Genomic DNA, 44,070 nt, shown 5'->3' with positions numbered 1-44,070 from the left:
GCGTCTTTTCACGCCCTTTCCTCAGGCGAGACACAAGCCAGTTTTCCTGCTTCGTTGGAGCAGAAAAGCGGGTCTTGTGTCTCTGACAGCGCATAAATGCGCTTGTCCCTGTAGGAGTGGCGTGTGACGCGTCATTCTTTTTGTTACGAGATAAGGATGGCAGATCATCATTCTGCCACCCTTATCTTTGTAGAGACTGACTTTTGAGTCAGCCTCTTTTCATTATCCTTTTCGGAAGTATCCGACGACCGAGTCCGTCGCGACGACGTTGATGAATACTGTCTCGTCCGCTTCCCGACAAATCCGTTCGATATCCCGCAATTCGTGACGCTCAATGACCATCATCAACGTCGCTTTCTCAGCTCGTGAATACGTACCGATCGAAGGAATCTGCGTGATTCCACGAATGATGTGCTGATGCAGAGCCGTTGTGATGTCATCCGCATGATTCGTGACGATAAAAATCGTCAAGCGTTGGTTACTTGTATGAATCTCATCGACGACCTTAGAAGTCACGTAGATGAAGACGATCGTATATAAGGCAGTCGACCAGCCGAACAAGGCACCTGCCAATAGTGCGATCAAAAAGTTCAAGACGAACAGATATAAGCCGACACTGCGATCGGAAAAACGGGCAAAGATGAGGGCAACGATATCAAACCCACCCGTCGAAGCACCGAATTTAATCGTGATACCGGTACCAATCGCAAGCAAGACCCCTCCAAACACTGCATTCAGTGTCTGATCACCTGGTATGACAGCATATTGAGGAATAAGGCCAATAAAAATCGTCGTTGCCAGAACCGAAATCAACGTGACGATTGTAAAACTCCGACCTAACATGATCCATGCAAGCACGATCAAAGGGATGTTCAGCGCTAAGAACCAAACGTTTTCACCAAACGCAAACGCTGTATTTTGAAGGACTTGCGTCAAGATTTGGGCAAGTCCTGTAAATCCAGTCGAATAAACACCACTTGGAATCAAAAACCAGTTCATGGCAACGGCAATGACGAATCCTCCAATCGTAGCCACGATCACTTTTAACATACTTTCCTTTACTACTGCTGTCACACGCCGTTCTCCTCTCATTCATAACTATCTTGAAACACTTTAGCACATTCAAATGTCGCCGGATAGTCAAGATTTCCAAAGATTGATGTTCTTTTACATGATGGCGTTTTCATTTGTGACAAAGGTGTCCTCTAATTCGTGTTACACAAAAAAAGAACCGACTTGGCATCGGTTCTTTTTCATCGTATTTATACTGTCATCGAAGCAGGCACCGTAATCTTTCCTCCTGCCGGAACTTCTACAGTCGTTCCATGAACGTTTAAGCTGAATGCTTCGCCTTCCGTCTGAGTGATTTCGACGGCGTTTGGCTGAACATGGACATGTATATGATGACCGCGCCACTGCATCCGGAACGCATAGCTCGTCCAGCCTTTTGGCAACATCGGCTTAAAGGACAACGTATCGTTCGCTACCCGTAATCCGGCGAACCCGTGGACGATCGACATCCAAGATCCAACCATCGACGTGATGTGTAATCCGTCTTCTGTATCATTGTTGTAGTTATCAAGGTCAAGTCGTGCCGAACGTTGGTACAGTTCGACCGCTTTTTCCTCATAGCCGACTTCCGCTGCAATGATCGAGTAGATACACGGAGATAATGATGATTCGTGAACCGTACGTGGTTCATAGAAATCGAAGTTCGCTTTCTTCTCTTCTAGACTGAAGCGATCCGTCAAGAAGTAGAGACCTTGCAGGACATCTGCCTGTTTGATGAATACAGAGCGAAGGATCCGGTCCCAAGACCAATTCTGGTTCAGCGGAAGATGTTTTGGATCGAGTTCAGCGACCAGGATTTGTTCCTTATCCATGAAGCCATCCTGTTGCATGAAGATACCAGGAGCTGCTTCATCTTTTGGATAATACATCTTCGCGTCGATATCTGCCCACTTCGCCAGTTCCTCATCCGTCAACGCTAATTGATGCATGAGTTCTTGCAAACGTTCTGGTTCTTCTTGTGCCAAATGACGGTGAACGGTCTGCGTATATTCGAGACACCATGCTGCGATCAAATTCGTATACCAGTTGTTGTTGACGTTGTTCTCGTATTCATTTGGTCCCGTCACCCCAAGAATCATATAGACATCCTTATGCGCCACATAATTGACACGGCTTGCCCAATAACGAGCAATCTCGACTAACACTTCAAATCCGTATTGTCCGAGATACGATGTGTCACCCGTGTAGTTCGTGTAATTATAAATCGCATGCGCAATTGCACCGTTCCGGTGAATTTCTTCATGTGTGATTTCCCACTCGTTGTGGCACTCTTCTCCGTTCATCGTCACCATCGGATAAAGCGCACCCTTCATCCCAACATTCTTATCCGCATTTTCTTTTGCTTGCGGTAATTGATTGTGGCGATACTTGAGTAAATTCCAAGCCACTTCCGGTTTCGACGTCGCAAGGTAGAAGTTCAAGCAGTACGCTTCTGTATCCCAATACGTCGCACCACCATACTTCTCGCCCGTGAAGCCTTTTGGTCCGATGTTGAGGCGTGAGTCTTCACCTGTGTAGGTCTGGAACATATGGAAGATGTTGAAACGAATCCCTTGCTGTGCCTCGACATCACCTTCAATCTTCACATCCGCTTCTTCCCAGTGGTGCAACCAAGCTGCTTCATGTGTCGCAAGCAATGGTTCAAAGCCTGATTCGAATGCGACGTGAACCCGTTTCATCGCTTGCTCCAGTAACGCATCGATTTCATGATCGCGATTCGTTACGAGCGCAACGAATTTCTCGACAGTGACACCCTCACCTACTGCGGCTTGTTTCGTGAAACGATTCGCGACGTACTGCGTATTGCCATCGACGACCTCACACCGTGCGCCTTCGACGTCCGTGATCATAGCTGCCGTCACATGCCAATCGAGCTTTTTCGTTTTTGATGTGACATAACCAAACCGTTCTTCAATTCCGTGTTCAACGGGAAGCCAGAACTTCTCATCATAGTTTGAGTCTTCATTCTCAACATCCGCATCGAGATATGATTCAATGATGACCTCTGCTTCGAAATTGACAGGTGTTACCGTATATTGCAAGGCAGCGATTTCTTTATCGACGATCGAGAAGAAACGCTTGGATTCGACTTTTATCTCTTCTTCTCCATGCTTCAACAACATCGCCCGCGTCAACACACCATGTTGCATATCAAGTTCACGTTTGAAGTCGATGACTTCCCACGTATTCAAATCAACAGTTTTTCCGTTGACAGATACTTTCAAACCCATGATGTTGACAGCATTGAGTACTTTCGCGAAGTACTCCGGATAACCGTTTTTCCACCAGCCGACACGTGTCTTATCCGGATAATAAACACCTGCGACATACATGCCTTGATGCGTGTCCCCTGTGTACTCTTCTTCAAACGTTCCGCGCATTCCCATATGACCGTTTCCGATCGATGTCATCGATTCTGCCAATCGATTATCTTCTGGATGAAAACCAAGCTCTGTAATTTTCCACTCATTGACCTCAAAAAGTCGTTTCATCGTCAAGTCGCTCCTTTTTTATGCTACGCATGTCAGTCAATCTGATCATGTAAGCGTTTCATCTATACTCTACATTCTTTATTGTACACATAAAAAGCATCAATGCAATCGTTTGCACGAAAATAAATTTCTTTTTCTGCAACCGCTTCCTTTTACTAGAAATCGACATCCATTTGAATCAAAAAAAGTCTATTTTCAAACCAATCGGTTTAAAAATAGACTTCTGTTTCACGCTTCAGATTTTCCGCCACAAGACTGACGGACGACGAGATAATGTGGAACGATGACGCGCTTCCCATAAGGGGTCGCATCTTCATTGATTTGTTCAATCAAACAATTCGTCGCTTCAAAACCAAGTCCAAAGATATTGATTTCAACAGAAGTCAACGGTGGGCTTGAGAATTCTGCGATGAACAAGTTATTGAAACTGACGACGGCCATTTGATCCGGCACACCGATCCCCATCTCATTCAGGGTACTCATGACACCAAGTGCCATCATGTCGTCACTGACGACGACAGCCGTCGGCGGATGTTCAAGCGACATCAGTCGTTTGACTGCCTCAGCGCCTCCTGTCGTCATGAATGGTGCACTGACGATGTAGGATTCTTGAATCGGGATGCCCTCTTCCATGAGAGCCGTCTTGTAACCCCCGACACGTTCTTGCGTCACAGCTAAATCCTGTGCGCCTCCGACGAATGCGATACACTCATGCCCAAGTTGATGCAAGTACTTCGTCACTTCGCGACCGGCTAGATAATTATCCGTATCGACATACGTGACATGTGATGAATCACTGAATGGTTTTCCGACGACGACGAACGGAAACTTCGAATCTTGCAGAAATTGAACGACTTTGTCATCCGTACGGGAATACAGTACGACGACACCATCGACACGACGGCCCTGAACCATCGAGACGACACCTTCATATACTTCTTCTTCCGAGACACCTGTCGTCATATATAACGAATATCCATTTTGATGCGCTTTTGTACTGATTCCTCGAATGACCTCCGAAAAGAACGGGTTTTGTAGCGTTTTTGTTGCAGCACTTGGCATGACGAGACCGATCGCTTGTGTCGTTCGATTCGCGAGACTGCGCGCATGAACGTTCGGATAATACCCGAGCTCATCCATCGCCTGCCGCACCCGTTCCTTCGTCTTTTGACTGATGCGTGAACTATTCGCAATGACGCGTGATACCGTCGAGGGTGCGACATTCGCTTCCCGTGCTACATCCTTGATTGTTACCTGCATCCCCTTCACCTCACATTTCCCCTAGTTAAGTATTTTATTTTGTTTGACGTTGCATGCGTTTACGGTGAACGAGAAGAAGTATGAGCGCTAAAATCGGAGCAATCGCACCAATTGCGATGATCGACCACCAGTTGACTTGTGACTTTTCGATGACATAGCTGTTCGCACTATTTGCATCAAGCGTGATCTCATAGGCGTCACCATCTTGACGCACCAAGTCTGAGAATAAAAGTCCTCTTAGACGCTGATCATCACCGACTTCTTTCGCAGACACGCGTAAGCTCGTCTTTTTTTCTCCAAGATTAATCGCGTAAATGACTTTTTGTTGTTTCGTCTCCCGTGAGTAGACTGCCATATGATCGGTTTTTGCGATCAAGCGTTGCTTCCCTGTTGCAAACGCTGGGTAGTCCTGACGCATCTCGTTCAACGTTTTTACGTACTGTTGCATCTTCTTATTTTGATCAAATGTCATCATCATCCGGTTTCCAGGATCCTCACCACCTGGCATCGCCACCTCTGTTCCTTGGTAGACGATCGGCATCCCTGGTGCAGCATAGAGTGCGAACAGCGCTAATCGAAGCTGCCGCTCCTCTTCATCTGCTCCACCAATCTTTGCTTCCGTGATGAAGCGCTTGACATCATGATTATCAATGAAGGTTGCAAGTCCCTTGGCATTCGGATTAAACGTAGTATCTCGATTATAAACTGAATCGAGCTCTTCCGCGGAACCATTTTTGCGAGCAAACTGATCCTTGACTCCATAATAAAACGGGAAGTTCGTCACAGAATCAAAACCTAATTTCGAATAGGACGCGATTTTTCGCGGATCTCCATCGAACACTTCAGCCAACAAGAATAAGTCTGGATGCTTTTCTTTTACTGCTGGGATAAACGTTTTCCAAAATGACGCTGGCACATGGCGAACCGTATCGAGCCGGTATCCGTCTATACCCGTTTCATCGACCCAGTAGTTCGCGACATCAACTAAATAATCCACGACTTTCGGATTTTCTGTATTGAAGTCCGGTAAATCGAACAGCCAGTTATTCTCGACTTCCGACGGGTTATTCCAGTTCATGATCGGTTGATTTTTATGAAACCACTCCGGTTTTTCTTTCACCATTGGATGATTTGGTCCTAAATGATTGACGACAAGATCAAGGACGACCTTGATATCCCGTTTATGCGCTTCTTTGACGAGACGTTTAAACTCTTCCTTTGTTCCGAAGTGCGGATCAATCTCGTAATAATCATCCGTCCAGTATCCATGATAACCATTCGGACGGTTCTTAAAGATCGGCGTCAACCAAATCGAAGTGAATCCCTTTTCCTTGATGTAATCGAGACGTTTCGTCACACCTGCTAAATCGCCACCTTGGAACGCTTTTGGATTTTCGGGATCCGCCTCTCGATCATTACTCGGATCGCCATTCTCGAACCGGTCCACCATGATGAAATACATTCGTTCTTTTTCCCAACCTGCTGCTTCACCCGTCATCGGTTGAAGCCCGATAGACAAGAGAAGCGGCAAGAGGAGAAGCATTATGCCTCGTCTCATGCCGCTGATTTCCCCCTTATGATTATCCTTTCGTTCCACCTGCTGTCAATCCAGACACGAAGAAGCGCTGGAATGCGAAGAAGAGAAGAACGATTGGAACTGCTGATAATACGGCACCTGCCGCAAATAACGTGAAGTTATTGTCGAACTGCTCCGACACCATGTTGTACAACCCGACCGCAAGTGTCTGTTTCTCAGGAGAACGCAGGACGAGCGATGCTAAAATGAAGTCGTTGAATGGTGCCATGAAGTTGAACAATGCGATGACGGCGACCATCGGTTTTGCTAGCGGTAAGATGATTTGCCAGAAGATTCGTAAGTGACCGGCACCATCCATCCGTGCCGCCTCATCGAGTTCTTTTGGAATCGTATCGAAATATCCTTTTGCAAGATACGTATTCATTGGAATCGCGCCACCCGAGTAGAGTAGGATGAGCGCCAGATGCGTATCAAACAATTCTAACATATTAAGCAAGACATAAATCGCAATGATTGCAACGAATTGCGGTACCATCTGCAACACGAGGAACAAGATGAGTGAATTTTTCCGACCGACGAAGCGATAGCGTGAAAAAATGTATCCTGTTAAAGTGATTAGCGCGACGGAGACGACCATCGTGATGACGGCAATCTTGATTGTGTTTAAATACCACATGCCATAATCCGTTTTTGACGGATCAAACAAATCAAAGTAGTGAATCAAAGTCGGATTACTTGGGAAGATATCCGATGTAATACTTTTCCCTGGGTTAAGTGAAGTACCAACGACCCAAAGGAGTGGATAGACGATAATGATGGAGGCGACCGTCAAAATGAGATATGACAACGCCATGTTGATTCGGTTTTGTTTTCTCATATTAGATCATATCCTCATCTTTAAATGATTTTGAACGCTTGAACTGAATAACGGCAATCGTCATGATGAAGAACGACAACACAAGCGTGATCGCTGCTGCGAATCCATACTGCGGGTTCGCGCCAAGCGACAATTTGTAAATCCACGAAATCAAGATATCCGTTCCACCAGCCGATTGACCCGGTACTGCCGGTCCACCGTTGTTGAAGAGATAGATGATATTGAAGTTATTGAAGTTGAACGTATACTGCGTGATCAAGATCGGTGCTGTTGCGAAAAGAATCATCGGCAACGTGATTAAGCGGAATTTCTCTCCTGCTGTCGCTCCATCAATTGTTGCTGCCTCATAGAGATCCTCTGGTATCGACTGCAAGATCCCTGTCGTCAGCGTCATGATGTATGGAAAACCTAACCACCATTGAATCCCGATCAATGCAAGCTTCGTATACGTTGGATCCGTCATCCAGTCGAGACCGTTATCGAGACCAATCGCTGGTAACAATGTCGTATTGAAGACACCGAATGTCTCATTGAACATCGAGCGGAAGATCAAAATCGTGATGAACGCTGGTACTGCCCATGACAGGATCAAGATGGAACGGAAGAACCGTTTTCCTTTGAGTCCCTTTTGGTTCAGTAAGACTGCCAGTCCGATACCGATCGCGATGACACCTGTCGTCGAAGCGACGGTCCAGACAAGCGTCCAACCAAGAACGCTGACGAATGTGTCGCGGAAAATATCAACCGTGAAGATATTCAAGAAGTTTTGAATCCCGATCCAGTCAACCAGCTTTGCTGGCGGCGAGTTGTTGAACTTATAGTTTGTAAAAGCAATCAAGAAAGTAAAAATCAACGGTAAGACGACCGTGAACACTAAAAGTACTAATGAAGGAATCAACATCGCATACGGGAATCCATTATCACGGAAATTCCGAAGTTGCATCTTCAAGGAAGGTACTTCGAGGTTCATGTCGCGCAACTTACCGATTCGATACGCATCGATAAAGTTCCAGACGTAAATGGTGATACCAAAGACAAGTAAAATCAAGGCAATGATGCCCTCGACCATTAGAAAGATCGAGTGATCCCCCCTTACGCCTGGTACCTCACCGAGTGTAATCAAGCCCCAAATCGCTCCGCGATCGCCAGGACCATTTCCGGCTCCTTTGAAGAACAGTTCAAAGTTGACGAGAAAATATGATAGTACGACGACAAAAAATGTCGCGCCTTTAAGGAATTGTTTATTGTATAGTTGTCCTACTCCTGGAATGATCGACATCAGCGCCGCAATCGTGCGGTGGTTCGTCTTTTTTTCAGGCGTTGGATTCGTCGGGTGTGGTGTTGCAATCGCAGCCATCGTCCGTTCTCCTTTCCAAAGGTCATGTCTGACCTCAGGCTTCTCTTCCAACCATAAAGATGAGGGGGAATTCAAGATCCCCCTCTCTTTATCTCTTTTTCATGGATTCACGCGTTCCATTTACGCTTATTGATTGTTAGCTTCGATTTGTTGCTTGATTTGTTTGACAGCATCATCAGCTGATTTTTGTGCATCTTGCTTGTTTGTTGCAACAAGCTGGAGTGCTGCTGCCATTGGTTCCCAAACTTGACCCATCTCAGCGATGTTCGGCATTGGCACACCGTTTTGTGATTGTGCGAAGACTGCTGCTGCGACTTCGTTATCCTTGATTGCTGCATCTTCTTGAAGCGCAGTGACTGGTGGGATCTCATTGTATTTTTCGAACATTGCTTTCGCGTTCTCTTCACCAGTGAGTGATGCCAAGAACTTCTCAGCCCATTCTGCATTTTCCGAGTATGCTGAAATCGCGTATGTTTTTACACCAACGAATGTTTTAATCGGCTCACCGTTTGGAAGTTTCGGAAGTGCTGAAGCTCCGAGGTTGATGCCTTTTTCTTTATAGCTCGCAACTGCCCATGGACCGTTCATGACAGCAACAGCTTTTTTATCGCCGAAGAGTTGGTCAAGTGCTTGACCACCGCCACCACCGATAAGACCTTTCGGGAAGAGACCTTCTTTGTACCACTTGCCGATGTAATCCATACCTTCTACAGCACCTTTGTTGTTCAAGCCAATATCTGCTGGATCCAATTTGCCACCGTTGTCTTTGAAGACATATCCGCCGTAGCCACCGATTGGACCGTGCGCGAAGTAGAAGTTATCCCAAAGCGCGAGGAATCCGTATTTACCGTCTTTCTTTTGCTCAGTTGAGATCTTGTACAGATCATCCATTGAAGCTGGTGCTTCTTTTAATTCATCTTTATTGAAAAGGAGGATTGGTGTTTCAACTGCTTTCGGATATCCGTAGACTTTACCGTCAAACGTTACTGCTGATTTCGCTGTATCGATGAATGGCTCAAGTGCTTTTTCGCCATCTTTGAGTTCTGCGATCAAGCCTTGGTCAACGACTGTACCGATTTGGTCGTGTGGAAGAAGCATGATGTCCGGTCCTTTACCTGCTGGTCCGTCAAGTGCTACTTTCTTCTGCTGATCTGTCATCTTAACTTCTTTGACTTCAACTTTGACGCCTTCTTTTTCTTCGAACGCTTTAGCTGCCGCTTTAGTCGTTTCAGCTTTTTCAGTGTCTTCCCAGATGACGATCTTGCTTGGTTTTTTACTGCCTGAATCTGAAGATGATGATTCAGAATCTGATCCACCGCCACATGCTGCAAGTGCACCGATTGCCATGACAGATACAGAGAGACCTGCTACGAATTTTTTCATTTCCATGATTAAAATTTCCTCCCCAAGTTAACTTATGAATGATAAGTTTTAATGCACAACGTTTGCATAAAGGCACAACCATTTTCTCATGATAACAACCGAGCAATTGTAAGCGTTTTATGAAAACGTTTGCATCACCTTTACATTTTTATTATACAATCTAAAATCCTTTTGACAAGTCCTTTTATTCAATTATTTTCTTACATTTCAAAACTTTTTATTTTTGATTTCATTATTTGAATCAAATGCTGTAGAGAATAAGTACATAAAAAAGAAAACGTTTTCATTTTTATCTTTTGCACAACATGATGCAAACGATTGCATCATACTCTCGACTTTTATCAGGAATCCTTGATTTCACGGGATTGGAATTGACTTTAAGAAAGCGCTTTACTATTCTTAGGTCGAAGACATAATCAATATGATGCAAGCGATTGCGTTAAGGAGTGACTGCCATGTTCAAAGAAGCTGTGTTTCACCGCGCGATGTCTCCGTTCGTCTATAAATATGATGAGCGAACAATCCACATCCGTTTACAAACGAAAAAAAATGACGTTGATCACGTCGATTTGATTTGGGGCGATCCGTATGATTGGCATACCGAAAACCCAGATGCTGCCGATTGGAACTTCGATCCCTCAAAATCCAACTACTGGAATACATTTGAAACACCGATGAAGCGAAGTGGATCAGATGAACTATATGATTATTGGTTCATCGATGTCGTTCCACCCTTCCGTCGTCTACGATATGGTTTCCGTCTCCATGACAGTGCAACAAGCCAAGTCTTTACAGAGCGTGGATGGTTCGATGAAAAACCGCTCGATGATACAGGCTACTATTTCTGTGTTCCTTTCCTTAATGCAGTCGACGTATTCACTGCACCGGATTGGGTCCAGGATACAGTTTGGTATCAAATCTTCCCAGATCGCTTTGCAAATGGCGATGCGACGAATGATCCAGTTGGTACACTTCCATGGAATAGTACGGCACCGACAACGACGAATCTCTTCGGTGGAGATTTCCAAGGTGTCATCGATCATATTGACTACCTTGTTGAACTCGGCATCACTGGTATTTACTTCTGTCCGATCTTCTTAGCAAAATCGAACCATAAATACGATACGATCGATTACTTAGAAATTGATCCACAGTTTGGCACAAAAGAAAAGTTCAAGGAAATGGTTGATTTGTTACACGCACATGGCATTCGCATCATGCTCGATGCTGTTTTCAATCATGCCGGCTTCCACCATAAAGCTTTCGCTGATATTCGTGAACATGGTAGTCATTCGACATACAAGGAATGGTTCCACTTACGAGATTTCCCACTCATAACCGAGCCGCTACCGAACTATGATACATTTGCTTTTGTTCCCGAGATGCCAAAATTCAATACAGAAAACGATGAAGTCAAATCATACTTGCTTCATGTCGCTCGTTACTGGGTCGAGGAATTCGGTATCGATGGTTGGCGACTCGACGTCGCCAACGAGGTTGATCACGCATTCTGGCGTGATTTCCGTCAAGTCGTCAAATCGGTCAACCCTGACACGTATATCCTTGGTGAAATTTGGCATGATTCACAGGAATGGTTGCTCGGTGACCAGTTTGACGCTGTCATGAACTATCCATTTACGAATGCCGCTTTGAACTTCTTTGCCTTAGATAAAACTAAAGCAACTTCGTATGCGAACGATATGTCGCATGTATTGTTCTCAAACACGATGAATGTCAATGAAGTGACCTTTAATTTAATCGGTTCACACGATACACCACGTGCGTTGACGCGTGCTGGCAATAACAAACAGAAGCTTCGTCTTCTCTTGTTATCGATGTTGACGTTCTCGGGTAGTCCTGTCATCTATTATGGTGATGAAATCGGTCTCGATGGCGATCAAGATCCAGGCTGCCGAAAATGTATGCCATGGGATCCAGAGGAGCAGGATCGGAAGTTATTCGCCTATACGCGACACTTGTTACAGCTTCGAAAGCAGCATAAGACACTCGCGAACAAAGGACATATCTCTTTCGTTCATGCGAATGATGAGACGAATACGATCATCATGCGTCGCATGAGCCCGGAAGGATTGTATTATATCTACTTCAACAATTCAGATGTTCCTGTTTCATTGACCGCTCCACAAGCTGGTCGAGGGCTTGATTTATTGACGAACACGCACCAGCAGACACTTGATGTTTCTCTCCCCGCGTATTCTGGAACGATCGTTCAAGTCTTATAACCACCTAAAAGCCTGTATACTCACCTTCTAAAAAAGAAGTTTTGTGTACAGGCTTTTTCTGTATCCGTTCTCCAAGATAAAAACAAGTTAATGAATGCCATCGAATTAGGGTATAGGGTACAGAAAGGAGGACATCCTCGATGGAAATTTTCTTTTACGCTGGTCTCATCCTCATCGGCTTGTTTACGATCAGTTACTTGAGTGAACGATTCCACGTCCCGAGTATTCTGGCCTTCATCTTGATTGGAATCGTCCTTGGATTTTATTACGATCCTCCCGAAGAACTGAAACTCGGAGGAGAAGCGGGCATCATCGTCCTGTTCTTTTTACTCGGTCTAAAATTTTCAGTGGCGGACTTGCTGATTCAGCTCCGTTCCATTTGGAAAGCAGGAGTCATCGATATTCTACTTTCGTTTGGTGGAACAATCCTGTTGACTTTATCGTTCGGTTTTTCTATCGCCGAATCGTTTTTGATCGGCTGTGTCTTGTATGCGACGAGTTCTTCGATTTCAGCTCGACTGCTCGATCGGGAACCGGATAAACATCAGGATGTGAATCGCTTCGTGCTGTCCCTACTCGTCTTCGAAGATTTGATGGCACCGATCCTACTGACGACGGCACCGTTCGTTTTAGAGACTGAGACGTTCTCGGTAGCAAAAATTAGTATCATCTTTCTCGGATTTGGCTTCTTCTTCATTGCTTTAATCATCATGACGTTGTTCATCCGAAGACGGAAACGTCTCGTCGATTCACTCTACCGTCATCCTGATGCCGGCATCGGAATCATCGGGTTAATCTTGTTATTTTCCGGTATCGGTATTTTATTCGGCTTGTCAGAAGTACTTGGCGCCTTCATCATCGGTATTCTGTTAACCGAACTGGATGAGACGCGTTATCTTAAACGACTAGTCACGCCGTTTCAAGACTTATTATTACCATTGTTCTTTATCACGTTCGGAATGTCATTCGAGTTGACTGACGGATTACCGATTGATCTATTTTTCTTCGCTCTTGTCATTTGGGGAGTCGTCTCTAAATTCTTAGTCGGTTACCTCGGCGGAAGGTCCTTTGGTTTATCGAATTATCATGCGATCGAATCTGGCTTTTGTCTTGGTCCACGTGGTGAATTTTCGATACTTTTCATCACGCTCGCTAGTGGTGCATTCGTGACGTTGACCGGGATATACATTTTTGTTTCTGCTTTTCTTGGAATTTTACTATTCCGTATCTCTACAGGATTGACGAACCGTACACATGCGACCGCACGAAAAATCAAAAAGAAATTGAATTAAAAAGACGTCGGTGCCTCGTGCGTTTCCGACGTCTTTCTTCTATATATGTTCTTCGATTCATCGTCCGACAAAAACAGGGCGTTTTTTTTCGATGAAGGACTCAACCGCGTGACGGTGGTCTTCCGTTTTTCCAGCACGTGACTGATAGATGATTTCTTGAGCTAGCATTTCCTCCAAATTATTTTCATAACTCGCTGCTTGCAGCTGCTTAATGTACCCGATCACTTTCGTCGGACGATTCGCTAGCTGACGAGCAAAAGCTGTGACCTCTTCAGCAAATCGTTCCGCTTCAATGCTTCGCGTCGCAAGGTTGAGCGTAACGGCTTCTTCTGCTGAAATCGTATCACCGAGTAACGCAAGCTCCGTTGCTTTTGCCGCTCCGATCAGTCGAGGTAAGAAATACGGGGCACCCGCATCCGGAACAAGACCGATATTAATGAATCCGAGCGACAATTTCGCTTCAGAGTGGACGAGCCGGAAATCACAAGCAAGCGTCAATGATAAACCGGCACCTGCTGCAACACCATTGATGGCAGCAATCGTCGGTTTTTTCGTTTTAGCGAGTGCCCGAACGACAGGATGATAATACTGCTGTAGATATTCACCATGATCGAGCTCAGGCGAGACGGTTTTCAAATCTTGTCCTGCACAAAAACCGCGTCCTTCACCAGTCAAGACAATGACACGTACTTCCTCATCCTGATTCGCTTCTTCTAGAGCGTCTGCCAGCTCTTCTAATAAATTCGACGTTAATGCATTCAGTTGTTTGGGTCGAGCCAGCGTTAGCGTTGCGATTTGATCCTTGACGACATAATGCATTTCTCGTTTCATCAGATTCCCCTACCTTTTAAAAAATGAATGATTGTTCATTATGATGTATTCGTGATATTTTATGAAAATCCTTTTAAATCTCTTTTTTTTCGATGAAAGACAAAAAACCCTCTTTCATTATGAAAATCGAAGGCGTATAGTTTCAAAAAGATAAAGAAACACTATTCGTTTTATGAAACAAAGGGGATTTATTTATGAAAACAGTCAAGCAACCAAGCTTATTCCACATTACGTGGCCATTATTCATCGAGATTGCATTGCATATGAGCCTCGGGATCATTGCAACGTTGATTTTAAGTTATTACTCAGATAGCGCTGCTGCGGCAGTCGGTGTATCCAATCAAATTTTGAATATCTTCATTATTCTCTTTAACATCACCTCGGTCGGTGCAACGATCATCATTGGTCAGTACCTCGGTGCAAGAAAGACGCAAAACGCTCGTCAAACGGCTCGTTCTGCTTTTGCGATTAACTTGTATACCGGTCTAATCGTTTCTCTGACCGTCGTGTTGTTCGGAAGACAACTCCTTGGATTTTTCTCGTTAGAAGGAGAGACACTCGTCTATGGCGAAACGTTCATTAAGATCGTTGGTCTGTTCCTTTTCTTAGAAGCCATCTCATTGACACTGGGTGCGATTCTTCGGAGTCATGGATTCACTAAAAATGCTATGTACGTCACGCTACTGATGAATTTCGTTAGTGCTTTTGGTAACGTCATCGCTGTTCTTGGACTCTTCGGCATTCCCGTTCTCGGTGTTGCTGGTGTCGCTTGGTCGATCGTCATCGCCCGGACAATCGCTGTCCTGGTCTTGTTCTTTGTCGTTTACCGCAAACTTTCTTTACGTTTTACAGTAAAAGACTTGATTCATTTCAATCGTGAGGATGTGAAACGAATCATGAACATCGGAATCCCATCTGCTGGTGAAGGGATCTCGTATCAATTCTCACAACTCATCATCACAGGATTCATCGCAACAATTGGTGAAGCAGCGTTGTCTGCTCGTGTTTATGTATCGAATATCACAATGCTTTGTTTCTTATTCACACTTGCGATCGCGCAAGGAACGCAATTACTCGTCGCACGCCAAGTTGGTGCGCAACAATTCGAACAAGCATACGGACGGGCTGTGAAAACATTGAAGATCGCTGTTTTCGCAAGCTTCATCTCAGCTGTTGCACTTGCTTCATTCGGTTCATCGATTCTATCAGCGTTCACATCGAGTCCTGAAATCATTGCAATCGGTATCCCACTACTTTGGGCAAGTGTCATTCTTGAACCAGGTCGCGCAATGAACATCGTACTGATGGGAACTCTTAAATCGGCAGGAGATGTTCGTTTCCCTGTCGCCATCGGTATTCTATCGATGTGGGGAATCGCGGTCGTCCTCAGTTATACACTTGGTCTTGGTTTCGGTCTTGGTTTACTTGGAATCTGGATTGCCTTCTCTGCTGACGAATGGTTCCGTGGCATTTTCGCTATGAAACGTTGGCACGGACGGAAATGGGTCCAATACTCACTCGTCAAAGGAGAAACACATGAGCAAAACGAACGTCGAGAGGCTTCTGAAGCAGTCTAAGATTGACTTTGAATCCCTCACTTATCCTGTTGATCTTGATGATTTATCTGCTGAAGCCGTCGCTAGAAAGATTAATTACCCCCTTTCGACCATTTTTAAAACCCTTGTTTTGAAAATGGTCGAAAATAAATATGTCTTCGTCGTCATTTCGGGGGAAGAAGAACTCTCTCTAAAGGCAGCGGCTAAAGCATTGCATTCGAAAAAAGTCGCGCTTGTTCCGATGAAGGAGTTAGAATTCCTGACTGGCTATATTCGAGGTGGTGTCTCTGCTATCGGTGCTAAGAAGAATTTTCCCGTTCTTTTATCGGATCGTGCTATCCATGAACCATTCATCATCATATCCGCTGGAAAACGTGGACATCAAGTTCGATTGAATCCTCATGATTTTTTATCTTTCATTCAAGGGATTCTCTTTACAAACGGCTGAATTCCATCTCCTAACTATGATATGATGAGTAGTATCGATGAAGTGGCAGGAGGAATCATTTTGTGGAAAGATCGTGTTCGTAATTCAATACCCAACCTATTTACGTTCGGAAATCTGTATTGTGGTTTTTTAGCCATCGTCATGGCAGCAAAAGGTGATTTTCAAAATGCCACCTTACTAATCGTCATCGCGATGATGCTTGATAGTCTGGACGGACGTCTTGCTCGGATGCTTGGTGTAGCAGGCGACTTCGGAAAAGAACTGGACTCATTAGCAGATATCGTGACATTCGGTGTCGCACCTGCAATGATGGCCTACTATACGTATTTCTATGAATTCGGAGAAGTTGGTTTGCTAATCTCTGCTCTGTTCCCGTTGTTCGGCGCATTCCGTCTTGCCCGGTTTAATTTATCGGCAACGAATGTGGCATCTGCTTATTTTTCAGGTGTACCGATTACAGCGGCAGGTGGTATTTTGGCCGTCGTCACGTTGTTTAGCGGACGAATGAATGATTTGATGGTTCCACTCGTCTTCACAGGTCTTGCCTTCTTGATGGTCAGTCGTGTCAAGATTCCAAGTTTCAAAGACATTCCCGTCCCGCGCCATACATTTGTCATCACCTTTACATTGCTGTACGTGACGTATGTCATGATTGCTCGTAGTAATGAATGGTCGACTTTTTGGTTCGTCGCTGTTCCGTTATACATCGCGTTTCTCCTTTTCTCATTTATCAAAAAGAAGAAGCAAAAGCAACATTCAAATGGCTGATGACCTCAAGTGGTCTAGTTTCTCGTACGAGAAACTAGACCACTTTTTTTATTGGACCGCTTCTCCCTCGCTCGTTTTCAAGATATATGGGTATACTTATGACAGAAGCTATCACGGAAATGGAGGAATGTCACGCATGGAACAGTTCCATAAACGTCTTTGGATTTTCTTTTCGATTTGGTTTACCATCGGCTTGATCTTAGTCGGATTTTCTATACTACCCCCTTGGCTCGAATGGGCCAACGCCGTTTTTTTATTCGCTTCCGGCTTATACGCTGCCCTCTACTTTTGGCATGTCTTACCGAAGGGACGCCTTGTCATCCCCTTCATCTTCTTTGGTTCGATCATCATCGAGTCGATTGGCGTTCATACCGGTTGGCCGTTTGGAACATATCGTTATGAATCCGACTTTGGTGTGCAATTATTAGGTGTGCCGATTACGATCGGGGCTGCATGGTTGTCGGTCATGGGTGCGAGTCTCGCTTTCTCCCGTTTGTTCTCGTTTCGCTATAGTACACTGATTCTCGTTCCATTGTTTGCCGTTTGGCTCGATTTAGCGATCGATCCTGTTGCTGCTAATGTGAAGTCTTATTGGCTTTGGCAAGACGGTGGCTGGTATTACGATATTCCGACACAGAACTTCTTCGGGTGGTATGGAACGGCGCTCGTCTTTTCCTTTTTTATCAGTCGCTATCAAGTTAAGGCGACGGATGCCTCACTCGAGCAAAACAACCAATATCTCTTTTTAATGTTGCACACCTTATTCGGCGTAACGGCAGGAGTTTCTAGTCTCTATGGCGTCACTTTGATCAGCTTAAGTGCATTCATCATCTACTTCATTGTGAAACGAGGGGTTATCGTTGAAAGAAGCAAACAAAAGCAAATTAGCTGAGACCGTATTTCATACGTATGTCGATCATGCTTTGATTCAGCGTCATTTTCATCGTGTTTTATACCGCGCAGACGATCTACCCGTCCCAGGGCTCATGCTTGCTACGCATAGTTCTTGGTGGGATGGCATGATTCTCTTTCATTTAGATCAAACCTGTTTCCGTCATGATCCGTATGTCATGATTGACCAGGCAGGACTCGCCCGTTTTCCATTCTTCTCCCGTCTCGGAGCTTTCTCTGTCGACCGGACATCGTTCTCTGATATCAAGACAAGCCTTCAATATGCAAAAGCACAACTCCAAAACGGAAGCAGCGTCTGGATGTTTCCTCAAGGTGAGGAACGGCATCAAGAAGAACGACCGATGCATTTAGCAAGTGGAGCAACGCAATTAATGCGTCATGCGGATACCGTGTCTCTCGTCGCCTTCTACTATTCGTACGGACATGAACAGCAACCGGATGTCTATGTAAGGACGCGTCGCTTTTATCCATTGTCTGACGAACGATCCAGTGTCCAAGTAAAACGTCTGACAGTAGAGCTAACAGCACTATATGACGACATACGAGCAGATGCGATGGCAGAGCGTGTTGATTTGTATCGCTGTATCTCAAAACGAAGGGAACCACTCCCTGCGCGAACGGAACGCTGGTTACGGGCACTTCGGTCATGAGTTGGTTCTTTTTTTTCTTCGCTCTAGCTGTCTGTCTCTACACATGGGTCAATTTAGCTTTTTTACCTCGATTAACGGATGCCGTTCAACCAGATAGTCTAGCAATCTGCATCCCGTTACGTAACGAGGAGCGCAATGTACGAAAATTATTAGACGCACTGGAACCAGCTTTGACATCAGGGATGCACGTCTACTTATATGAAGATCGTTCGACCGATCGGACGCGTGAGTTATTGCTCGATCGGATTGGTCAAGACAATCGTTTTACGGTGATTGATGGTCTTCCCTTACCAGTAGGCTGGGCAGGAAAGGTCCATGCGTGTCATCAACTCGCGAGACGAACGACAGAGGACTATCTATTATTTCTCGATGCTGATGTGACACTGACACCTGATGCAATCTGTCGCTTATACGGAACGTTACGAACAGAACGAGCCGTGTTTCTTTCCGGTTTTCCGTCATTTCCTGTACCGACGTTTCTCGGGAAGTGTTTGATTCCGATACAACATGTTCTTATCGCACAGCATCTTCCGATTCCGTTTCGCAAGGTGAAACATCCGGCTTTTGCCGCTGCGAACGGTATGGTCGTCCTCGTCGAACGACAGGCTTACGAACAAGTCGGTGGACATGACAGTATTCGAACGGCTCTTGTGGACGACCTAGAGCTTTGTCGTACATTTAAACGACATGGATGGACAACGACACTTGTCGAAGTCGCCCCAGTTGTTTCTTGCGACATGTACGCCACGAATGAAGAGGTCTGGCAAGGTTTTCTAAAGAATGTCTTTCGTGGGATGAACGATTCCTACACCGTCGGATCATACTTTCTACTCTTTTACTTGATTCAAGCAAGCATCCTTCCTTATCTCATCATCCATCCTTCTTGGCAGATGGGTGCCGCGTTATTCCTTCTCTATATGGCGCGGTTACGGATCGATGGTGCAGCGCGGATTCGACATGTTTGGTGGCTTCATCCACTGGCGGTACTCCTTTATGTCATCTTGCTAGCCAGTGCGATGATTCGAAGCTTTAGGAAACGGGAAATCACATGGAAGGGTCGAACCTATTCATAAGGAGGAATCAATAGTATGAAACATATAGCTGTCATCGGAGCCGGTCTTGGTGGACTCAGCGCCGCCATTTCATTAGCTGCAAAAGGGTTTCGTGTCACTGTCGTCGAGCGTAATGCACATATTGGCGGCAAGATGATGCCGATCGTCACAGAAGGACATCGCTTCGACTTCGGACCGAATACGATTACAATGCCGGAAGTCTTTCAGTCTGTCATTCTCGAATCCGGTGCGGATCCTGATGAATACTTTACATTTACGAAACTCGAGCGCCATACGATCAATCACTTTTCAGACGGACGCACGTTAACCTTTTCGTCTGGGCGCGAAGCGATGCGAACAGAAGTAGATCGTTTCACGAACGGTCAGTTGGCGAAGAACGATATTACCGGTTACCAAGAGGAAGTCGCGAAGTTGCATACGATCGCCAAACGACAATTTTTCACAAATATCGATTCATATGTCCGCCCTTCCCTTTGGCGTGACATGCTAAAAGTGCATCCCTTTCAAAGTCTCCATGGACTGCATAAACACTACTTTAAGGATAAAGAGTTAATTCAGGCACTTGATCGTTATGCGACATATATCGGGAGCAGTCCGTATCAAACACCTGCTACCTTCAGTTTAATCGCTCATTTAGAATTGAATGACGGCGTCTACTTCACGAATGGCGGCAATACAGCAATCGCAGAAGGATTCGCTCGACGTGCAAAAGAACTCGGTGTCGTCTTCCGGCTTGGAGATGAGGTGACCCAGATCGAAGTCGTCGATGGACAAGCAACGGAAATTGAATTGAATCACTTGGAATATCTCCCGGTTGACTTCGTCGTCATGAACGGTGATTTGTTGACACAATATCCACGCCTGATCTCAGAAACCGCACGACCTGATTTTAAAAATCCGACGCCTGCTCAAGTCGAACCGTCCATTTCGGCCTACGTCCGATGCATCGGTCTCTCACGTCGAATCGAAGGGCTGGCTCATCATAACGTCTTCTTCTCTTCGGATTACGAAGCTGAGTTCAAGGCACTCTTTGATGAAAAACGGTACGCTGAGGAACCGACGATTTATATCTCCAATTCTTCCGTCACAGCACCAGAAATGGGACAAGCGGGTGACAACTTATTCGTGCTCGTCAATGCACCTGCAACGGATACTGGACATGCGATTGATTTTGATACGTATGATCAACTGATCAATCAACGGTTGCAGTCGTTTGGAATTGATATTTCATCAGATGTCGTCTACGAACAACGGGTCACACCACAGGATATCGAACAAACCTTCTTTGCTTATCACGGCTCGTTGTATGGCTTGTCATCCAATGGCATCCGTTCGTCTTTCCTCCGTCCGAGTAACCGTTCAAAGAATGTTCACAATTTATTTTTTGCTGGCGGATCAACGCATCCCGGTGGTGGTAGTCCAATGGTGACGCTTTCAGGAAAATTAGCAAGTGAACGAATCGTCTCCGCTGTCGCCGCTACCCTGTGAACGTTATGTGAATTGCATATCAATCACTTGTACGGACAACTAAGATTTGATACGATTACTTCGAGTTCAAGAGGTAGTGATTGACCCCACATCCTCAATCAAGCGCAAGGTGACTTCCCCGAGTCAAGAGCGTTGAAGAACTTACTTTTTCTAACCAGCGAAATCAAATGGGACCCACCCATTTCATCACGCGACTCATCGTGTGTCCATTCGCATGACTTACGACGTTCCCCCTTAGATCGTCTCATCCGAATGGTCCACAGATAGCTCGATAAAGAAAAGACCATCCCCGTGGTCAAAATAGACCTATCTCGTAGTCCAGATGTTCGCTCTGGTGTAGAAGTAATCTGAGACTCCCCGGTCTCAGACCATAGAAAAAAGACCTTGGTCCCCGCCAAGGTCTTTTTTCTATAGTCTTGTATTAAATCGTTGCGAGCAACTTCATCTTTTGCCAACGGCTGACGTACGCACGCTTCGTAAAAACGTCGTAATGATTATCCCTTGCCGCATCGAGGATACCACGGTATAAGAAGGCAGCTGCCTTTAAAGCGCGTCTGCTCTCCCGCGGATACCGATCAAACGATGGAATCGCCGCATCATACAGATGCTCTGCTCGAAGTGCAACCTCTTCCCAGAGACCAATGAAGTCTCCTGAAGGGCAACCAGCGAGTAACGATTCCGCTGTGACACCGTATGTCTCCATCCATGAATGGGGCAAGTAGATGCGGCCGCGTTTTGCATCTTCTCCGACGTCTCGCAATATATTCGTTAGTTGCATCGCGATTCCAAGATCAATAGCAGATTTACGGAGATCAGGCTGTTGCGGTGCAAGGATTGGCAATAACATTAAACCGACAGTACTCGCTACGTAATAACTGTATTGCTCTGTCTCCTCAAGCGTCTGATAACGATTTTTCTCGATATCCCAACGCATTCCTTCCGCGAGCTCAAGAAATGGTGTCTCATCCATTTCGTAACGTTCAAATACGTCTGCTAACGCGATCCATAGCGGTTTATCCAGTACTTCGCCATCACGGAATCGTTTGAATTCATTCAAAAAAGCCATTAAACTTTCTTTTGGTGTATCTGATTCGTCGACGGTATCGTCAAGGAACCGGCAAAATGTATAAATCGCATAAACAGCTTGTCGATCTGCTTTTGGTAAGAGTGAAAAGGCTTTATAGAACGTCTTAGATCCGGACTGAATGACTTCCTCACATTTGATATACGCGTTTTGGATCGCCACTGAATTCATGTTTCCACCCCATCTCTTGTTCCATTCGGTTTACGAGTATCGTTGCGCCCATCATGACGACTGGTACTCCTCCACACGGATGCACCGATGCACCGACGGCATATAGTCGATCGATATCCGAATATGGTTTTGCCTGTGTCTTTAAGGCAGCTGATTGACGAATCGTCGGAGCAATTCCAAAACTGCCACCTTCGTATAGTCCAAATGCCTGTGCATCATTCGGTGTACGAATCTTCATTTCTTGTATCTTTTCCCGAAATCCCGGATGATGATGCTCGATTTTTTCGAGCACGGTCTCGACGAAGTCTACTTTTTCATAATCTTTCACACCATAGCCACGGGGAGAAGGAATTAATGAATAGACGACGCTATCGTCCGTTCCTGTTAAACTACGATCAATCTGACTCGGATGGAATAGATAGACTGCCGGATGTTCAGGTAATCGTCCTTTTTTAAAGATGTTCGTCATGAGTGGTTCCAAATCATTCGGCATCAAAAATCGATGCACTGGTAAGTCAACTTTCCCTTTCATCTTGAAATACAGCAATAGCGTCCCGCCTGAAGGAGTATATGCTTTAGGTTGTTTACCTTCCACAAGACGTTCCATTAATGGAAACTCTCCATTTAGTACGATTTGATCGAATGCTTCATGTGTTCCACCTTGTAAGACGATTTCCTTCGCCTGTCCTTGGTCAACGACGACTCGTTCAACGGGTGCCTTAAAGACGAATCGGACACCTCGTTCGACTAATGTGTCATACATGCGTTCAGCAAGTGAGAAATAACCGCCTTTTACATACCAGACACCTTCTGCTTGTTCCCGGTATGGAATCAAACCATAGATGGATGGTGTCGTATACGGATTTCCTCCGATATAAAATGTTGGGAAACTGTATGCCATGCGCAAATATTTACTCTTGAAGTATCGCTTCAAATGATCATGCGCTGTCTCTAAAGCGTGCATCTGTAATAATGGACGCATCATTTCTGGATGCAACAGCTCCGTTTTCCGACGATAACCACGTTCTAAAAATTTCGATACACTCGTCTTATAATCCTTTTCTTTTTGATGCATGAATTCATAAAATCCACGACCTTCGCCGAATTGGCGTTCGATCGCAATGGCTTGGTCCACGACATCAGATACTTTCGTAACGACGGTCCCGTCGTCGAAGTGAAGGTCATACAATGGATCCACCCGTTCGAGTTTTACTCCCGTCACGCCTGCTTCTGCCAACTGCTCTTTCAACTTACCTGGCATCAGGACGATTGTCGGACCTTCATCGATGCGTCCACCGGATTCAAAATCGACGGATCGTAATCGACCACCGACATGCGCTTCTTTTTCAAAAATCGTAATCTCGACTCCCGGATGTCTTGCTGTCAGCAAAAGTGCTGCATGCAGTGTTCCGACGCCTGCTCCTACGAATCCTATTTTCATATCCGCACCCCTTCTTTTTTGAGCACGAGTTCTGCCGTAATACGCGCGGATTCGAAGATTGTTGGTAAGCCGCTCCCTGGGTGTGTGCCTCCCCCTACAAGATACAAGTGATCCAGCTCTTCAAACTGGTTATGCGGTCGGAAATACATCATCTGTGTCAACTGATGCCCAAGGTTAAACGTCGCTCCTTGATGGATCCCCATCGCTTCCCAATCGTCCGGCGTGAACATCTCTTCGACTTCAATTGCCGCTTCAATCCCTTGATACGGTGAACGCGTTTCAAGCGTATCCAGAACACGTCGACGTAATTTTGGTCCTTCGATCGACCAATCGAGTTCCGAGTAATTGTTCGGAACCGGAACTAGCACATACATGGCGGACTTTCCTTCAGGTGCTAGTGTCGGATCAAGAACGGATGGATTTTGAACATAAAATGAAAAATCATCGGATAATTCTAAAGTCTGCGTCATCTCGCGAACGTTTTTCTCGTAGTCTTCCGCAAAATAAATCGTGTGATGTGGCGCATCGAATGTCCGATTGACGCCAAGATACAACATAAACGTCGAACACGAGAATTTTTTGCGATCAATTTTTGGTCGGGACCATTTTTTCAGTACTCCTTCCGGTACAAGGTGATTCATCGCATGTGCGAAATCAGCACCGACGATGACTTCATCAAATAACTCATGCTGACCTGACTCAAGGATGACCCCTTCGACGACTTTGCCGTTTAAGATCAATTGCTTGATGCCTGTACCTAACTGAACCGTTCCACCGAGTTCTTCGAGGGCACGTTGCATCGCAAGTGGCACCTGATGCATCCCACCAATCGGATGATGGACACCGTATGCATGTTCCATGTAAGACAAGATGGAGAAACCTCCTGGGCATTCCCAAGCCGACATCCCTAAGTACTTCGCTTGGAACGTAAAGGCATACTTCAGTTCTTCGCTCGTGAAATAGTCGGACAAGACATCATAAAGTGATCGCCCGAGTGAGAGACGCGGAAGTGCTGTTAAGACACGCGGTGACAAGTAGTCCGTTAATCGGTCATGACGTGTCTGTAGAATCGGCATCAACTTACCGAGCTTTAACGCTTGCTCTGCCATGAATCGATCGTACCCTTCCCCATTTCCCGGAAAGTGACGCTCGATCGTCTCTTTCATCCGGTCCCGATCCGTCGTCATCGTAAACTGTTCTGTTCCACCTTTGAAATAGAGTGTATACATCGGATCAAGTGCCTTTAGATCTAAATAATCTTCTAACCGTAGACCAGCTTCGTGAAAGACGTTTTCTAAAATATGCGGCATATTAAGAAAAGTCGGTCCTCGATCAAATGTGTATTCACCTAGCTTGACGGCAGAAGTTCGTCCACCGACTTGCGTCTGTTTTTCATAAACGGTGACGTCTACTCCTTTTCCTGCTAATAACAAGGCACATGCAAGTCCCCCTGGTCCGGCTCCTATCACTGCTACGCGTCGCTTCACCCAAATCTCTCCTTTTTATCTCTCATCGTTTCAACTATTATACTAAGCACATAGTAAGAGCGACAAATTTGAACTGTCTTCCAACTGTAAAAACGCCAGACTTCGCTTAGGAAGTGGCGTTTGCAGTCACGATATACCAAGCACCTTCTTTTAAGAATGGTGTGATCGAAATATTTCCAAACCCAGCTTTCGATAAATCTTCTTTCAATTCTTCCTGACTTGGTAATGGATACAAATTCTCATGCAACGTCATAAAGGCATTGAATGCTGCTGAGAACGGTGCACCATGTGAACTGTCACGAAGTGGAGTGACGAGAATGACTGTTCCATCATCTTTGACGAAACGGCGTACCCCTTTTAGTAAAGCAAGACGTTCCGGTTGTGGGAAGTAATACAAAATATTATTCATCATGACACCATCATACGTTTCTTTTACGTCAAACGTTTTGATGTCTCCGACGACGAAGTCAATCTCTCCACTCGTATCTCGTCGTCTCGCTTCGGCGATGACCGACTCTTCGATATCGATTCCAGCGAGCCGCAATTCAGGTAACGCTTCATGAATTTTGCGAAGATAACCGCCATAGGCACAGCCGATATCAAGCAGTGATGTCAGATTGCGACTCCGAATGATATGACGTACAGCTGAGAAAGCAACGGTCTCGACAAGTGCCGACGTTTCGGCAACGATGTCGCCATGTTCTTCTCCATTAAAGACTTTCTGTTGCCCCTCTTCTAGGAATTGTGGATAAGAGAACAAGGCGGGTAAATGTAGCTCCATCATCTCAGATAACATAAAACCGATACTACGATCGTCTGATTGAGAAAGTTCTGGCAATACATGACGCGTCGCCGTGTAACGTAAATCTTTTTTCTTTAAATGACCGACAGCTACGCCAACCTCAAACCAGCGGGATAACGCTTCCTGTGTCAGCGGACGTCGCATCCGTAGTTGCGCTTCCGCCTGCGTCGCTCCCGATTGAAGAGCATCGAATAATCCATATTTATAACCGATGTATCCATGCCAGAGTGGTAACACCGGTTCTGCGCGTTTCATCCATTTCCGTGCCCGGAAGACCTTCGTCCATTCCTTCAACTGTGCCACAAGCGTTCCCCTCTCTACTGTGTAATACATCCCTTTTCCCAAATAACAACCACTTGTAAACAAAAATTACTAGCAGACACGACAAAAAGAGTCCTTTCAACCCAAAAGGTCGAAAAGGACTCTTTGATTTCGCATGAAATTAGAAAAACTTCATACCGTATGGAAGAGAATAACCAAGGAATATTGTCACAAGGACAAGCACGATGAATCCGATGACGAAACCGGAATAGGCTTTTCCTTTTTTGACACGAACGAGTGTCAATTCTCCGAAGATGAGCGTCAAAAGACCTGCTGTGATCTTCGCATGGTAGAGAGGATCTGGATTTTCAGACACCCCCATGATTTTAATGTACAGGTAAAGACCTGTCGCGAACGTCAATAAAAGCAGAAGACGGAACGCCATATGAATGCCTTTTGCGGCTTTCTTATTGTTCTTGTACATCGAAAACGCGACGAAGAACGTAACCAATAAAAGTACCCAAAGTAAGACGTGTGTGTGAACGAATGCTGTGATTGGCATTTCATTTCCTCCTTTCTTTTCCTATTTCATCGTATCTGATTTCCGTACGAACACCTAGTGTTATTTTGTTGCTATATGATTTTTTCAGGAGATTGTCACATGTGTGGACTGAACGAGTGGGAATTTGACAGTGAAAAGACTCCCTTCCCTTACGACCGATTCCACATGAATTTCTCCCCCATGACCGGTGACGATTTCTTTACAGATGGCTAGACCAAGGCCCGTACCACCAATTTTCCGACTATCCGAGTTATCGACGCGGTAAAACTTTTCGAATAGACGACTGAGTGATTGTTTCGGAATCCCGATTCCCTCATCCCGAACTTGAAGAATGACTTGATCACGTGATGTCGTGAGTACGACATCAATCGCACCACCAGATGGTGAGTATTTCACCGCATTATTCAATAAATTATTGAGTAACTGTCTGATTTTTTCTTCATCTGCTTCAATGACAGGCAACTGATTTCCTTCGTGACGGAACGTAATCCGGTGGGCTTGTGTCGAAGCCGCATAAAAGTGTGTCGTTTCTTCAGCAATCGCATGAATGTTCACAGATGTCTTTTTGTACGATTGTGTACCTGACTCCATGCGCTGGACGTCTAAGAAATCGTTGACGAGATTCGCAAGACGTTCCGTTTCGGAATGGATCGTCCGTAAGTATCGATCTTGGCGCGATTCTTCAATATCTCGATTGAGCATGAGCTCTGTAAAACCATAAATCGAAGAAAGCGGTGTTCGAAGTTCATGAGATACAGTCGAAACGAGTTCTGATTTCAAACGATCCATTTCGGTTTCTTTCGTCACATCCCGCATGACAAGCATCGTTCCTTTATGCACCTGATGAATGTGAATCACCTCGACATAAAATTGAATGAATACCGTTTCGTTTCTAATCGAGAACTGTAGACTCTCTGTCGGTAACTCTCCACGAAGAACTGAATCAACATATCGACTGAAGTTTTCCGGTTCATCGACGACGGATTGAATGACTTCTAAGCATGTTTGAAGTGTTTCTTGTTCCGCCTGGACACCATATCGTAATTCCGGGAATAGATCGTACAGCGGTCGATTGACGAAAACCTCTTCTTTCCCTGGCTCAAGATAGATGACCGCTTCACGAATCGAATCGAGAATCCGTTCCGTTTTCGTTTTTTCTCTCGTCATCTCGTCAAACAAACGCATCCGGAGAAGGGATAACGACAATTGACGAGAGAAGGACATGACATCCCGCATCTGTTCATTCGTAAACTGATCGCGGTAACGGACCAGATAGATATACGCGATGATATCATCTGCGGTTGGATCGAGAATCGGCACAGCCGTTTCATACATATAGTACGGGTACGGTAACGGATGATTGCTCGCGACTTGTTTAGAAGAGTGAACTGGTGTCTTGAGTGATTCTGCTCGTTTTAACAGTGACGCATCGTTTTGAAGTAACCGCTCTGCCAGTTCATCCGTCATACCATAGGTGACGACGGAATAACTCTCTTCCTCATCGACGAATACTAATGCACCAATTTCAGAATCCGTGATCGTGACGAGCTTCTCGATGATTTCCGGATAAGCGGTCAACGATTCACGTGCCGCGAGCGTCTCTGTCAGATCATTCCGGTACTGAAGGTGTTGTTCATTGCGCATCGTCAGTTCCAATGCTTCTTCAAGTTCCTGTTGTTGTGCTTGCAATTCTTCTTGCTGCGCTTGTAATTCTTCCTGCTGGGCTTGCAACTCTTCATTTTTTGCCAATAGATGCTGTTTATTCTCAGAAATCGAACTTGCCATCTGATTAAACGATAGTGCTAAAATACCAATCTCATCTTTACGATTCGGTACTTTGACGCTTAAAACATCTTCACCATTCGCAAGCCGTTGACTGTTCTTAACGAGAGACAGTAATTCAATCGTGATGCGACGAATGAATGGATAGATGAAGAAGATCAAAACAGCGATCAAAACGACGATATTCGCTAACCAAATCAGTTGCGTCGTTCGGATTTCCTGCTCCAATTGATCACTTGTCCGTTGTGCCCAATCTTCCAAAAATTCACGATAACCGCCGAGTGCCAGTTCACTTTTATTAATCTCTGATAATACATCGATGTTTCCTTGACTATCTAACTGAATCTTTCCTTCAGTTATCAACTTCTGACCGAGTGGCAATTCAGCTAGCGTCGTTCCTTTCAAGAAGGATTCTGTAATATCTCCTGACTCTTTCGTTTTGACATAGGATTGAACAAGCGGCAAGATTGCATCGAAATAGTATTGATATAGTTCTCTCGAGGACTGGGCGAATGCCTTTCCTTGATCGTAGATTGCATTTTTTTCGAACCAATCCGTTTGCTGAGCAATCTTATCTTGTTGAGCCATGACTTGGGTATACAATTCTTCATTTCCCATCAAGGCATAGCCACGCATGTTGAATTGAACATCCTGCCATTCTTCCCATAGAGCCCCTGCGCGTGCACTACGATCTCGGATGTCTTCTAATTTCGCCCGTGTCGCTTGCAATTTCGTGTCCGTGTAGTTGTAGACGATCAATGATGAAATCATCAATGTAGCTAATACGACATAAAAGGATGCCATAAGTTGGCGTCCGATTTTTCGATTAATCCACTTGGTGATCACTCAATATTCCTCCTACTACATCAATCAACTCAAGAGGACTAAAGGGTTTCGAAAAGAAGTAGTTTGCACCGATTTCTTCCGCGCGCTCTCGATCAGATTGTTGACTTTTAGCGGTCAACATCATAATTTTCAAGTGTTGCTTATCTGGATGTTGTCGAACTTTTTCGATGACTTCGATTCCTGTCATCCCAGGCATCATGTAATCCAACAGAACGAGGTCATATTCCGTGTTCATGATTTTTTGATATGCTTCGTCTCCGTCCGTCGCTTCATCAATCGTATATCCTTCATCTTCTAGTGTATCAAGTACCAACATACGTAAGACATCTTCATCTTCTGCTAATAAAATACGTGCCATCTATTAAAACCCCCCAAAATTATCCATCGTTAAAGTGACATATCTTCTTTATTTTACACAGTTTTTTCACAATAAGAAACGGAAATCACTCCATACCTTGATTTTATTCCTTTATTCCTCATCCCTCTTTTGACCTATACTAAAACCTCCCTCGCCTCTACCTGAAGTAGGAGGACAAGAGAGGTCTCAGTCGTAAAATTAAACTAAATCAATCGTTTCTCCTAAAGCAAAAGCATAAATGACTTTCCGCGAGATTCGAATATGAAGAATAGCTTCTAATGCTTCTTGGTATAGATTCAATTGAGTCGCATACCGTTCACGTAAAACATCAGCAGGTGTCTGTCCGACTTCCGTCGTAACGATTTGATCCGATTTATAGTCGAGTAAGATATATGACTCCCCATCCTGAATCAAGCAGTCGACGATTCCCTGCATGACTGCGTCATCCACTGGACCCGTCCAGTCTTTCCGAAAACGTGATGCTCCGATTTTATACGTAAACGGTAACTCTCGATAGACGTGGTTTGTCCGTAGTCGTTCGCTGAACAATTGTCCGATCTCGGAGTCTAGGAACTCTTGCAACTGTGGTGTTGCTTCCCGCATCGTCGTTGCTTCGATAGGTGTGATTCGTTCCATTGTTTCCCATTGATTGATCTGTTCTGAAATCGCTGCATCCGGTTTGTATAATTGCATCGCTAGGTGTAGGACCGTTCCTCGTTCCGCTCCACTAAGTACAGGTCCAAGGAATTGTGGCGTTCGGTAATACGTCGTCTGGCGATACGTCGTTTCAAATGCTGCGCGTTCCAACTGTTCCGCGCGCTTCAGTTCCGTGACGGTCTGTTTCGCTGCCGTCTCTGTCGCGAGTAGATGCGGATACTGATACGAAAATGCCGCTTCAACGATTTCTTTGACGTGCGTATTGACGGGCACATCAATTTTTTCAAGCTTTTGGACGTGTTCGAGTTGCTCCACGAGTGTTGAGATTTCTTGATACGGTGCTAACTCCTCTAAAGACATCACGCGAATCGACCAGTTCGTCTCATCCGGACGTAGTAAACTACTGCGTAAGACTGCCGGAACGACCCATTCCGCATAACTCTTCGCTTGGCGCCGGTCATTTTCAGGTAGTAAGACTTCATCGAGTGGCGTCATCTGCCAGGCCACCATTTGATCTTCTAAATCCTTGACTGTCCCGACGAGAATCAACTTTTCCTTCGCTCGAGTCATCGCAACATACAAGACGCGCATCTCTTCTGCCTTCATCTCGCGATCCATTTCCCGACGGATGACTTCCTTCAATAGCGTTCCAGATCGCAAACGACGAATCGGATCAATGGCGTCTAGAGCAATGCCATACGTCTTATGCAACTGGATGGCCTGCATTTGATCCTGTTTGTTGAATTGTTTCGTCAATTGGCTGACAATCGTCACGGGGAACTCGAGTCCTTTTGATTGGTGGATCGTCATGATTCGAACGACGTCCTCGTCTTCTCCAAGCGAACGGGCTTCTGCGAAGTCTTCTCCTCGTTCGATCAACCGATTGATCAGGCGTAGAAAACGATATAGCCCTCGATAACCGGACGTCTCGTATTGCTTTGCCCGCTCATATAAGGCATTTAAGTTAGCTTGACGACTTCTGCCTCCAGCGAGACAGCCGACATACTCAAAATAGCCAGTCTGATCAAACAATGATCGAATGAAGGCAGGAAGCGCACTCCCACGTGCTTCGGTTCGCCATGCTTGAATCTGACGGATGATCTCGTCTATTCGAATACCAAGTGCTGATTCCTCTGTCGCCATCGCGAGTGCCGCCTCATAAAAGCTTCCTTCTTTTTGTTTTGCTCGAATCCGCCCTAGATCACGATCCGCCACACCGAAAATCGGCGATCGTAACAGACTGGCGAACGGGATATCTTGAAGTGGATTATCGATTGTCTTGAGTAACGCCATCATGATTTGAATTTCCGTCGCTTGGAAATATCCGCCCGTCGTATCTGCATAGACCGGAATCTCATACTGTTCGAGTACTTCAACGAGTGCCTGAACACGCTTGCCGCGCGAACGGGCCAAGACGACGATGTCACGGTATTCGCATGTCCGGAATCGGTTCGATTTCGCATCGTAAATCAGATGTGGATGTTTAGAGTCGACGAGTTCTAGAATTCGTGTTGCAATCGCTCGTGCTTCAACTTCTTCTTTTTCACTATCAAGCGGATCAATCAAGAGTAATTCAGGGTCGACTTGCTCTGATTCTAAATAACTTAAATTACCGAGTCGAAGGTGCGCCGCTTCATCGTAATCAATTTCTCCGACTGTCTCATCCATGACTTGGCGGAAGATTTGATTCGTTCCATCCAACACCTCGAGGCGACTGCGGAAGTTCTTTGTTAGATCGATGCGTGTTCCGACGTCGGTCTGATGGAATCGTTTGAATTTCTCCAGGAACAATCCTGGTTCTGCATGTCGAAATTTGTAAATGGACTGTTTGACATCACCGACCATGAATAGATTCCCTGTAGCCTCGTCCGTTTTCGAAACCAGTTGAATGATGCGTTCCTGGACTTCATTCGTATCTTGGTATTCGTCGACCAGTACCTCAACGAAGCGTTCCTTTAGAAGTTTTGCCACATCCGACGGTTGTCCCTCTTCCGTCAAGATCTCTAATGCAAAATGTTCAAGATCCGAAAAATCAACGATTCCACGTTGTTGTTTCGCTTCGAGATAATCGCTTGCGAATTGACGCACGAGTGTAACAATCGTTTCTACATGTCGGAGCTGTGATCGTAAATCTTCCAAGTAATCAACACCTGTTTTTTGGACAAACAGTTCTTTCATTTTCTTGAATTCTGCAACGAGTCGTGTCCGCTCTGTCTGGAACGGTTTGATGCCTTCATCCCCGCGCGGACTTTTCCAACGACCGAATTCTACTGCTTGAAACGCAAGAGCAACCATCGACCATTGCCGTACTGACGTTTCAAGTACTCCAAAAGGAGCGATATCCTGTCGCATCATCTGTCCCATTTCCGTATATCCGGACTGTTCCAATTCAAAAGCAAGTTCTCGATAACGTCCTAATAGATTCGACAACGTCTCCCATTCCAGTTCGACCAATCGTTGCATGAGCGGAGACTCATCCGGATCGATTGGTTGATCGTACTGATTGATTAAATGCGCATAAAACGCTTCCGGATCAGGTAAGGATCGAGAAAAACGGTAGAGATTTGAAATCAGCGAAAGCATCGCTTGATCGTCCCGGTCTGATGTATAACTATCGATCAAATCATAGAATCCCGGATCCTCAGAGGCATAGAACGACTCAAAGACCGCTTCTAAGACATCATCTTGCAGTAATAACAGTTCAGATTCGTCAGCAATCCGAAACGCCGGATCCAAACCGATCCGGTAATAATTCTCGCGTAGAATCGATAGACAGAATGAATGGATCGTCGTAATTTGTGCCCGGTTCATTAATTGACGTTGCTTTTTTAGATACAGATCATCCGGTGCCTCTTTGATACGTTGATCCATGACCTCAATGACTCGCGTTTTCATCTCACGCGCTGCTGCATTCGTAAAGGTAGCAACAAGAATCCGATCCGCCGACAACTCATCTTTGGGATCGATCAATCGTTGCGTCAGCCGTTCGACGAGGACAGCTGTTTTCCCTGATCCAGCAGCTGCTGAGACTAAGATATGTCCTCCCCTTGCTGAAATGGCTTGTTGTTGTTCTTCCGTCCAACGCACGCTCATTCTTCATCCTCCTTCAATCGTTCCAGTACCTCTTTTTCAGACATCGGTTTTAATGGACGATATTGATTTCCGAGTGATTCATCGAATTGACAGACTGAACGATATTCGCAGAAACTACACGGTGTCCGTTCCTGATAATCGAATGGATTGATTGCAATATCCCCATCATAGATATCTTGACTACTGTCTTTTAATGCCTCCCACGCATGATCCATCAGTGCCGATAAATCTGCCTCTTGTACAACACCCTTCGTCTGTGATTTATGCAGTCCATTTTTCGTGAAGGTCACTTTGACGAGTGGGGATTTTTTTCGTTCATCGTATGCAATATGATCCATCGCTCGCAGTACCTCATCATTCTCGAGAATGACGCCTTGCATCTGATAGGACTCGAGTAATAGTCGATTACGTTCTGCTTCATCAGCAGATAAATCGCCTCGTAACATCGGATTCTTAACATGGAAATACAGCGCACCAGCAGGTTTTGCCTGCTGTTGATACAGCAACTCCGACTGTTCCACGACCGTCTTCAGATAAAGAAGCATCTGAATGGCAAGCCCATAATAGATTTCCGCAAAATCCAGTCCTCGAGCACTCGATTTGTAATCAATGATTCGAACGTATAGCTGATCACCAATCGTCGCCTGATCAATCCGGTCGATGCGACCCGTGAATTCAATTTCTGTTCCGTCTGGTAACGTAAAGCGTAATGGTGGGAACGTCGCGTTCCCAAAACTGATTTCAAATAAGTCGGGTTCAAAGTCTGTTCGTTTTGCTTGTTCAACAAGCATTTTAGCTGTTTGCTCCACGACATCCGTCAATTTTTTCTTGATATACCCGAACCGACTCGAACTCATCAAAATCGCATTCTGAATTTCCGGTGTCACCTTTTCGACAGCTTCTTTCGCCAGTGTCCCGCACGTTTCGCCGTCGAGCTCTCGCCAGTGTCGTCCAGAAGCTTTAATACTGAGCGACAAATCATTTAATGCGCCATGGAACAGATTCCCGATGTCCGGTGCTTCAAATTTATACAGCTTCCGCTCGCGTAAACGAAGTCCGTATCGAGCAAAATGCTTATACGAGCAGGCGTTATAGGTCTCAAAACGCGAAACGCTCGCTTGCAGTGAATCACCATATAGACGATGCGCCAACCCTTCCGGTAACGCTTCCGCTTGATTTTGATAGAACAAGGCACTTGAGAATAGACCCATTCGTTCGCGCCCTTGTCCGTTTTCAAGAAGTGAATTATATACTTGAAACCAAATTGGCTGAATCGGATAACGTCGTTGTAAACGGCGGAGTTCAATCGCCGTCGCTGCTGCCGCGCGATCGGGACTCGTCACGAAATCGAATTGTTCTTGCGGTGCATGTTCGCCAGCCTCCGCAAACTGTGTTTTGATCGGACGATCAAGCAACAGTTGCCGCTTCAATTGTTTCGTGATTGCCGCCGGTTGCAACGCCTTTCCTTCTTCATCGACAAGCGCATAACTGACATACAATGCTTCACTTGGAGCCATCATCCCTTGATACAGATAAAATAGTTCATCATCAAACACATCAAGGGACGCTTTTCCAACCGGAATACCATGTTCATGTAAAAAGTCATGATCATTTTCGGACAGTAACTTCGATTGATCTTGGACGAACGGAATCAGACCATCATTCGCTCCTAGTAAAAAGACGACTTTCACTCGTTGTAATCGTCCACGCACATAATCCGTCGCAATGACTTGATCCAGCGATGGGGGGACAAGTGCAAAACGCAGACTCTCAAGTCCTGTCTCGACCATTTGGACGAACAAGTCCGTCGATAACGTATGCTCAGGCGCAGCAGCTTCTAGCTGTTCGAATAGGTGAAGAATCGCTTCATACACTTGATCATGTTCCCGAGCAGCAAGTAACTGATCTTGCTCTAATGCTTGCTTGCGCCATTCCATTAAATGTTCTGCAATTTTTTGTTCTTCGAGGAATTGATAAAGACCTTTCGTATACGCGCTCATCGTCTTTGCCTGCTTTAACCGACGGTGTAACGGTTCAATCAAGTCGACGACGAACGTACGGAGATGATTCAATTCCTCTTCTTGCGCGATTTCCTCTTCCGTTAAGCGAACTTCCTCTGCTAAGCGTCGCTTTAATTGCCACGGTTGTTGCCACATTGACCCTTTAATGCCGCGTTCGAGCACGAACGTCTCGAAACGATCGAGCGCTAGACGCGCATCTTCTGCCGGAATCGGTAAGAGCTCCGTCTTCAGTAAACGAAAGACCGTTTCTTCCCGATAACCCGATGTCACGATGTCTAAAGCAGATTGAATCAAGTCAACGAGCGGATGATGGATCATCGACTCACGTTGATCCAAGAAATACGGAACATCATACATGCGGAAGGCTCGTTCCAAGTGATCCGCATACGGCTCTAGATGTCGCACGACGAATGCCATCTCATGAAATCGATACCCTTTTTGGCGAACAAGTTGAATCGCTTTCCGCACGGCTGATTCTGCTTCAACTTGCCGGTTGACTGCAGCTGTCATCTGAAAGCCGTCAATATCATGATCGACAGGAGGATATCCCGGCTTCAACAAGGCCTGCTCCAAATGTCGTAGCCCTTCTGATTGAAACTTGATTGGTTGATCATACAAGATTTCTTCGTATGGAATCGACAGCTCCTGCATTTGCCCGATCAATTGCATGTAGCAACGCTGGGACACACCAAAAGACGTTTGTTTTGCATAAGGATCCGCCGCGTCCATTGTAAAACTAATATGCATTTCAGCCACTTGTTGCATCAAGGCAAGCAGTACTTGTTGTTCCTGAAGCGAAAACTCATAAAATCCGTCGAGGATGATCGTCGCTTGATCCAGTCGCGCTTTTGGAAGCAACTCAAGTAACGTCGTATAATAATCATCCGCATGGAGTGCCTTATCGACGATTCGTTCCGCAAAGCGCTCATAAATCAACGCAAGGTCGTTCAATTTTGGTGACCGTTCGAGAGACCGATCACTCACTTGACGCAACATATCCGGCTCGATCAATGAGCGTTTAAATGACGCGATGAGTTCATCAAGTCCTTGGAAAAATCCTGGCATATTTTTCGTACGCTTAAAAATCTTTAACTCGTCTTCTGATTCCTCGACGACCTGTCGGAGTAATAATTGTGTTCCTGTCTCATCGAGAAATGGAATTGCTTGATTTCCGTAATCGCGTAAAATATGAAACGCAAAGCGCCGTAAACTCATGACTTCGAGACGAACAAGACCTGCTATCCGTTCATCTGTCGCAATCCGACGCTCCATTTCAAATGACATCTGATCCGGAACGATGAAATACATCTTCTCGCCTAGTGGTCGTTGCTCGAGTTCTTGTACGACGCGCTCAATCAATTGTGTCGTTTTCCCACTACCCGCACGACCAATGTGCATCTGGTTCATCAAGAAAACCTCCTCTACCTTTTTATGTATCATTATTATCGCACAAATAAGAACAAATGTACTGTTTTCGTCGCATGTCTTTTCGATATGGATTTGCTATAATCAGAACACATCCTAATGTAAGGCAGGTGATGATTTTTGTCGCTCTATGAAATGCTTGGAGGCGAGCAAGTANNCATCATCAAGTCTACCATGATTCCTTATTGCGTCCGTTATTCCCTGATGATCGACACCGTGTCGAACAGGCACAATTCGCCTTCTTGACCCAAATGACAGGAGGTCCACGCGATCCGAATCAACCGCCGACGAGTTTAGCGATGATTCACCGGTTATTGCCGATTCAAAAAGAGCATGCCATCCGTTGGTTGGAACGGATGGAAATAGCTTCTCTTGATACGATTCCAAATGAAGAAGCGCGACTCCAACTCCTCGAGCGATTACGGATTGGCGCAACGAATGTCTTACGTGTTTGCGAAGCACACCAGATGGACTGAGGGATTTTTCTTTCTCATCTGTCCATTTCCATGTAAAATAATAAATGGAGGCGATATAACATGACGGAAGAACAAGAACAACGACCGGAACTCGTAAAGAATGCGATTGAGCAAGCAGAAGCATCGACGAACGAGGACGATACACTCGAAGAAGAACAAACCGAAGAACAAAAAAAATTGGACCATATCAAAGGTCTCGTCACCCTTGAACGCGGTTCTGATTACTACCGTGTCGTTTTTTATGACGATCATAAACACTTGATTTTCAAGGAACTCGATTACGACCGTGTCGACTTTGTAGGTCGGTTCTACAATGATAGCTTTGATCCGACGAACTTGACGGAACTAGAAGAAATCGCAGACAAAGCTCTTTCGACTTCTTTACGGAAACGATTCCTTTAAGACATAAAAAGAAGCCGTCCTCCAACTGGAGAACTGGCTTCTTTTTTATTGATCGGATTGTTTTTTCTTCCGACGAAGGACATAGGCAAGAACGCCACCTGCGACAGCGATTCCTGTTGCCGCCAAGATTGGAAGTAAGACTTTTTTATTAGATGCTAGTTTTTGTTTGACTTGTTCGAGTCGCGATTCATTCGTCTCTTTTAAGGCGATCGATGTTCGACGATTCATCGTGACATGCTTCGCAGCATCCGTCACAACGATTCGTTTCGTGACCCAACGGCGATTTCCGGCATCATCGACGACTAGTTGTCGCGCGCGTTTGATTCCTTTGATTCGTTTACCCGGTGTATTTTCCGGACGTACGATGCGAGAACTGATAAAGCGTCTGCCACCTGTCGCACCAAATCCAGGCTGCAATTTTCGGCGATTTAACCATTCATATGATTCATTCATCGTGTCGCGGTAAAAGTTACCGCTTCACCTCCCTATGATTTCTCTCTCTACTTCTTTCTCCTTACATAAGTAAGATTCCTGTTATGTGTTTCCACTTTTCATCGATTCTTAAACTCCGGCAATTGGAAGCGCCGTTGCATTTCATACGCCAGTTCCAACGTTTTGATTCGTTGCCGTTCGATGCTGTATGCGGATGCGTCCGTATCAATACATTGACCTGTCTGAAACTCTACCTGTACTTTTCCAGACTTTTTTTGAACAGTCTTCATTTGCTTGAAATTGATCCAAATGCATTCCGCCTTTTCTTTTGCGGTCGTCGGAAAAAATATCGTTTGTGCCTGCCAATCTACTAAAACAGGTGTCTTTCGGTTCGGACCAAGAATATGTCGCGCTGCTTCGATCCGTCCACGCATCGATGAACCAAAATATAAACAGGATTCTTCAATCAACTTAATCGGATGACCCTCTAAAATACTTTCCGAATGCTCCTTGATGACAAGTGTCTGTGGTTCACCATATTGACCATATCTTGGAATCAAAGCTAACGTTTCTTCCGTAACTGGGTATGACATCTCCTTCACTCCCTTCCTGAATTATATTGGTTATATCAAACTTCCTTCTACTCTGCATGAGTATACCGATTATTTCCTAATGAAAAAAACGAGATCCTAGGATCCCGTTTTTAAAATTCTTCTGGCTTTTTTTCCTCTTGTTCAATAAAGTGACGTGGGAAATTAAAAATCACACAAACTTTCCCGACTCCATTTCCCGCAGGGCGATTCTCAATTGCTACCGTACCATCATGACGCTCAACGATCCTTTTGACAATATAAAGACCAAGCCCGAACTTCCCTTCTTTGCCCCGTGAAAATTGATGAAACAAGGGCGAAGAGTCATCAAGTGGCGGTCCATCATTTTCAATTTCGATATGAACCTGATCCGCTGTCCCAGACAGTCGGATGTCAATTTGTGTTTCAGCATAACGAATCGCGTTGTCCATGACGTTTTCGAGTGCAACTCGTAATTGTTCCCCTTCACCAAGGACGATCCCCGCTTCTCCACTAACATGCCATTCGAGTGACTTCGTTCCAGAAAAACGATTTTTCAGCAGGTGTATCATCCGATCGATATCGACATTATCCCACGTCGAACGATCGAGCTCGAAATAGTCGAGCTTCGTGACGTAAAGAAGAGCCGCCACTTTTTTCTCTAATCGTTCCGCTTCCTCATCAATGACCGATACGGAGCCGGTTAAATCACCATCTGGATAGATCCCATCTGAAATGGACTGAGCATAACTTCGAATAACCATGATTGGCGTCTTCAAATCATGTGAAATATTTTGAAGCAACGATTTTTGTGCCTTATCCTGCTTTTCAAGATCCATCCGCATCGCATCGACGGACCGTGCCAGTCGACCGATTTCATCCCCACGATCGAGCGGAAGTGGTGTATCCCACTTTTGAGCCGCGATTTTCCCGACTGCTCTTTCGATTTCGACGAGCGGATGTGTCAGACGACGCGCCAACCAGAAGGCAATGAATAACGTAAAGATACTACCGATGATGACGACGAAGCCGATTTTTGAAAACAGTTGTGTAATCAGTTCTTGTCGATAAGCATCCCAGACGTAAGAGACACGATAGTAGGTTTCGCCGCTCTCTTCCATTTTACGAATACTATAATAAACGTCTTCTTTATCAAGACGCGTCGTATACTTTGCCGTAACTGTTTTTTGATCAATTGCATCACGGTACATCTGATTGATCAGTTGTTGCGGTGCCCCACCGTAATAAAGTTTTCCGTTCTTAGATAGCAATAGGATATTAACTGATCGAGATTCTTGTTTTCGACGATCGAATTCAATCGGATTATCTTGTAGCATCTCGATGACAGAGGCATCCTTCGAGAAGAAGACCTCACTATTCTCAAGCGTCGAATAGACCTGTTCATCGATGAAATTTCCGATCGATGAGCGGATGACAAGGAGAATGACTGCAGATAATGTGACGATGACGAGCAGAAACATCGCCCAAATCTGAAATCCGAGACTGCGATTTTTCATGCAGACACCAAGCGATAGCCAATACCATAGATCGTTTCGAGTTCCAGTTTCGTTAATTTCTTACGGACACGACGGACAAGATCATCGACGACGCGATCCGATCCGAAATAATCGTCACCCCAGACACTGACGAGAATCTGCTCGCGAGACATCGGCGTCCCGATTTGTGTCGCAAATAAAATCAGTAGATCGTACTCTTTTGAGGTTAGATCAATTTCTTGACCGTTCTCCTCGATGATTCGTTTCTCAGGATAAATCATATAATCGCCGTATTGAATGACGCCACTTTTCGGTGTCGCATACGTACGTGCTAAGATTTTTTTGACACGAATGACCAGTTCGCGCGGAAGGAACGGCTTCGCAATATAATCGTCCGATCCCATCTCAAGACCAATGATCTTATCGATATCCTCATCACGCGCCGAGATGAAAATGACGGGTGTCGTTTCATCATGTGCCTTGATTCGCTTAATCAATTGAAAACCATCCATATCCGGTAGCATGATATCTAAAACCCACAAATCTGGCTTCTCTACGATCGCAGAAGCAGCTGCCTCACCAGATGTAAACGATTTAACCTGCCAACCTTCTTGTTCCAAGTACTTTACGAGTACACGATTCAAGTTCACTTCATCATCAACCAAATAGATTGTATGCATGGCTCTCACTCCTCGACTAATGTGCTTTGTTTCAGTGTATCAAAGGAATTCCGCAAAATTATGGGAGAGTGGATAATAATTCAAAAAAACCTTTCTTTTCAAAAGAAAAGAAAGGCGAAGTCATAAATTTTCTATTATTTGACGAGACGGAGCGCTGGATACGCTACTTGCTCGTTCTTTGAAGTCGCAGGTGCCACCTGTTGACGTCGTTCCATTTTCACGACGTGCGTCAAAAATCCAACGCCGCCTCCTAGCAATACTGTTACACCCGTCATTAATAGAATCTCCATTTTCTTCGCCACCTTTTCCATCGCAATTGATAATCAGTATCATCCTCAAACTGACTATAGCATGCTTAAACGAAAATGAGAAGCGTTCTCACAAAATTAATCATCCAAAAACTTTTTTTGTTCTAGTTCATGACGTTTTCGAATGATTTCCTTCCAATCGAATTGTCCTTGTTCGAGTCCATTAATTAAAATTTCAGCAGTTCCGACATTCGTCGCAAGCGGCAAATCGTATACGTCACATAATCGAATGAGTGCCGAGACGTCCGGCTCATGCGGTTGGGCCGTCAGTGGATCGCGTAAAAAAATCACGATATCGATTTTTCCTTGTGCTACCAGCGCTCCGATTTCCTGATCCCCGCCGAGTGGACCTGACTTACAGCGATGGACGTGCAGATCGGTTGCTTCCATGATCCGTTGCCCGGTCGTTCCTGTCGCGTATAATGTATTTTTCTTAAAGAATGCGGCGTAAGCCCGTGTAAAGCCCATCATCTCATCCTTTTTCTCATCATGTGCAATCAATGCGATATTCATTCGTATCCCCTCCTTCTTGTCTATGCACAGAAAAAGAACTTCAGAAACCTGAAGTTCTTGAGACAGTCATGAATTCGTCGGTTGTTTCTTCAACACGGTCCGTAAAATCTTTCCGGTCGTATTACGAGGTAATTGATCGATGAACTCAATCTGTGTCGGACATTTATATTTCGCGAGTGATGTAGCACAGAATGCCTGCGTTTCCTCTTCCGTCATCGTCTCACGAGCAACAACGAATGCTTTGACGGCTTCGCCCATCTCCTCATCCGGTATACCGATGACGGCGGCTTCGATGACGTTCGGATGCTGATAGAGGACTTCTTCGACTTCACGCGGGTAGACGTTGTACCCACCGACGATGATCATATCTTTTTTGCGATCGACGATATAGAAATACCCATCTTCATCTCGACGAGCCAAATCACCCGTATATAACCAGCCATCGCGTAACGTCGCTTGTGACTCTTCCGGCATCTTGTAATAACCGGTCATGACGTTTGGTCCCCGAACGATCAATTCTCCGACTTGACCATCTGGTAATTCTTGTCCGAGTTCATCGACGACTTTGTTTTCGACATCGACGATCGATGTTCCAATCGAGCCTGGTTTTTGAACACCATTGACCGGATTGAAACAAGTGACGGGTGATGCTTCCGATAAACCATATCCTTCGAGGATATGACATTGGAATGTTCGATCAAATGCTTCAAGGAGCGGCACTGGAAGACTCGCTCCTCCTGAGACGAACAAACGTGTTGATTCAAAATAGGTCGCATATTCCGGATGAGCCTTCACGGTTTGCAGTAAGAAATTATACATCGTTGGCACGCCTGCAAAAATCGTCACCTGTTCTTTTTTCGCTAACTCAAACGTCTCTTGTGGTGAAAAACGTGAAGCAATGATGATTGACGCTCCATGTGCGAGTGACGCATTGACGACGACCGTCAAACAAAAGACATGGAACATCGGTAATACGGCAAGTGTCCGGTCGTTACTGGATACATGTAGATAATCCCCAATCGAGCGCGCATTCGACGTCAGATTACGGTGGGATAACATCGCACCTTTTGGTTTTCCTGTCGTTCCACTCGTATAGAGAATGACAGCGATGTCGTCCAGTTCATTCGTCACTTCGGTCAAGGGATGTTCGATTTCGAGCCAGCGATCGAGCGTGATGAACGTCACTTGTTGATGTGTTTCGTTTGGTCCTTCTTGATCCGCGTAAGGAACAGAGACGACAATCTTAAGATTCGGTAAATGCACGAGACGATCTTTTGCAGCTTCGACGAGCGGTGCAATCCCTAAAATCCCCTTCACATCACCGTTCATCAGGATATACCCGATTTCATCCGGTGTGTATGTAGGGTTGATCGGAATCGCGATTGCCCCTTGTTTCATGATGGCGTAATATGCCACTAGGAATGCTGGGCTATTCCCTAAAATCAGCGCGACATGATCGCCTTTTCGGATCCCGTTCGCTTCAAGCGCACCGGCTGCCCGGTGAAACTTCTCGACAAACTCACGATAGCTGACTTGCGTGTCCTCAAACACATACGCCGTTGTGTCTGGATGTGTTCGAGCAGTTTCTTCGACGGATTGAATCAATCCAAGCATGAGCAAAATTCTCCTTTCGAATGAATGACTATTCATTTTTTACGTAAAAAAAATCCATACGTAGTCAAAAGCGACCGTATGGATAGTGTAACACTTTTTGGAAACGTTTTCACAGAGTTTCTTTTTAACCGTTGACGATGACGCCACCGTTTAAGTGAAGGACTTGTCCTGTCATATAACTTGAATCGTTACACGCGAGGAAAACATATGCTGATGCCATCTCAGCCGGCTGCCCTGGGCGATCCATCGGTGTATTTTTCCCGAATGTCTTGACTGATTCATGCGGGAACGTTTCCGTGATGAGCGGCGTCCAGATCGGACCCGGCGCGACGGCGTTGACACGAATGCCCTC

Annotated in this window: 35 protein-coding genes and 1 pseudogene; 11 read left to right on the top strand and 25 right to left on the bottom strand. The window is 45.3% G+C overall.

Translation table 11 applies throughout. From position 1 onward, the window contains the following. Positions 1-222: 222 nt before the first annotated feature. The 7 genes from B4F99_RS02520 to B4F99_RS02490 form a co-directional block, all read right to left on the bottom strand. Positions 223-1,074: a YitT family protein gene (locus B4F99_RS02520; RefSeq protein ID WP_214854759.1), complete on the bottom strand. Its 852-nt coding sequence runs from the start codon at positions 1,072-1,074 to the stop codon at positions 223-225. A 188-nt stretch (positions 1,075-1,262) separates the two neighbouring features. After that, complete coding sequence (locus B4F99_RS02515; protein ID WP_214856709.1) at positions 1,263-3,563, bottom strand: glycoside hydrolase family 65 protein; 2,301 nt, start codon at positions 3,561-3,563, stop codon at positions 1,263-1,265. Positions 3,564-3,791: 228 nt separating this feature from the next. Continuing rightward, the gene (locus B4F99_RS02510) at positions 3,792-4,823 is read right to left on the bottom strand and encodes a LacI family DNA-binding transcriptional regulator (protein WP_035398727.1); all 1,032 of its coding nucleotides are present in this window, start codon (positions 4,821-4,823) and stop codon (positions 3,792-3,794) included. Between the two features lie 34 nt (positions 4,824-4,857). Further along, complete coding sequence (locus tag B4F99_RS02505) at positions 4,858-6,381, bottom strand: alpha-amylase family glycosyl hydrolase (RefSeq protein ID WP_214856711.1); 1,524 nt, start codon at positions 6,379-6,381, stop codon at positions 4,858-4,860. Positions 6,382-6,403: 22 nt separating this feature from the next. Continuing rightward, the gene (locus B4F99_RS02500) at positions 6,404-7,237 is read right to left on the bottom strand and encodes a sugar ABC transporter permease (RefSeq protein WP_023467409.1); all 834 of its coding nucleotides are present in this window, start codon (positions 7,235-7,237) and stop codon (positions 6,404-6,406) included. A gap of 1 nt (position 7,238) precedes the next feature. Next, on the bottom strand, positions 7,239-8,594 hold the full coding sequence (locus B4F99_RS02495; RefSeq protein ID WP_214856712.1) for a carbohydrate ABC transporter permease: 1,356 nt from the start codon (positions 8,592-8,594) through the stop codon (positions 7,239-7,241). A 126-nt stretch (positions 8,595-8,720) separates the two neighbouring features. Next, positions 8,721-9,977 carry an extracellular solute-binding protein gene (locus B4F99_RS02490; RefSeq protein WP_174316741.1) on the bottom strand — a complete coding sequence of 419 codons (1,257 nt, stop codon included), beginning with the start codon at positions 9,975-9,977 and terminating at the stop codon, positions 8,721-8,723. 455 nt (positions 9,978-10,432) lie between these two features. On the opposite strand from B4F99_RS02490, the gene B4F99_RS02485 reads away from it, so the two are divergent. Continuing rightward, a complete protein-coding gene (locus B4F99_RS02485) occupies positions 10,433-12,220 on the top strand; it encodes a glycoside hydrolase family 13 protein (protein WP_290755097.1) in 1,788 nt (595 codons plus the stop codon). Between the two features lie 140 nt (positions 12,221-12,360). Next, positions 12,361-13,512 carry a cation:proton antiporter gene (locus tag B4F99_RS02480; RefSeq protein WP_214856715.1) on the top strand — a complete coding sequence of 384 codons (1,152 nt, stop codon included), beginning with the start codon at positions 12,361-12,363 and terminating at the stop codon, positions 13,510-13,512. A 57-nt stretch (positions 13,513-13,569) separates the two neighbouring features. On the opposite strand, the gene B4F99_RS02475 is transcribed toward B4F99_RS02480, so the two are convergent. Beyond that, complete coding sequence (locus B4F99_RS02475; protein WP_290755096.1) at positions 13,570-14,343, bottom strand: enoyl-CoA hydratase/isomerase family protein; 774 nt, start codon at positions 14,341-14,343, stop codon at positions 13,570-13,572. A 194-nt stretch (positions 14,344-14,537) separates the two neighbouring features. Here B4F99_RS02475 and B4F99_RS02470 point away from each other — a divergent pair, with 194 nt between their 5' ends. The 7 genes from B4F99_RS02470 to B4F99_RS02440 all read left to right on the top strand — a co-directional run bounded on the left by B4F99_RS02470 (position 14,538) and on the right by B4F99_RS02440 (position 21,238). Then, entirely contained in the window at positions 14,538-15,920 is a 1,383-nt protein-coding gene (locus tag B4F99_RS02470; RefSeq protein WP_035398439.1) for an MATE family efflux transporter, read from the top strand. Then, positions 15,880-16,347, top strand: a complete 468-nt coding sequence (locus B4F99_RS02465) for an aminoacyl-tRNA deacylase (RefSeq protein WP_290755094.1) — start codon at positions 15,880-15,882, stop codon at positions 16,345-16,347. The genes B4F99_RS02470 and B4F99_RS02465 overlap by 41 nt, the downstream gene beginning before the upstream one ends. 21 nt (positions 16,348-16,368) lie before the next feature. Beyond that, positions 16,369-17,115, top strand: coding sequence for a CDP-diacylglycerol--serine O-phosphatidyltransferase (gene pssA, locus B4F99_RS02460; protein ID WP_174316042.1), 747 nt, complete (start codon positions 16,369-16,371; stop codon positions 17,113-17,115). A gap of 136 nt (positions 17,116-17,251) precedes the next feature. Then, a complete protein-coding gene (locus B4F99_RS02455) occupies positions 17,252-18,007 on the top strand; it encodes a carotenoid biosynthesis protein (RefSeq protein WP_290755092.1) in 756 nt (251 codons plus the stop codon). Beyond that, positions 17,976-18,677 carry a lysophospholipid acyltransferase family protein gene (locus B4F99_RS02450; protein ID WP_251138018.1) on the top strand — a complete coding sequence of 234 codons (702 nt, stop codon included), beginning with the start codon at positions 17,976-17,978 and terminating at the stop codon, positions 18,675-18,677. Before B4F99_RS02455 ends, B4F99_RS02450 begins: the two co-directional genes overlap by 32 nt. After that, entirely contained in the window at positions 18,674-19,750 is a 1,077-nt protein-coding gene (locus B4F99_RS02445; protein WP_214856718.1) for a glycosyltransferase, read from the top strand. Before B4F99_RS02450 ends, B4F99_RS02445 begins: the two co-directional genes overlap by 4 nt. Positions 19,751-19,765: 15 nt before the next feature. Further along, complete coding sequence (locus B4F99_RS02440; protein WP_035409346.1) at positions 19,766-21,238, top strand: phytoene desaturase family protein; 1,473 nt, start codon at positions 19,766-19,768, stop codon at positions 21,236-21,238. A gap of 421 nt (positions 21,239-21,659) precedes the next feature. On the opposite strand, the gene B4F99_RS02435 is transcribed toward B4F99_RS02440, so the two are convergent. The 9 genes from B4F99_RS02435 to addB all read right to left on the bottom strand — a co-directional run bounded on the left by B4F99_RS02435 (position 21,660) and on the right by addB (position 37,210). Then, entirely contained in the window at positions 21,660-22,493 is an 834-nt protein-coding gene (locus B4F99_RS02435) for a phytoene/squalene synthase family protein (protein ID WP_214856719.1), read from the bottom strand. After that, positions 22,453-23,934 carry a phytoene desaturase family protein gene (locus B4F99_RS02430; protein WP_214856720.1) on the bottom strand — a complete coding sequence of 494 codons (1,482 nt, stop codon included), beginning with the start codon at positions 23,932-23,934 and terminating at the stop codon, positions 22,453-22,455. Before B4F99_RS02430 ends, B4F99_RS02435 begins: the two co-directional genes overlap by 41 nt. Then, a complete protein-coding gene (locus B4F99_RS02425; RefSeq protein WP_214856722.1) occupies positions 23,931-25,421 on the bottom strand; it encodes a phytoene desaturase family protein in 1,491 nt (496 codons plus the stop codon). The genes B4F99_RS02430 and B4F99_RS02425 overlap by 4 nt, the downstream gene beginning before the upstream one ends. Positions 25,422-25,527: 106 nt before the next feature. Next, positions 25,528-26,526 carry a class I SAM-dependent methyltransferase gene (locus tag B4F99_RS02420; protein ID WP_214856723.1) on the bottom strand — a complete coding sequence of 333 codons (999 nt, stop codon included), beginning with the start codon at positions 26,524-26,526 and terminating at the stop codon, positions 25,528-25,530. Between the two features lie 139 nt (positions 26,527-26,665). Further along, positions 26,666-27,046: a DUF1516 family protein gene (locus tag B4F99_RS02415; RefSeq protein WP_214856724.1), complete on the bottom strand. Its 381-nt coding sequence runs from the start codon at positions 27,044-27,046 to the stop codon at positions 26,666-26,668. Positions 27,047-27,130: 84 nt separating this feature from the next. After that, positions 27,131-29,674, bottom strand: a complete 2,544-nt coding sequence (locus tag B4F99_RS02410; RefSeq protein ID WP_214856725.1) for a sensor histidine kinase — start codon at positions 29,672-29,674, stop codon at positions 27,131-27,133. Then, positions 29,655-30,032 (bottom strand): response regulator, encoded by a 378-nt coding sequence (locus B4F99_RS02405; protein ID WP_035409361.1) that lies wholly within the window; start codon positions 30,030-30,032, stop codon positions 29,655-29,657. Before B4F99_RS02405 ends, B4F99_RS02410 begins: the two co-directional genes overlap by 20 nt. 198 nt (positions 30,033-30,230) lie before the next feature. Beyond that, a complete protein-coding gene (gene addA / locus B4F99_RS02400; protein WP_290755084.1) occupies positions 30,231-33,782 on the bottom strand; it encodes a helicase-exonuclease AddAB subunit AddA in 3,552 nt (1,183 codons plus the stop codon). Then, a complete protein-coding gene (gene addB / locus B4F99_RS02395) occupies positions 33,779-37,210 on the bottom strand; it encodes a helicase-exonuclease AddAB subunit AddB (RefSeq protein ID WP_290755083.1) in 3,432 nt (1,143 codons plus the stop codon). Before addB ends, addA begins: the two co-directional genes overlap by 4 nt. Before the next feature lie 188 nt (positions 37,211-37,398). Here addB and B4F99_RS02390 point away from each other — a divergent pair. Together B4F99_RS02390 and B4F99_RS02385 are read left to right on the top strand one after the other, a co-directional pair. Further along, a pseudogene (locus tag B4F99_RS02390) lies at positions 37,399-37,704 on the top strand (globin); the annotation flags it as partial. 60 nt (positions 37,705-37,764) lie between these two features. Further along, on the top strand, positions 37,765-38,106 hold the full coding sequence (locus B4F99_RS02385) for a hypothetical protein (protein WP_029340963.1): 342 nt from the start codon (positions 37,765-37,767) through the stop codon (positions 38,104-38,106). 45 nt (positions 38,107-38,151) lie between these two features. On the opposite strand, the gene B4F99_RS02380 is transcribed toward B4F99_RS02385, so the two are convergent. The 8 genes from B4F99_RS02380 to B4F99_RS02345 form a co-directional block, all read right to left on the bottom strand. Next, positions 38,152-38,559 carry a hypothetical protein gene (locus B4F99_RS02380; protein ID WP_023467385.1) on the bottom strand — a complete coding sequence of 136 codons (408 nt, stop codon included), beginning with the start codon at positions 38,557-38,559 and terminating at the stop codon, positions 38,152-38,154. A 98-nt stretch (positions 38,560-38,657) separates the two neighbouring features. Continuing rightward, positions 38,658-39,131: a competence protein ComK gene (locus B4F99_RS02375; RefSeq protein ID WP_035409368.1), complete on the bottom strand. Its 474-nt coding sequence runs from the start codon at positions 39,129-39,131 to the stop codon at positions 38,658-38,660. 110 nt (positions 39,132-39,241) lie between these two features. Beyond that, complete coding sequence (locus tag B4F99_RS02370) at positions 39,242-40,624, bottom strand: sensor histidine kinase (protein WP_035409370.1); 1,383 nt, start codon at positions 40,622-40,624, stop codon at positions 39,242-39,244. Beyond that, on the bottom strand, positions 40,621-41,283 hold the full coding sequence (locus B4F99_RS02365) for a response regulator transcription factor (protein WP_214856729.1): 663 nt from the start codon (positions 41,281-41,283) through the stop codon (positions 40,621-40,623). Before B4F99_RS02365 ends, B4F99_RS02370 begins: the two co-directional genes overlap by 4 nt. 134 nt (positions 41,284-41,417) lie before the next feature. Next, positions 41,418-41,573 carry a hypothetical protein gene (locus B4F99_RS02360; protein ID WP_197026224.1) on the bottom strand — a complete coding sequence of 52 codons (156 nt, stop codon included), beginning with the start codon at positions 41,571-41,573 and terminating at the stop codon, positions 41,418-41,420. 96 nt (positions 41,574-41,669) lie between these two features. After that, entirely contained in the window at positions 41,670-42,104 is a 435-nt protein-coding gene (gene mgsA, locus B4F99_RS02355; protein ID WP_029340960.1) for a methylglyoxal synthase, read from the bottom strand. A gap of 66 nt (positions 42,105-42,170) precedes the next feature. Then, entirely contained in the window at positions 42,171-43,718 is a 1,548-nt protein-coding gene (locus B4F99_RS02350; RefSeq protein WP_290755080.1) for a fatty acid--CoA ligase family protein, read from the bottom strand. 124 nt (positions 43,719-43,842) lie between these two features. Then, positions 43,843-44,070: SDR family oxidoreductase (locus tag B4F99_RS02345; RefSeq protein WP_290755078.1), on the bottom strand; the 228-nt coding region annotated here is incomplete at its 5' end.

The organism is Exiguobacterium sp. UBA3491, assembly GCF_002377745.1.
GTDB lineage: Bacteria > Bacillota > Bacilli > Exiguobacteriales > Exiguobacteriaceae > Exiguobacterium_A.
Note: the sequence above shows the minus strand (reverse complement) of the source record. Positions and strands in the feature narration are given on the sequence as shown.

Bases quoted from the DNA above. Each gene is read 5' to 3' on its own strand.
- B4F99_RS02515 (WP_214856709.1), bottom strand. From the start codon at position 3,563: ATGAAACGACTTTTTGAGGTCAATGAGTGGAAAATTACAGAGCTTGGT.
- B4F99_RS02510 (WP_035398727.1), bottom strand. From the start codon at position 4,823: ATGCAGGTAACAATCAAGGATGTAGCACGGGAAGCGAATGTCGCACCC.
- B4F99_RS02505 (WP_214856711.1), bottom strand. From the start codon at position 6,381: ATGAGACGAGGCATAATGCTTCTCCTCTTGCCGCTTCTCTTGTCTATC.
- B4F99_RS02500 (WP_023467409.1), bottom strand. From the start codon at position 7,237: ATGAGAAAACAAAACCGAATCAACATGGCGTTGTCATATCTCATTTTG.
- B4F99_RS02495 (WP_214856712.1), bottom strand. From the start codon at position 8,594: ATGGCTGCGATTGCAACACCACACCCGACGAATCCAACGCCTGAAAAA.
- B4F99_RS02490 (WP_174316741.1), bottom strand. From the start codon at position 9,977: ATGAAAAAATTCGTAGCAGGTCTCTCTGTATCTGTCATGGCAATCGGT.
- B4F99_RS02485 (WP_290755097.1), top strand. From the start codon at position 10,433: ATGTTCAAAGAAGCTGTGTTTCACCGCGCGATGTCTCCGTTCGTCTAT.
- B4F99_RS02480 (WP_214856715.1), top strand. From the start codon at position 12,361: ATGGAAATTTTCTTTTACGCTGGTCTCATCCTCATCGGCTTGTTTACG.
- B4F99_RS02475 (WP_290755096.1), bottom strand. From the start codon at position 14,343: ATGAAACGAGAAATGCATTATGTCGTCAAGGATCAAATCGCAACGCTA.
- B4F99_RS02470 (WP_035398439.1), top strand. From the start codon at position 14,538: ATGAAAACAGTCAAGCAACCAAGCTTATTCCACATTACGTGGCCATTA.
- B4F99_RS02465 (WP_290755094.1), top strand. From the start codon at position 15,880: ATGAGCAAAACGAACGTCGAGAGGCTTCTGAAGCAGTCTAAGATTGAC.
- pssA (WP_174316042.1), top strand. From the start codon at position 16,369: ATGATGAGTAGTATCGATGAAGTGGCAGGAGGAATCATTTTGTGGAAA.
- B4F99_RS02455 (WP_290755092.1), top strand. From the start codon at position 17,252: ATGGAACAGTTCCATAAACGTCTTTGGATTTTCTTTTCGATTTGGTTT.
- B4F99_RS02445 (WP_214856718.1), top strand. From the start codon at position 18,674: ATGAGTTGGTTCTTTTTTTTCTTCGCTCTAGCTGTCTGTCTCTACACA.
- B4F99_RS02440 (WP_035409346.1), top strand. From the start codon at position 19,766: ATGAAACATATAGCTGTCATCGGAGCCGGTCTTGGTGGACTCAGCGCC.
- B4F99_RS02435 (WP_214856719.1), bottom strand. From the start codon at position 22,493: ATGAATTCAGTGGCGATCCAAAACGCGTATATCAAATGTGAGGAAGTC.
- B4F99_RS02430 (WP_214856720.1), bottom strand. From the start codon at position 23,934: ATGAAAATAGGATTCGTAGGAGCAGGCGTCGGAACACTGCATGCAGCA.
- B4F99_RS02415 (WP_214856724.1), bottom strand. From the start codon at position 27,046: ATGCCAATCACAGCATTCGTTCACACACACGTCTTACTTTGGGTACTT.
- B4F99_RS02405 (WP_035409361.1), bottom strand. From the start codon at position 30,032: ATGGCACGTATTTTATTAGCAGAAGATGAAGATGTCTTACGTATGTTG.
- addA (WP_290755084.1), bottom strand. From the start codon at position 33,782: ATGAGCGTGCGTTGGACGGAAGAACAACAACAAGCCATTTCAGCAAGG.
- addB (WP_290755083.1), bottom strand. From the start codon at position 37,210: ATGAACCAGATGCACATTGGTCGTGCGGGTAGTGGGAAAACGACACAA.
- B4F99_RS02385 (WP_029340963.1), top strand. From the start codon at position 37,765: ATGACGGAAGAACAAGAACAACGACCGGAACTCGTAAAGAATGCGATT.
- B4F99_RS02380 (WP_023467385.1), bottom strand. From the start codon at position 38,559: ATGAATGAATCATATGAATGGTTAAATCGCCGAAAATTGCAGCCTGGA.
- B4F99_RS02375 (WP_035409368.1), bottom strand. From the start codon at position 39,131: ATGTCATACCCAGTTACGGAAGAAACGTTAGCTTTGATTCCAAGATAT.
- B4F99_RS02370 (WP_035409370.1), bottom strand. From the start codon at position 40,624: ATGAAAAATCGCAGTCTCGGATTTCAGATTTGGGCGATGTTTCTGCTC.
- B4F99_RS02365 (WP_214856729.1), bottom strand. From the start codon at position 41,283: ATGCATACAATCTATTTGGTTGATGATGAAGTGAACTTGAATCGTGTA.
- B4F99_RS02360 (WP_197026224.1), bottom strand. From the start codon at position 41,573: ATGGAGATTCTATTAATGACGGGTGTAACAGTATTGCTAGGAGGCGGC.
- mgsA (WP_029340960.1), bottom strand. From the start codon at position 42,104: ATGAATATCGCATTGATTGCACATGATGAGAAAAAGGATGAGATGATG.
- B4F99_RS02350 (WP_290755080.1), bottom strand. From the start codon at position 43,718: ATGCTTGGATTGATTCAATCCGTCGAAGAAACTGCTCGAACACATCCA.